Genomic DNA, 49929 nt, shown 5'->3' with positions numbered 1-49929 from the left:
AGACAAAATATAGATTTTGTCTTATATACTTATGAAATCAGTCTTAATTGAGATAACTGCTTTACATGTTCCTCACCCGTAGAGAGCAGATAAATGCGAGTTGTTTCTATACTGCTATGGCCCAGAATATCGGCAAGTTTTACCACATCTCGGCATATTTTATAGAACTCTCTTGCAAATAAATGACGCAAATTGTGTGGAAACACCTTGTCTGCTGCAATCCCCGCAGCTTTACACAGTGCTTTCATCTCCGCCCAAATCTGCTTTCGCGACATCGACTTTCCGTTTCTGGTCAGAAAAATCTGTCCCGAAACGGTTTTTTGCTTTCTGGCATACTTTAACAGCTTACGGCATAGTTTATGCGGCAGTAAAATGACGCGAATTTTCCCTTTGAGCGAGATTTCTGTCCGTCCTGTCTTAGCAGCCTCCACTGTCAAATACTGCACCTCAGACACACGGATTCCGGTTGCCGCGATCGATTCCAACAACAGGGCAAGTCGCTCTTTCCCTGTTCCTCCGGCAGTCTCTACCAATCGCTCGTACTCCGACCGGGTCAGCTCGCGTTCCTGACGACGGAACAACTTCCTTTGAATGCGCAAAGTTCGTACACGGCAATCAGCTCGATCGATAAAGCTCAAAAAGCGATTGAGGGCAACAACCATCGAATTAACAGTTTCCGGCGCATAGCCATCAGATAAAAGTTGCGCTTTCCAATCTGAAACCTCATTTTTATTCAGCGTTCTCTGTTGCAGCCAGCTTAGAAACTTGCGCACATCGCGTAAATATTTTTGCGTTGTCCCCTCGCTGCGTTCCTCTTCTCGAAGGTGGTCAACAAAAGCTAACAATTGATTTTCTCTATCTCGCATGACGATCTCTCCTGTTTCATAAATATGAACTTATTATATCCATTTTATTAAAAAAATCGAGCTCATGCAGTATTTCAAATACATTGTTATATATTAAAGTCCAATTCAATCTGCGCGCATACTATGATAGTGAGCCCAAAGGAAAGTTCTCCGGGTTCTATTTCTTATACCCTCTTACAAGTCCAAAATACCATTGCACCTTGTGATGTATGAGAAAGCGAGCAAATATTCATCCCGCTAAGATTGATCGACTATCAAAATGCACTGATAACGCGGTGAAAGACATTTGTAAATATTTATCAAAAGAAATGCAAAGTACGCAGCGTAAATACGACTAGTATCGTTATAACTTTAGCAATAGCATCAAAATGTTCAAGTGCCCTCTGCTCATAAACTCAAGTTGAACACGTCTAACAAGGTTGATATTGTCAGAGCGCACCGTATTAGTTATTGCACATCGATAGATAGTTTTAACAACTATCCGTAGTCAGTTGACTCTTTCGCCCCCTGTAACCGCAACGACAACCTTATATTTTACACGCAGCAACAGCCTACTCCTAATTCACACCGAAGAGATTCACGTAAAATTTGAAAAATTGTGATATAACGTTTTATCAGACAAACAAAAAAAGAGAGCTAATGCTCTCTTTTTTGCTCCCAGTCCTCTGCATATCACATTTAGACTCACTTTCGCACGGATAAATCAAATTTTCCCTGTACGGATAACTTCTTCATATTCAGGGGTGGATAGAACATCACCGGATTTTTCTGTAGACAAACTAGCTGCAACCGAACAATCTGCTTCAGTTCTGATTACCCTGACATTCCATCGACTTCCCAATCTTTAGCAGCTCACACAATGCAATCACGTCCATCGTTTAAAAGATACGAATGCACCAGCAATTTGTGTACGTCTTTCCGGGCATGAGATGAATCATATCACTTTTGCATTCAAAATCTTCAATGACATCCTGTCGTGCCGGCAAGGATGTCCACGGCTCAATGCAGACATAAGGCGCATCTGTCTTGGGCCAATGCCAGATTCCCAGATAGGGCATGTCCGGATAAGTCACCCGAACGCCATGTACAGAGGTGCGAGAGCGCAGCGTCACTTCTCTGGACATGTTTTTCAAAATAATCGCGTCTTCGTCAAACAAATCATGCCGCAGAGGAAGCAGTTTGCCTTCGACCAGCGGATATGCCTGATCGTGACCGCTCAGGTAAACTTCGGGCGTAAAGCCGACTCGATCGGGCTGGCAGCTACCGGTAAATTCCAGTACATAATCGGTGAACTGCTCACCTTCCTCCAGCGGTACACGAAATCCCGGGTGCCCACCGATGCCAAAGCACATCACTTTCTCACTGTGATTTTCGACCTGATACGAAATCTCAACACGGTCTTCGACCAGCTGATAAGTAATGGCAAGCGAAAAAGAAAAGGGATACTGCTTATGTGTTTCCGGGTTATCGGTCAATTCCAGCACAAGCCGGTCAGGGTCATGGGTGCGGCAAGCAAATTCCTGCTGTGCCGCAAAGCCGTGAATGCCCATCGGGTACTCCTGTCCCTCATACCGATAACGATTGTGAGTCAGTCGTCCAATGAACGGAAACAGCACCGGTGCACGGTCAGGCCAATACGCCGCATCGCCCTGCCACAGATATTCCCGTCCGTCCACAGTCTGCAAGTGCATCATCTGGACGCCCAGAGAATCTACCGCTAAAAGCAGCTTGCTATTTTGAATGGCATAAAGCATAGCAGTCCCCTTTACTTAGCTGCGGGATACTCATTGCACAGCAGACGATACGGCGGCTCGTCCTCCTCGATTGCAGGGAAGCGTCCAACCGGCGGATTGAAGCGATTGTCCGTATTATCGTCGTTGCACTGGCTCACCTCGGCCAGCAGCACACTGCCAGTACCCGGCTCTACGTTAAAGTCATGGTACATGTACTGCTGGATGTGGATGGACTCGCCAGGCGTCAAACGAATGACGCTGCCAGCCGGCACCGTATAAGTACGGCCATCCGTATGTACGGTGACATCGGATTCGTAGTCAATCTCCTCGTCAGGCAGACTGTTATAAACCTTAATCAGTACATTTCCGCCGCCGCAGTTGATGATATCCTCGGTTTTATACCAATGGAAATGGTTGGGCGAATACTGGCCTTCCTTCAGATACAGCAGCTTCTCTGCATATACCTTAGGGTACTTGTCTTTCATGTGCTGGTTGCCGTTTCGAATGGTAATCAGCGAAAAGCCAATCTTGTCAAAGTCACCCATGCCGTAGTCGGTGATGTCCCAGCCCAGCATGCAATCTCTGACTTCGTCATATTCATGGCCGATGTCCTGCCACTGCTCGGGCGTGAAATGGCAGAACGGCGGCAGCTTGCGGCAATACTTCTCGCACATTGCTTCCAGCTCTTTCAATGCCTTGTTGATCTCCGAACGTTTCATAGAAAATTCTCCTTTATCCAGGTAGTTTCAGTAGACCGATACATGCAATACGCACGTGAAACAAATTATATAAACAAATACCGTATATGCCCTGTTTATGGCCTTATTTTCCCTTAGAATACCCTTTTTATGTTACAATTGCAAGGCCATTAAATTTGGCTATATTACATAGTTTTTAGTCGTTCTTCTGTGCCGAACTCACGTGCCGCCTGAATCAGGGCTTCCATATTTTCCGGCTTGGTATTGGCACCGAGTGTACAGCCTGAACTGAGGATAATTCCGCGTCCCTTGGTCGCCTGAATAATGGACTGCACTTGACGACGCACATCCTCCGGTGTACCAATGCACATGGGTTCACCGCAATTGATATTATCCATCAGCACCACGTCATCCGATATCACCGACCGTGCGCAACCCATATCGGTCGTCCTATTTCAAAAAAGAAGAGTCCCCATATAAAGGCCTCCATGTATTAATCAAAGATGAAGACAAGCATCTGTAAGTCGATCTCATTATTCGAGAAAAACCGGAAAAGGTCATAATCCAGCCGTTCGAATCATCTAATCCGATCCAACTGGTATTCTCGTACTTCAATGACTCTATCTTCTGGCTGGTTAAGTCATTGTGCAGCCTGGATGAAAAGGCCACCTTCAAGACCTGGACGATGATGGAAACCATTGTTGGTACCACTGGTTTTGTGGTTGCACTCATCATTTCTCTCATTTTTAATCGGATTCAAATACCAATCCATCCTTTCACCACCCCGTCTGCGCATTCTACATGGGCGGAGTGATTTTTTATCCCTCTTTTTGTTCCAATCCAGCAGATCTTATGCACAAAAAAACTCCGATGCCGCACAATCGCACGACATCGGAGTTCGTTTGCATTAAGAAAGAGAGAGTTTACATTTTTATGTGGATAAAGAGAGAGTATGCTGTTCCTGAAAAAAGATTATATGGGTTTATACGGTATCGTTTTCCTTCTTTTGTACTTCTGCGAGATGCTCTTCTGCATTCTCAATCGTAACAATCGTTGCGGGAGATGCGATGAACTTCTCAGGAGTCTTGCCTTCCAGTGCTTCGACCGCTGCCTGCACGCCACGGTAGCCAACGTCATAACCGTCAACTGCAACCGTCATGGTTTCTTCACCGTTGAGGATTGCTTCCATTGCAGCGGTATTACCACCACATCCGCAGAAAATAGTGTTTTCGTAAGCGGGGTTTCCTTCGACAACGCGCTTCGCTGCGATTGCCATGTCATCGTTGTTGGCAAAGATAATCGAGACACCTTCAGGGTGATTCTGTACGATGGCTTCCATGCAAGTTACAGCCTGATCGGCGGTGGAGTTCGCATATTGCAGCTCGTCCATCAGGAAAGTGCCGCCACTTGCTTCAATACCAGCTTGATAACCCTTCATACGTGCTTCAGATGTGGAGTCGCCTTGTACGCCTGCAATACCAATTGCCGTGATCTCCGTCCATCCAGCTTCCTTAGCAGCTTCTACCGCAGCCTTACCGCCGAGTTCAGCCATCTCTTCGTTATCGAAACCAACAAAGCTCAAAACCTTATCGGAATCAACCTGCGTATCGATTGCTGCAACAGGAATCGATGTGTTTGCGATCTGATTTGCTACACTGTCGGCCTGTAACGGAGCCACGACCATTGCGTCGGTATCAGAGGCATTGAGCGTGGTTTCGATGATCTGAATCTGCTCTTCGTAAGCAGTTTCGGAGGTTGCACCCAAAACTTCAACGTTTACGCCGAGATCACGGCCAGCCGCTTTGCAGCCGGTCTGGACATACTGCCAATACTCAGAGGCAAGCGTTTTCAGCACAACCTTGATCGTCATGTCCGAACGATCTTTAGTCGTCGTTTCGGTGGCTGTCGTGTTTTGGGAATCGGCTGTGGAATCTGTGGTGGTTCCTCCGCCGCATCCAGCGAAAGAGCCGATCATAAACATACCACTGAGGACTGCTGCGAGGACTCTTTTTTTGCTCTGTTTCATTTCTCTTTCTCCTTTATACCACCTTTTGGGTGTTAATATTTCAGACAACCAAGCATATCCACGACTTGCAGCCGCGCATATTTGGTTTATACCTGCTGGTTGAAGATAATGAATGCATCAACCAAATACCTTAGCTGCACACTCACGGCAAAGATCGGTCCATTTTCTAAGGCGGCTGGGGTCGTTCTGGATGGTATGGGTGTCCTTGAGGATGATCTCAAAGGCCGTACCCTTACCGTCCTGCATCAGCTTCATGGTGTAATCCCGCATGAAATCCTCGTCCCAGCCACTTGTAACATAAGAGGGATTGGGCTTGCACGAGAAAATAGCCTTCATGCCAATCTGGTCACGCATGGAACGGACATCTGCCCACGGGGAAACCGAGATTCTGCGAATGTTGGGAATGGTCAAAACATCTTTGAGCTTGTTTTCCAGATTGTCGCAGCATCCGTACGCCGAAAGTCCGAAATTCGACAGCAGACGCTTTTCATAATCGATGGCGAATTCCTTAGTCATCTCGGGAGAGACCGAAACAAATTCCTGCGACTCGGCATACGCCCACAGATTTTTAAAGGTCAGCTTTTCACCCGGCGCCGGAGCACTCAGATCGTGGGTGTAGCCATAGCCGCCCGTTCCATTATACTGACAACCATGGTTCATATCCAGAAGACCCAGATCGAGCTGCTGCTGATACAGGTTGAGATATCCCTTTTCCAGCACAGCAAGGATTTTGTGCATCTGCTCGGGATAATCATAGAGGTCGTACAGGGCATTTTCATAGCCGCGGATTTTGGTGTAAGTCTCCATCCAGGAAAATGCAATGTAGGTGTTGCCCGTCCAGTGTACATCCAAAATGTCTCCAAGCAGCTCCTGGTGAATCTCCAATTTTTCCTTGGAGCCAGCTTCATCATAAATCACCCGAGGCGCAATCAGACGAGAAGCGATATCTTCATCTTCCATGTCATCATCGCTGATGAGCGGCTCAAAGTGCGCTGCGGTCTCGTCGAATGTGTAGTCGGGGCGCCAGAAGGGGTTGATGGTGGAAATCGTCGGGACGTGTACCGATTCGTTGGTAAAGGCGTTGTGTGCTGCCTGTCCGTCTAGCGTCCAGCCGGTGTCGGACATCAGTTTGCGGCAGTCCCAGCGCAGTTCAGCCGGTACATCGTCGTTGATGACCTCGGCACGATAGATACGTGCACGCAGTTCCCACTCGATTTCTCTGGCCGCTGCATCCTGACACTCCAGACTGTCCGGACGGATCACCTCGCGCCATGCACCCTCAGGCGAGCAATCGATCACCGGCTGATCGGTCTTGAGGTCGTTGTGCGCGTACCATAATTTTCTGCGCTCTTCCATAATTGGAAGGTTTGCCAACTCTGCCAGCCGCTTAGCAAGATCTCGAATGACGGCTTTTTCTTTTTCTGTAATCATGTGCCACTCCTTTTCTCTAGCAGTAAAATAATTTATATTGCTTTTATTTTTGCAATGCCGTTCCGCAAGTATAATTTATTTTGCGCAATGTGTATAAGCTTTAAAATCCCATGCGAAAAGCATTAAATTTAGAAGCTTTTCTAAAAATCATGTATTTTGTGAAATTATTATATCATTTTTAAACAAAATATGTTAGAATAGAAACATCATAAACTAGCACAATCCAAAACATTCTTTATTCTCATTGTGCAATACTTATAATTTTGCTTTCTCCCGCTTGTGTTGTATGACCATGAATAATTTATTTTGTTTTTTGAGGTGATCTTGTGATTGCATACCAAGAACGTGTGAAGGCGGATTCGTCAGACATAACGATCGCACAGTACACAGGACCTGTCTTACCAGATCGTATGGCATCATTGCATCGGCATAAATTTTGTGAGATTATTTTTATATCACAGGGATACGGCGAGCTTTTTTATTGCAGAGAACATATTGTGCTGCTGGCGGGAAGTCTGGTATTTATCGCACCAGAAGAAGCACACGCAGTATCTCTTCGAACAGGATGCGAAGCTTATACCTGCCACTTTGATCGGAATGCAACATCAGAAAAGCTCAACCGATTGCTCGAAGATCGTGCTCCGATCTCTCTAACCGAACATCATCCAGAGTATATGTTATCATGGACAGACGGAGATTCGCCGCCTGATAGCCAGAGGCAATCGAAATACAGTCACCGAGTCCAACTGCTCGGCACCGATAAAGATCACATTCTTTCAATTTTGCAGGCACTTGAAGCCGAACAGAACACGCAGGACGTGGGATATCTAGGCATGAAGCAGTGCTACTTGGAACAACTACTGATTACGTTAAACCGCATTCTTGAGGGACAGTCTAAAAGCACGATGGACTATCACTCATGGAAGGAAGATATGGTCAATTCAGTTTTGAGTCAGATTGAGGCAGATATCACTATTCCATTTGATTTTAACGCCTTTGCGCAGAGTCAAGGCATTACGCCGACCTACTTTCGCTCAATTTTCAAATCCATTGTCAATATGTCACCAATCGATTATCTAAATCATGTGCGGATTTCAAAAGCGCTTGAACTGCTTCAGGTCACCAATCTATCGATATCAGAAATCGCCAGTCGTGTAGGAATCTATGATGCAAATTATTTTTCGAGACTATTCAAAAAAGTGACTGGTTATCCACCTCGTTATTTTAAGTCGATTCCCAATCAGGAGGGTATGTTATGAGAAACTTTGAAATCGGTATCTTACCGGAATCCACCTGTTTTTCTTTTTCACCAAACACCGAAGCAAAGGAAATCTTTCTGTATCCAACCATGTGCGGACATTACTTCTGCACTGCGGAATACTATATCAAGCGAAAGCATTTCCCCAGGCTGCTGCTTGTCTATGTGTGCAGCGGTACGCTCTACCTGGAATTATCAGAAAAAAAGTATCAGGCCAGTGATGGTCAGATTCTGCTATTTGACTGTACACAGCCGCATCACTACTATGCAACCGATGCATTGGAGTTTTATTTTCTGCATTTCGACGGAGCACAGGCACATGAATTGTGCCGATATATCAATCGTACGAGCGGTCTGGTCATAGACGGACCGAACAATGAAAAGGTGCACGATGAGCTGCGCGATCTGATCCAGTTCTATGAGGACAATAACAGCGAAAGTGTAATGGCAAGCTCAGGACGCATTTATCGGGTTTTGACATTGTTGGACAATCCGGTGATGTCTCCGCAGCTGCAAAAGCATGGCGATGCGATCAACGAAGCCGTGCGATATATTCGGTCTAATGTGGGCAAAAAAATAACCCTACACGAGCTGGCCGAGCTATGTGGGTTAAGCGATTACTATTTTTCGCATATTTTTAAAGATATTACCGGATTATCACCGAGCAACTTTATCACATACTCACGCATTGATCAGGCAAAATCACTTTTGTCCAGTACATCTCTAACATTGCCGCAAATCGCCAAACAGGTTGGCTACGCCAACAGCAGCAACCTCATTGTACAGTTTACCGACCGTGTCGGCTGTACACCTCAGGAGTTTCGTGTCCAACATCAGGGAGATGAGTGGTCTTGAGCAAATCTATGCGAATCCAAAAAAGCTTACGCACAAACAAAATCCTATGCCGCGTTTTTCTATAAAAATCCTCTCGGCTGCAATCTATTTTCCAATATTACAGAGACTGTTGCTATCATTCTATTGTTTTTATCCAAACCGAAGCACAAAACCGGACACAGAGCTATATATTCTGTGTCCGGTGTTCTTTTTAAGAGATTTCCCTTGATATCGAAACCTTTATTTTATCGCTGCAGCAATGTCGCAGCTTTTTCTTTTTATTCTTTCTCAGTTCCTCGAATCTGGTCAATCCGATTTTGCAGCGTGTCCATTTGTTCTTTCACATTGCCAATCAAAGGTGCACCAATGATATTCCCTTCCCGATCTACAATGTAAGTGGTCGGATATCCGGCAATATCGGCAATAAATTCTTTATAAAAATCATTGTCCGGATTGGGCGAGATATTTTGATAGGTCACGCCTTTTTCCTTTAAAATGCTCCGAGCAAGGTCCAACTGTTCCTGACTCTCTCCAGAATCTGCTCCCACACCAATCAAATTGATATTATCTTCTTTAAAATCTTGGTACATCTCTTCCAATTCCGGCATTTCTGCAATACACGTTCCGCATCCATTGTTCCAGAAATTGACGATGGTGACATCATACTCTGCAAAAATATCATTGGTTATGGTATTGCCTTCCATATCGGTCTCTGTAAATTCAGGGAATGGCGTTTTTGAAACCAACTCCTGCTCTTGTGAACCACAGCCCGCAAATAAGGCGGTACTCATCACCAAAACCAGAAAGAGACAAATAATTTTTCGCATATTTTTTACCTTCTTTCAGTGTCCGACTTCATAGAAAATGTTTTTGCAATTGCCTGGTGCGGACAGGCTCGAATACAGTCTCCGCACCGAATGCACTCTGCGTGGTTTGGTGTACGAAACACATCCACGTCCATTTTGCACACCCTGCTGCAAGCTCCACAGGATGTGCACCGATCTGCATTGATGTGGAATCTATAAAGGGATACCTTGTTAAACAGTGCATAAAATGCTCCCAACGGACAAATCCACTTGCAAAACGGACGATAGAAAAATACCGCGAGCATAATAACTCCCAACAGAATGCAGCTTTTCCAGGTAAATAATTCTCCCAGGCTGGCACGAATACTCTCGTTTGCGAGGGACAGCGGGATACCGCCTTCGAGAATGCCGGCGGGACAGATATGTTTACAGAAAAACGGATCACCCAATCCTACCTCATTCACGATTGTCATGGGAAGGACGATCACAAACACCAACAAAATGCCATACTTGAGATAGGTGAGCACGTGCAGCTTTTTGGTGCTGAACTTTTTGGTGGGAATCTTGTGTAGCAGCTCCTGAAACCATCCAAACGGGCACAGAAAACCACACACGACTCGCCCGAGCAGTACGCCGATGAAAATCAAAATGCCCACAATGTAATAGGCAAAATGAAATTTCGACGAGCCGATCACGGCCTGCAAAGAGCCGATAGGACAGGATGCAGAGGCTGCGGGACAGGAATAACAGTTCAATCCCGGTACACAGACACCTTTGAGACTTCCTTTATAAATTTTTCCCCGGAAAAAATTCAGAAAAAACGGATTGGAAGCAAGGGTTGCCGCCAGTTGGATTTTCCACCTATGTTGATTCTTAGCCAATGCCGACACACTCCAAACACAGATTGATTCCCTTGCTGAAAACCGTATCCGCTTCACCTCGCAAGACACCAATTCCAATCATCACAATGGCAGCTGCCAGAAAGACCAGCGGTGCTTTTCGCAGACTGATCCCATCACCGCCATCGCATTTCCTTCGTCGCTGCTCTCACCGGTCATTTCCTTCTGCATGTCCGCAAAGCTCGCCGCGGAGTTTGCAAGCTCCTCAGCTTCCACAGCAGAGAACCATGCCGAATAGAACGACGTATTGACACACCAGCAAGCCGTGTTGGGCAGTCCCTCTATCATCCCAGTGTGATTTTCCGTGGCACTTTTCAGCGAATCATTGTAGCGAATCACAGGAAACGGCGCGTCCTCAAACAATTCATTTCCATCTTCGCTTTTGGTGCATACCAGAATTTCCGCACCGTTTTTCTTGATACCCTCATATCCATTGACCAAAGCCTGATAAAAAGCTGCTGCATCCGGGTCGTTCGGGTCTACAAACGCAAACAGGGTAACACCTCCCATGTTCTCGCGGGTGAACTCTTCCCCAGACAGCGTCGTGGTCGTGAACGCGCCAATGGCACCAGCTTCTGTCTTACTGCTGGCCGGGACGCTCCGCTGTTCCACGTACGTGTCTGCCCATTCCTGCGTAACCCAACCCTTATCCACTGCATCCTCCAGAGTCAGGCTTCCACTCTCAATCGCCTGCTCAACTTCATCCAAACCAGGTGTCTGATTGCCGCAGGCTGCCAGAGAAAATGCGCAGACCATCGCCAAAAGAATTGCTGCCAATCGTTTCATAAAAATAACTCCTTCTGCTGTTTGATTTGCAGAAGGAGTATAGCACATCTCATATAAAGCTGCTGTTAAGATCGAAAGGTAATTTCAAATATACTGCCGTTGGGATGATTGGGCAAAACCGAAATTTGCGCGTGATGGCGCTCTAGTGTCTTCTTACACACCGCAAGTCCCAAACCACTCCCACCGACGGCACGGCTTCTGGATTTGTCTACGCGAAAGAACGGTTCAAAAATCGCACTCCGGCAATCCTCTGGAATGCCTTCGCCTTGATCGGCAACCTGTACCCGCACGCAATCTTGTTCCTTTTGAGTCGTAATACGAACCTGTTTGCCCGCCGGACTGTATTTCACCGCATTTTCCAAAAGATTATAAAACACCCGCTCTAACAGTCGATCTTGTCCCAAAACATAACAATCTGTCTGCTCAATCTGAATTTCGATTGTTTTCTCGTCGGCGACACTGGACAGCTCTTCTGCTACATCACAGAGCAGCGGATACAGCGGAACGGGCGTCATTTCTTCCAGCGGTAAATCCTTGCTGAACCACAGCAAATCTTCAATCAAGACGGACAGGCGTTCCAGCTGTTAGCTGATGGAATCTACCATTTCCTGCGTCCCGTGATCGACCTGTTCTGACAATGAAAAAACATCCAACTTCGCCCGCATGACGGCCAACGGTGTTCGGAGCTCATGTGCAGCATTGGCGGAAAACTCTTTCTGCAAGAGAAAAGAACGCCGTAAATCTGCCATCATCTGGTTAAATGACACCGTCAGCTGCCGGATTTCATCGGCACTCTGCGGCAGTTCGATCGGCTCTCCCAGGTTTTCGATACTGCGCTTCTGTACCTCGCTGGACAAATCACGAATCGGTTTCAGCACATATCCTGCCGCAAAATAAGTGGCTACGCTTCCAACCAAAACGATCAAAACCGTAGCAATCGCTGTTTTCTGCTGGAACATCTCATAGTACGGTTCCTCAACCGACATCGCGGGTTCCAACGATAAGATCGGCATCGAGCCGTCTTCCAGCGCCGGTGTCGTTGCGACCGCTTCTACCATCTGTACTGCCGATACATTGGACAGCAGCATCAATGTGACGCAGGAAATCAGCAAGAACAAACTGGCAACCAGCGTAAAGCGGATGCGCAGCGGAATCTTTTTCAGCACAAACGATACCCCTCTCCGATTTTTGTCTGAATGGGATCATGTCCCAGTGCACTCTTCAGCTTTTTCCGCAGAGCGGACAGATGTACCCGAATGGAGTTGCTGAACGGGTCGGAATCTCCGTTCCAAACGTGATCGATCAGCTCTTGTTGGGTAATCAAACGTCCCTGATTCAAAAGAAAATACTCTAAAATAGCGAATTCTTTTGTGGTAAGACCAACCGGTACCCCATGGATTTCTATGGTTCGATTCAAAGTATCCAGTACAATCGCCTCATAGGTCAGGCAGTTGGACTGCTGAACGAATTTGCGGTTTAATAAGACACGGATACGCGCTTCCAGCTCGGCAAAATGGAACGGTTTTGTCAGATAATCACTGGCGCCCAGTTCAAAACCAGACAGTTTGCTGTCCAATTCCGAATTGGCTGATAAAATCAAGACCTTCGTCTGCGGATTTTCCCGGCGAAGTTCCTTCAAAATAGAAAAACCGTCCATTTCCGGTAAATTCAAATCCAATACGACAAGGTCGTACGCTTCATCAATCGCCATCTGGCAGCCTGTCCTGCCATTGTCAGCCTGATCTACCGCATATCCTTTTAAGCTCAAGCCTTTGGCAATATCCTGTAATAATTCTTTTTCATCCTCAATCACTAAAATCCGCATATCAATCTCCATCTCTTATTTCCCACAGCACGAGGTACTCACAGATTTTGTATTCATTATAGTGACAATCTTGCAATTTCTCAACCCTGCTTGACGAACGCATGTTCTTTCCCGCATATATTGTTTCAGCTTCACAAAACTTCTATAATAGAAGAGGTACTGAATACAAAACGTCGATACTTATTGATTTGTTCCAAACAGAAGGATACAATGGACTTTCAGTTGATTGAACAGGAAGCTTGGAAGCGAAAAGAATATTTTGATCATTACTTTAAACACGTTCCCTGCACGTATAGCATAACGGTAAAACTGGATATTACCGCTTTGAAAGATAAAAAGCTGTATCCTACCCTTTTGTACGGACTCACTACGATCGTCAATCGACACGAGGAGTTCCGCACCTCGATGAATGAAAACGGGCAGGTCGGCGTATTTTCCGAAATGATGCCGTGCTATACGATTTTCCACAAAGACTCACAAACCTTTTCCAACCTCTGGACGGCGTATACGACTGACTATACCGAGTTCTGCGCGCGATATCAGGAAGATATGGAGCGTTACGGCAATACAGAAGGGATGATGGCAAAGCCAAATGCCCCAGAGAACACCTTCCCGGTCTCCATGATTCCCTGGACTACCTTTGAAGGGTTTAATCTGAATCTGAAAAACGGATATGACTATCTTCTGCCGATTTTCACCTTTGGAAAATATCAGCAAGACAACGGGAAATATTATATTCCGCTGTCTGTACAGGTGCACCATGCGGTCTGTGATGGATTCCACACCAGCCGCTTCATCAATGAATTGCAGGAGCTGATCGATACGTTAGGCGCGTAAGTGTTGCAATAAAGGCGATATTTGCATCTATGATCAAAAACAGAAGCAGGTGAAGTCAAATGCGCACATTTTCCATCGCCAATAAAACCATATCCGTTTTTGCAAGTTCTGTGCCAAACGCTCCCGTGATTTACCTCAACACCTTTTCCGGCGAAGGACAGAAAATCTTTCAAGCGGCACAAGATGCCCATTATCCATCGTTTACATTAATCGCAATCAGCGACTTGGACTGGGATCACGATATGGCTCCGTGGGACTGCCCGCCAATCTTTAAAAACACACCGCCCTGTACAGGTGGTGCAGACGATTATCTCAAACTGTTAACCGAAATCATTGTCCCCACCGTAGAAAATAATCTTGCCGGAACGCCCTGCTGGCGCGGCATCGCCGGATATTCTCTGGCAGGATTGTTCGCCGTGTACGCGATCTATCAGACAGACCTGTTTTCCCGCGTGGGCAGTATGTCCGGCTCTCTATGGTTTCCGGGCATAAAAGAGTACATCTTTTCCCACAAGCCGAAATGCCAACCGGATTATATGTATTTTTCTTTGGGCGATAAAGAGAGCAAAACGCGCAATCCTATTCTGCAAAGCGTGCAATCAAACACCGAGGAAATTCAAACTTTTTATCAGGAAAAAGGTATCACTACCGTATTTCAGCAAAATTCTGGCAATCACTACAATCATGCGACCGAGCGCACCGCTGCGGGTATCGGTTGGCTGCTAAGCAGATAACATAAAAGCCGAAGGATTTTAAACTGCTCCAGATTGTGCGGACAGTACAAAAAGGCCGCTATGTAGAAAAATATGAAGTTTTAACTGGAGTGGCGCAGCATAAGCGGCGCCACTCCAGTTTTAAGCTGAATGCGCTCATCGTTGTAAAAATGAATATAACGGTCAAGTATTTCATTGGCCTCACAGAATGAGTCTGATTTACGGCGATAGATACACTCTGTCTTGAGGATAGAAAAGAAATTTTCCGCCATAGCGTTGTCGTAACAATTTCCTCGTCTTGACATTGAGGGTATAATTCCATAAGATTTTGTCAGGTCAAAGTATGCTTGCGGGGTGTACTGAACCCCCTGGTCGCTGTGGAGGTGCGACCCTCTTTTTCGCTTGCTTCATGGCCAGGCGAATGGTGTCCGGCACCAGATTCCATACTCCCGACTCAACGTATATTGGCTTTCTCCTGCACGAATTCGTGACATAACTTCTTCCCGTATCTCGACAGGATACTTTTTCATCCCTTTTTTCCCAGACATACTAAGCCCCCCTAATGTAGTTCTATTTTCCTACATTAGGGGGCCTTTTGTCTGTTGTCCGGTTTTACTGGACCTGTTCAGAAATCAGTCAGTGCTTTTCCTTTATGGATTTGAAAAACTGACAGAAAGTCACAGGTTTGCGCCATTGTTGGCGATCACATCGCGATACCAATAGAACGATTTCTTGCGAATGCGCTCGCCCGTACCGTGACCGTCATTGTCCTGATCCACGTAAATCATGCCATATCGCTTGGACATTTCACCCGTGGTGGCGCTGACCAGATCGATGCAGCCCCACGGTGTATATCCCATAATATCCACGCCGTCCTCGTCGGCAGCCTGCATCATCGCCTGAATATGGGTGCGCAAATAGTCGATTCGGTAATCATCTGCCACTGTGCGCTCGGGCGTGAGTACGTCAACTGCGCCCAGACCGTTTTCCACTACAAAGAGCGGCTTCTCGTACCGATCATACAGGGCATTGAGTGTAATGCGGAAGCCCATCGGGTCAATCGGCCAGCCCCACTGGCTGCAAGTCAGATACGGGTTCTTTGCCGACGCGAACACATTGCCGCCCGAGGCCTCACCCTGTCCGTCAGTGCGCACACACCGGCTGTTATAGTAAGAAAGTGCGATAAAGTCTGCCGTGTTTGCCTTCAGAATGTGTTCGTCTTCCTCGGTCACATCAACCGTAATGCCTTCGCGCTCCCACAGCTTTTTCGCATAGTTCGGGTACGCGCCGCGCGCCTGCACATCGATAAAGAAATAGGCTTCGCGATCCTTCTGCATGCTCTCCCACACGTCTTCCGGGCGGCAGCTGTACGGATACACGCTGCCGGCTGCGATCATGCAGCCTACTTGGCACTCGGGATTGATCTCGTGCGCGAGCTTGGTTGCCAGTGCGGATGCAACCAGCTCATGGTGCGCTGCCTGATACTTGACTGCGAGGGGATTTTCTCCCGCTTCAAACCGGATGCCTGCGCCCATAAACGGCAGGTGCATGAGCATATTGATTTCGTTAAAGGTAATCCAGTAACGAACCTTATTGCGGAATCTGCGGAAAATAACCTCACAGTAGCGCAAATAGGCATCAATCACTGCGCGGCTGCGCCAGGAACCGTATTTTTCCACCAGATGCATCGGCAGATCGAAATGGCAGATGGTAACGATCGGCTCAATGCCATAACGCAGCAATTCATCGATGAAGTCTTCGTAGAATTTCAAACCAGCTTCATTGGGCTGCTCTTCCTCACCGGTCGGAAAAATACGCGACCAGGAGAAGGAAAAGCGATAGCAGCGGAAGCCCATCTCGGCAAACAGTGCGATATCCTGCTTGTAATGACCGTACAAATCGATGCCATCCCGTCCGGGATAGCGTGTGCCTTCGGGCAGGGTGCGATAATCCATCACCCCCTGCATCACCGGCAAACGATTTTCTCCCTGAGGCAGTACGTCTACAATCGCCATGCCGCGGCCATCTGCCTGCCAGCCGCCCTCACACTGATTGGCAGCAGTCGCACCACCCCATAAAAAATCTTTTCGCATAGTTGTCCTCCGACCGTTGTTTAGGAAAGTGTCAGCAGCGGATCGCCCGCGTCGACAGCTCCGATGTTTGCAGGCATAACTGCGGCGTAATCATCGGAATTTGTGATGATAACCGGCGTCACCAGAGAGTATCCAGCCTCTTGGATGAGCTTGCGGTCAAACTTCAGAAGCTTCTGTCCCTTCTTGACCGTATCGCCCGACTGTACCAGCGGTTCGAATCCCTTGCCGTCCAGCTGAACGGTGTCCATACCGACATGAATCAGAATTTCCACGCCGGTATCGGTCAGCATGCCGATGGCATGACCGGTCGGGAACATATTGGCGATCGTGCCGTCTGCCGGGGCATAGATGGTGTCATCCTCGGGGATGACCGCAGCGCCCTGACCCAGTACACCGGTGGAGAACGCCTCGTCCTGCACCTCGCTGAGGGCAATGGCCTTGCCCTTGACCGGGCTTGCGATGACCATTTTTTCGGCCTCGATTACCGCAGTCTGCTCAGATGCTACCGGGGTCGGCTGTGCAGTCTCCACGGCCTTTTCCGGGTCGCGATAGAATACCATGGTCAGCACAAAGCCGACTGCCATCGAGATTGCAATACCAACCAGCGCAACGATGATGTTGCCCATCGAACCGTCCGGATTCATCATGTTGGGCAGCTCGAAGATACCCATACCGCCCAGGATGAACTTACGGAAGTTGAAGTGTCCATAAAATGCACCGCCGATACCGCCTGCAATACAGCTGATAATGAACGGCTTCTTGAGCGGCAGCAGAATACCGTAAATCGCCGGCTCTGTGACACCGAAAATACCGGAAATAAAGTTCGGGATTGCCATTTCCTTGAGCTTCTTGTCCTTGGTCTTAAAGAAGATCGCCAGAACAACCGCAGAAGTTGCAAAAGTGCAGGCAAAGAACGGCATCATAACGTTATCGTAGCCCAGGGTCATCACGTTATTGATGTAAACCGGGATAAAGCCCCAGTGCATACCGAAGATAACCAGAATCTGCCAGGTCAGACCGACGATTGCACCGGCAACCAGCGGGCTGAAGCTGCGGATGGTCAGAGTGAACTCGGGGATGAGCGTAGAGCCGAAGGTTGCAATCGGTCCGAGCAGCATGAGCGTAACCGGGAGCGTAATCAGCAGGGTGAGCATGGGGACAAAGAAGAACTTGACCAGCTCCGGTACAATGCGGTTAAAGAATTTTTCGCACTTGGATGCAAACCAGACCGAGAGAATAACCGGAATGACTGTGCCGGTATAATCGACCGCAATCACCGGCAGACCCAAGAAGTCAATGTACACCGGCGAAGCAAACATCGTGCCTTCAAACAGTGTATAGAGTGGTTCGCCTGCCGCAGCGAGTGCGCTTGACTGAATGGCCGGATAGCACAGTGCAGCGCCAATCGCCAGACCCAGCATCGGTTTCAAATTAAATTTTTTCGCGGCTGTATAGCCCAGGAACAGCGGCAGGAAGTTAAACAGTGCATCACCCGCCGCGTTGATGATTAAGTAGACACCGCTGGTCGTTTCGTACAGTCCCAGCGTCGCAAAGAGGGTGTTAAAGCCCTTGAGCATACCGCAAGCAGCCATAATGCCCAAGATCGGCTGGAAGATACCCGATACGACGTCAATCGCACGGTCGAGCAGCTTGCCCTTCTTGGGCTCTGCCGGTGCCGCGCTGTCTTCCTTCATGCCCAGCACCGCGCACACATCGTCGTACACCTCGGCTACATGATTGCCGATGACGACCTGATACTGTCCACTGCTCTTCATAACCGTGACAACACCATTCATCGCCTTGAGCACTTCGTCGTTGGCCTTTCCTTCATCCTTGAGCGTGAAACGAAGTCTCGTAATGCAGTGGACAAGTCCTGCTACATTTTCCTTTCCGCCGACATTTTTTACAATGTCTTTGGCCAATCCATCATACTTTCCCATGTCTTACCTCCTGTTTCTATTTCCGTCTTTCTGTGCGGTAACACTAAAATAATACATATTTTCACCGAATACAATGTGCAAAATGCATTTCGGTCCGTCGGTTCAAAATAGATAAAAAAAGAACCGATGCTGGTGAAACATCGGTTCAAAACGCGATTACGCATCAAAGCTTTCGTTGAGCAGGAGGTTCCTGTGCCGAACCATTTCGAGCGAAGACTGCACGTGCTGTTCCTGACAGCGCGAGAGCAGCAGAGAGAAAAAGATATCAAACACGTAATTGCTTGCGGCAAACGATGTGATGACATCCAGGCTCAGAATAGAGTCACGATTGGGAATTTCCACGACCTCATGGCACCATGGACGGGTTCTCTGATTGTGCGGTCCCAGAATGCCAACCACATGATTGTGCGTAGCCGTGCGCAGATACTTGGCCATAGTTTCCACCGTGCGATTGGCTCCCGTAAAGCTGATGACGAAGGCGACCGTCTTTTTGTGCTTTCGGGCGGCAAGATAGTGACCGTTGATGCTCTCATAGGCCGAGCTCTCCACCCCGAGCGTTGCAAACTTAAACGCCGCAGCCTGTGCCAGCGTATAGCTGATGCCCGTACCGTAGATATCAATGCACTCGGCTTCCTGCAAAAAGTGGTTGATGCGCAGCATGTCGGTCTTGTTCAGCGTCAGCCGCGTATTGGTGACCGCCTTGTCATACAGTCCCGGAATGGTGTGGATGATATCCGAATACGAACTTTGCGGCGTGATCGGTTCATTGGCCAGAATCTGCCCGATGCGCTCATTCTGATTGACTTCCGCAATCAATTTGAGCTTCAATTCCTGATACCCGGACAGCCCCAGCTTCTGACTCAGGCGAACCACAGTTGCCTTGCTGGTCAGCGATGCCTTGGCAAGCTCTCCGGCTGAAATATCCGGAATTTCATCCATGTGCGTCAGAATATAGTTTGCAACATCCTTTTCGTGATTTGTGAAGTTCTTCATCTCTTTCAGCTGCACCAACAACACAATCTTCGCCCTCTTTCCCGCATCCTGTCTTGTAGTGAGTATATCATACCCTCAAATAATTTACAATTCTATCCTGTTCTCCTTTGATATATCGCAAAAGAACGCGTAATTCGTCCAAAAAGTGTCGAAAATCGAGCATCGAGAGAATTTTAAACGGCAAATTAGACTGCACCTCAATCGCGCATCTTGTTATGCCCTTGTCCCCGAAACGAATTTCTTCATTTTATCCCAAGACTTTTCGCAAAAAATCCATTACAATAAAAAGACAGACTGATTTGAGATATGATACCCGTCGCTGACAGCAGGTTATTTAGATTATGGAACGCGCATTCATCGAAAAACTGCCCAAGGTGGAGCTGCACATTCATCTGGAGGACACCGTCCAGCTGGAACTGATTCAGGAACTTGCAGAGAAAACACAGACGCCGCTGCCCAAGCCGGCCGATGAACTCTTTTCCTTTACCGGTCTGGCCGATTTCCTCGATCGACTGGATTGGATTTGTTCGCTGGTCAGAAATCCCGAGGATGTCAAGCGTCTGGCATACGACTACGCACGCTACGCCGCTTCGCAGAACATCATGTACGCCGAAGTAATCACCAATCCCACACACTGGAAAGCGCTCTCTTATCAGCAGCTGATTCCCGGCATTCTGGAAGGCTTCGATCAGGCTTACGAGGACGGCTACACCGACTGCCGCTTGCTCGTCTCCCTGCTGCGCTCGCAGACCAAGCAGGAATCTCTGGCACTGGTGCGCTGGATGACCTCCCATCGTCACCCGCGTCTGATGGGTCTGTCGGTAGACGGCAACGAAGCAGTTTCCAAGCAGTCCAATCGCGTACTGTGCGACGCCTTTCTGGAAGCCAAGCACGCCGGTTTTGCCATCACCGTACATGCCGGTGAGTCCTCCCCGGCCGAGGGCGTCTGGGAAGCCCTTGATATTTTGGGTGCGATGCGCATCGATCACGGCGTGCGCTCCATCACCGATCCTGTCCTGCTGCGCCGTCTGGCCGACGAGCGCATCCCCCTTAACATCACCCCGACTTCCAACCTGATGGAACTGTACCCCAGTCTGGAAGAACACCCGCTCGGAAAGCTGTACGAACTCGGCATTCCGGTCACGGTCAGCACCGACGATCCCATGCTTATGAGCATCGATCTGTGCACCGAACTTGAAAAGTCCGCCAACGCGTTCGGTTGGGGTGCATCTGACCTCATCCGCTTGCAGGAAAATGCCATCCGCGCAAGCTTCTGCGATGCAGAGACCAAGCAGCTGCTGCGGGATAAGCTCAAGGTCTTCTGTGATTGCTACCATAAGGCATAAAATATTATAACTCCGCTATTAAAGCCTCCGAAAAATATTCGGGGGCTTTCTTACTACCTTTATCCCCAACAGACAAACAGAGAGCGCAGCCTTTGCATGCCACGCTCCCTGTTCATGTGAGAAAAAGAAGAAGTTCAGATATATTTATACCAGACTGTTGAGCTTATCCAGATATTCCTGTGCATTATCCGGTGTAATGATCTGACAGCCGGTATCAATGAACTCCGGCAGCTCCTCGCCATTGATAGCATCGATCATGCTCTCAACCGCCTGATATCCCATATTATACGGGTCCTGTGCAACCGTGCACGAAATCTTTCCGTCTACAACCGCCTGTACACCGGAGGAAATACCATCAAATCCACAGACAATGATGCCGTCATCTTGTCGGCCTGCAGCCTCGATCGCACGTGCTGCACCCAGTGCAACGTCATCTGCACAGCAGACCACAGCATCCATATCCGGATGGGTTTGCAGCGCACCTTCCATGACATTGACTGCCTTATCACCTACGCCATCGGTGTACAAAATCTCAACGATTTCACAGCCGCCTTCTTCCAGCGCTCTCTTATAGCCGCTGACACGGGCTTCCGAAGTGGATTCACCCTGAATATTCGCCAAAATGACAACCTTGCCGCCCTGGCCAATCTGTTCGGCAACATACTGTCCGCCCAGATATGCAGCATCTTCGTGTGCCGTGCCGATAAACGTCTCAGCGCCCTCGAAATTGGTATCAACCGCCAAAACCGGGATGGTTGCCTGACTGAGCACGGTCTCCGCCATACCGGAGTTCAGCGGTGCAATGGCAATCGCCTGCTTGGTGCCCGAAGTTAAAATGGTTTCTGCTAAATTGAGCTGACCTTCATAATCGGTATCAGCTGTTGCACCGTAAATTTGTGCATCCACATTGCCCAGATCTTCTGCTGCCGCTTCGGCACCGGCTACTACATAACTCCAATATTCCGAAGCCGTGGTCTTAACAATCACGCCGACCTGATATTCCTTGTCCGATGCCTCGTTGGTCTGCGCCTGCTGTGCGGTTTCACTCTCATCCGCAGTCTGACCGCCGCATGCAGTCATTGTTCCTGCCAGAATACCCGCCAAAATCATCGCACTGATGCGTTTCCATACGTGCTGATACTTCATATAAACGTGCTCCTTTCCAAACGGTCTCCCGTTTCATTGACTCTCTTTTCCATCTCTCAAATTCACAAATGATTCGCCTCAGCCATATACACGGGCAACTTCTTCCCGTGCCAGCTCTACCCAACGGTAAGCGTTATACGGCGTATTAGCAATGGTATGATTATCCTTCATAATCAGTTCTACATGGTTGCCGCAGGCCTTGCACTTGACCAAAACCTCATGCAGGCGGCTGCGAATGTACGCCTCATCGATCTGCGGCACGGCAATATCGGTCGGACTGACCTTGTGACAGAACACGTAATCGCCGCCCAGCATCTCGCTCATCAGCGGAATATTCGCCCACTGAGACACCGAAACACGACGCAGACGCGGGATTTGCTTGACGTACTCAAACCGACGATCCAGACCTTCGCAGCAGCCGTAATAATTCAGACCAAACCGCTTGGCAAGCCGCAGCTGATAAGGCAAAATGAATTCCTTGAACATTTCGGGCGAAACTTCGCCGGTCTCCTGACTCTCGTGGAAACCCCAAATGTCCATCGCGGAATTCGGTACGGCTGCACCCGAGTTCAGATCATTGGTCAAGCCCAGTCCACCCGAACCGACATAGCAGTTGCCGGTATTGGGTGTCAGCAGGTGGTTTTGCTCCAGAAAATCCAGCTTTGCCTCATAACCCCGGGTAAACAGCTCGAGAATTTCGTGCATTTTCTCAGGATAGTCGTAGAAATCCACGAGCATGTTCTCAAACCCGCGCAGATCAACATACGGATGGGTCAGTTCCATGCCCCACCACCACCAATGGCGGCGCTCCACTTCCAAGATTCCGTCAAAAACATCGTGTGCAATGGCGGTAAACGCGTTGGTTGCCTCCCAGTCGATTGTAATCTGCGGGGTCTTAATGATGGTAGACATATCCACGTCTTCTTCCATCATCTCGTCGGTGATCGGGCTTTCCCAAGTATAAGCCTCGCCGCTGTGCGCATCGCCGATTACTTTCTTGTCAATTCCCCACATGGTGTCATGCGCCATGTAGGGAATGTAGAACTTGGCCTCAATCGGCTTATCGCACTTAATTTTTTCTGCATAGATCAGCTCCTTATGCAGCCACATCTCCCATTCCTGTGCCATTTCACCTTCGCACTGGCAGGTAAACTCCTGCGGAAGCAGCTCGTTCCAGCCATTCTCGAGGTCCAGATAAATCAGCGGACGCGTTTCTTTCAGATCATTGTGATCGCGCCAGAGTTGGAACTTCTGCTGCTCTTCCGGCTGTTCTGCGTACGATCGCATTTTCTTTGCCAGCTCACGCAGAATGGCTTTATCGTGCTCGCTCATCACGCACTGTTCCAGCGTCCAGCCATGCATAAAGATATTTCCGTTTGTGCACTGATCGAATCTCATAAAAGTAAACTCCTTTCGGTTTGTCGAACGCCGTCCAACGCTCCGCTCCCCCGCTGCTCATCCAGACTTTGGGACATGTTTGCATATTTTTCGCAATTTGGCCAAATTGCAGATTCCGTTCGGATCTTGTGCACCCATCATAGCACTGAATTTTTTGCATTGCAACGGGCGCAAATTCTTGAGATGCGATCTTTTGTGCAATGTGCACACTGTGCAAATTCCTTTTATGATTGTGCCAATTCTCCAATTTTCTCCTATATTTTTAAACACAATATCTAATTTCGCGCAGATTCCGAAATTTACTTTTGCAATCTGACCATGACGCTCTGCGTGCACTTGTCTGCACCGTTCGATGTATTTTTTTCTGAACAAAAATCTTGCGCATTTTCCGCAAGTATTTCCCATTTTCCGGTATTGTATTGTGTTTGTGAAAGGCATATAATAAATAATTTATCCTCCTGTATCCCATCTGTTCTTCCACCTCGCTGCCGATTGCACATTGTCCTGCAATCTGTTATAGTAAGAAAAACGGTCTGCGCCGCAGCGCAAGGAGGCTGTATCTATGCTCTGTCAAAATGAGACCGGCGTCCTGCCTGGTTCCGAGCTCTTCTTCTCCACCATCGGCAGTACAACGCGTCGTCTGTTCTACTACATCAATTCCTGCGGGCATTATTACTGCGAACGCGGGTACAAAATCCGCCGCGGAAGCATTGAAAACCTGCTGCTCATGTATATCGAATCGGGCACCATGCACGTCGAATACGAGGGACGCAGCTATGACGCGCATGCAGGTGACATCATTCTCATGGACTGCACCCTACCCCAATACTACGACACGCCTGATTATGTGGAATTTTTCTGGATGCACATTCTGGGTGTCAACAGCTTTGAGTTATGCGACCATCTGACCCGTGCGCGCGGTGTCGTACATCGCACGGCAAACAACGAAAAAAACGCCGTCATGATTCGTCATCTATTATCCGAATACAAAAACGAGCAGCCGTTCTCAGACTCCGACCATTCCCGCATTCTGCACGCAATCCTGTGCAATCTCATGCCCGATGCTATCCCACAGGAAAACACACCGGTCGATACTCCGGCACGTCAGACCGCAAAATTTATTGAGTCCCATTTAAACGAGGATTTGAGCTTACAGCGCTTGTCTCAAATTGTAAACCTGAGTCCCTCCCACCTCATCCGACTGTTCCAGCAGGAGTTCCAGCACTCTCCTCACGAATACGTCATCCTTGCCCGCATGAATCACGCCAAATATCTGCTCAAAACCACCTCTAAGCCCATCAAGGCCATTGCACGTGAAGTCGGGTACCGAACCGAATCCAGTTTCACCAACGCTTTCACCGAAAAAGTCGGTATTTCACCCCGACGTTTCCGCGAAGTTCCGCTCGGCTGAGTCTACACTGAGATCGCCTAGCGCGCATTCCGCTCTCGGATTTTGGTGCAAAAAAATTCACCGCAGAATCAGCATTCTACGGTGATCAAATATAAAAAATAAACGCTACTTCTTCACCAAAAAAGCACCGCGATTGTCAAGCAGTCGCGGTGCTTTTTCATGTCTGAAATTGTCTCGGTCTCAGAGGTTTGCTGCCTGGCTGGCGCTTTATTCGCTCACCGTATCCTCGTCCGATGCCTCTTCGGTATCATCCAGCCAGTTTGGAAGCACAGCGGGCAATACAATGAAGTCAAAGCCGTTCTCCTCGCAGTATTTGCAGCTCTTTTCATTGGTGACCGGCTGTCCGCTCACGCCTACCTCACAGTTCGGATGTTTTTTGCGGATATCGGCCAATCCCATCAACAACAGCGAGCCGACAGCTACGGTGTCCAACTGACGGAACGGGCTCTGCTCGATGAGTTTGAGCTCCAAATAGCGGTTGATGACCCGTCGGGTGTCCTGCCAGTCCATACCGTACAGCATTTGTGTCAGCTCCATGGCATCAAACACGACAAAGTCCACATATCCGGCAATCTCTCCGGCAACGCAGGCTGCGCGCGGTGTGGACAGCTCGGCGCCGATCTTGACCTGAAGTGCCGGATAACCCTGTGCCACGCGGGCAATTCTGTCCTTCATCGTCCGGGTCTCCTGCGCGCTGGTGACAAAGGGAATCAGGATGTCAATGCGATCACCGCCCCGTTCGGTGACCGCGCCGAACAGTGCACGCAGCTGCATATCCAGCAGCGCGTCGTACTCGATGGCCATACGGCAGCCGCGCATGCCCAGTCTGGGATTAAACTCGAGCAGCATCTGCACTCTCTGCTCGAGCTCGGCCTCGCTGACCCCAAAATGACGCGCACGCCGTGCACCGCACTCGGTACCCACATGCGGAAGGAAGGTATTGAGCGGCTCGCCCAGCAGACGGACAATCACTCTGTGCTTACAGTGCTCCAGATAGGTTTTCCAGTGCTTTTTCTGCCGCTGTTCCCACTGGGCAATCCATTCAGCCTGCTCCTGATCTTCCTGGAACAGTAAAATCTGCTGAAAGCGTTCCCGCTGCTGCTCCTCCTCCAGCAAAACCGATTCGCTGCGCAGCAGGACATCCTGCTCGGTAAGCAATTCATCTTCCTCTACATGCTGCATCCACACCATGCGCTTCATTGGGGTCAATCTCCTTTCAATGTTTTATTCTCGTTCCTGCCAGCACGTTCCCGCGCTGCGCATCACACACATGTCGTTGTACCTTTTTTCAGGCTGTCCCACTGGCCTTCGGTCACCGACAGCAGTTCCAGCTCATCCTGAATAAACTGCCGGCAGTCTTCCAGCTCCTGTGCAAACGGCTCGGTCTTCCCACTCGGAATCCATGCGTCAAACCCGATTTCGGCAAAGTCCGCCGCCAGCGGATAGGACGCCGCGCAGCAGCGATACCAGATCTTGATCTCCGGGTAGGCACGCTTGATGCGTCTGACCAAAAACTGCTGTGCAGATTTGAGCAATGTCCGAAAAACTGCCGGTCTAAGCGGCGGCAGGCCGGACTTTCCAAACGGATCGGAAAACAGCAGCACCTCAGGCCGAATCTGCATCACCTGCAAGGTCTGCACAATGGCATCTGCCTTGCGGATGGCGTAGCGCTCGCACAGCTCGCGCATCAGTTCGGGTTCGGTGACGACACGGATGAAAAATTCATCCTCTCCCAGCACGGCCAGCGGCATCGCATAGGTGCAGCCCGCGTTCCAGATTACCCGCTTATCATCCTCCCGGCATTCTGCCACCTCTTTGGCAAACTGAGCCTGACTGGCAAGTTCGGGTTCGTGAAATAATTCGTCCAAATGCTGATACAGTGTGGTGGTTGATTTGATCTGCTTTTCGTATGCAGGCTCTGCCTGATTGAAGTTCAGCAGGCAGTACGGCCGTTGTGCTTGTTTTTCCATCTTTATGTCTTTGTTCATCTATTTCACCCAATTCTGCATAAAGCATATACATGTTCCAGTATCAGCCGAAAAGATGCCAACTCAAAACACGACCTGCTTTTTTGCCTTTTTTCTGTATGATCGACGGTCTTTGACGCGCTGTGCGCTGCATTTCGGAACATCCTGTGCGTATGCGCAACAGTCTGTCCCCGGTCTGCAAGCCCACACAAATAAAAAAATTCTGCCCATTCCGATCCGCGCGTTGGATCACATGGGCAGAACGACGCTGTCAGGAGTTGAATGTTGCATTTTGGCATCGCTGTTGTGCGCGAAATGCCGACGGTGACAGACCCAGCTGCTTCTGGAAGGCATGGTTGAGCGCCGCAGCCGTCTGGTATCCGCACGTCTGTGCGATATTCTTGACCGATTGATTGCTGAACAGCAGCAGCTTCTTGGCGCAGGCGATGCGCTGGACGGTCAGGTACTCGTGCGGCGGCATGCCGTATTGCCGTCCGAACATCCGAATAAAATGATAGACACTCATCCCGTGCAGCTCTGCCACATCGTTGACCGAAATGTCCTTCATATAATTTTCGCGGATGTACGCGGCAGCGCGCATGATGTGGTTGGCCGGTCTGTATTCCTTCTCCTGCAGTTCTTCGAGCAGGTCACCCAAAAAGCGGTGCACTGCGACCGAGACACTGTTCTCTAAATAATGATCGGCTTGCAGCAGGCCAAACAGTCCCAAAAATGCCTGACAAGCCAGGCCGTCCGGCTGCTCGATCACGCATTTTTCCATTCTCCGTCTGAGCTGTGCCGCATAGGCAAAGACCGCATTGCCCTGAATGTGCACCCAGCGCAGACTCACCGGCTGTCTGGAAAAATAGCTGTGCGGCCGTCGGCAGTCAAGCAACACGATCGATCCCGCCGGCGCTGTCATCAGTTTGCCGCCCAGGCATACGGTCAGTTCGCCCTCTGTCACGTAGATGACCAGCAGGCTCTCCATCCGTTCCCGCTCAATCCGATAATCGCTGACGCGATGGTATTCTCCCGCCATCTTGACATAAAACAGGTTTTCCCGCGCAAATAAAGACAGCTCATGCACATAGGTGCGGGTCTTTAATGGTTTTCTGTCCTGCATTGTCATCCTCCTGTTTGATCTCGCGTGCATCCTGATGCCATAAGCCTCGACGCAAATGTTATGAAATAATGTGCCGGTGCAAATCAGTCACTTGACACCGGCACATTACATAGGGATTGTTAGAAAGCAATGTGCTGCCGTGCGGCAACACATTGCTTTACGGAGAGAAAAGGGTTGTTTTGTGAATATGAAGGGGTAATAAACTTACTTGTTGTAGTACAGCGGACGGCCCTTCGCGTCGTGATCCTTGTCGAAGGTGGGGTAAGCGCCGCCGTTGAAGCCGTTGAAGCCGAGCGGGTTGCGGAAGCCCAGCGGATTTACGCCAACCGGATGCTTCTCGAGCAGGTCCTTAATGAATGCGCTGTAGCCCTCTACGACCTTCTCTACCAGAGCGTCGCCCTTCTCCTTGCTTGCCTTGGTCGGGTTGCCGATGACACCGTAATCCAGGTCGTCCTTCTCCATCAGAGCGAAGGTACCATCGAAATGATAGAACTGGAAGGGATGAGACATCTCGCCCGGTGCCTTCTTCCACTTGCCGTCTACCAGCGTGGTGCCGCCGCCGTCGATTGCCAGATCCATGTGTACCAGATCGCCGTACAGGGACAGTGCCATAGAGGTCTCAGCCTCGTCTGCATGCCACATGTAGTCGGACAGAACGTCCTTGTTGTCGCCCAGGAAGTCGTACCAGGTGGAAGCTACGGTGAAGTAACCCTCCATGCCCAGCTTATGAACAGCCGGAATGAAGGAGCTGTCCTGACCGTGTGCAACCAGCAGGATGAACTTGTTGTAGCCTACGTTGGAAGCGCCAGCGATGATGTCATGGATCAGAGCCATGTTGGTCTCATAGTTGAGTGCGATGGTAGCAGGCATGCCCATGTGCATGTAGGGATGGCCGCCGTACATCGGGCAGGGCAGAACGGTTGCGCCGGACTTCTCAGCAACCTTCTGTGCCAGGCAGATTGCGTTGAAGCTGTCCAGACCGTTGGGGCAGTGCGGGCCGTGCTGCTCGATTGCGCCCAGAGGCAAGATTGCTACGTCGTTGACTTCTCTTGCATAGTCAATGTTTACCGGTGCAGTGTTCTGATCGAAGAACACGGAATCTCTCTTATACAGCTTGAACTCGGTCTGCTTCTTCAGTTCGCTCATAATCGTTGTTCCTTTCTTTGTGCCGCTTGCGCGGCGTTCTTTGGTTTTGAGATGTTTTTTTAATGGAGATGTTTGTATGGATTCTTTGATTTATGGGATTACGGCTTCAGAAGAATCTTAATCCGCATTTCCTTCTTTGCACGTACCATCTTGACCACGTCTTCCATCTCCTCAAGGGGCTTGATGTGAGTGATCAGCGGACGGACGTTGAGCTTGCCCTCGGCCATGTAGCCCAGGACGGTGTCAAAGGTGTTGGGGCTTGCCAGGGTGCCGATGAGCTCTGCATCCTTTGCAATCGTCGCGTTGAGCATGGCTGCAACTTCATCACCGTTGTACCAGCTTACCATGACGATGCGGCCGCCCGGCTTGAGTGCCTTGATGGCCTGATTGAGTGCGGTCTTGTTGCCCGAAGTCTCAATGATGATCAGCGGACCCTCGCCCTCGGTCAGTTCCTTGGCACGCTCTGCAACGTCCTCACGATGGTAGTTGATGACGTCGCTGACGCCGCATTCCTTTGCGATTGCCAGCTTTTCATCCCAGCTGCCTGCCATGATGACACGGCGTGCACCCTCGATGTTGGCGAGCTGTGCAGCCAGCTGGCCGATCGGGCCGTCGCCAATGACCAGAACCTGTGCACCTGCCGGGATACGTGCGCGGCGGACAGCGTACTCTGCCGTGCCTGCCGGCTCAGCCAGTGCTGCCTCTTCCAGACTCAGGTTTTCCGGAACCTTGTAGACGTGACGCTGCGGTACCGCAATGTACTCAGCAAATGCGCCCTGACGGTTGCGGTAAGAACCAACTACCTCACGGTTGGGGCACAGATTGTAGCGTCCCTCGCGGCAGTAATCGCACTCGCCGCAGCCCAGACTGACGTCCGAGGTGATCTGGTCGCCGACCTTCAGGTCGCGAACCTTGCTGCCAACGGCAACAATCGTACCAGCCCACTCGTGACCGGGTACCAGCGGATAGGTGGTATTTCCGTTTTTAATATGTACCATCTCACCGGTCAGCAGTTCGATATCGGTCGCGCAGAAGCCTGCATAGGCAATCTTTGCGATGACCTCATCGTCCTTGCATACCGGCATCGGAATGTCCGATACCTCGATGGTCTCCGGCGCCATAAAACGAATCGCCTTCATTGTAAAATCCTCCTTATGTGTTGCACAACACGAAACTCAGGCCTCTCGCGCAAGCAGCAGCATTTCTCCCTGCCGCATACAAACCGGCTCGCAATCTCCGATTTTCTTCAAAAATTCGCTGAAGACCCACGGTGCACCGCCATGCTCGGTGAATGTCCAGAAATGACAGGGAATGGCGATGGATGCGCCGACCAGATTGGCCGCCTCTGCGCCCTCCCAGGCTGTCATGTTGCCGAATGCACCGTTGATGGACAGGGCTGCGACTTCCGGCCCGAAGGCTGCAACCTCTTTGCACAGGTCGGCATGGAAGGCGGTGTCGCCCGAGAAGTACAGGCGATGCCCGCCCATCTCAACGAGCAGTCCGATCGCATCGGGCGCCATGGTACCATGGTCGGCCTGACAAGCGGTAATGGTGATGCCGGGGAAGGTGACCGTGTCCCCGACACACAGCTTTCTGCGGTGATCGTGAGCGATGTCCAGCTTATCCATCTCCTGCTGGCAGCTTTCCGGCCCGAGAAAGATTGTCTTCCCATTGCGCGCGATCACCGGAATGGCATCGTAATCGAAATGATCAAAATGCGTATGGGTCGTAATGTAATAATCGGGATGAAACGCCTCAGGAGAAAGCATCATGGGCGAAATACGCTTGAAGCCGCGGATGCGTTCCCCGCAATTTGTCAGGTAGGGGTCAATCGCGAGCTGCTGCCCCAGACTGTCGACCAGCAGAAAGCCTGCCTGCCCCAGCCAGAACAATGCCAGCTCACCTTCTCTTACTTGACATGCACGAATTTCTTCCGCGAGGCTCATTGCCTTTCCTCCCTCCGTACCGTTCGGCACTTTTAATCAATACAGGCAGCCTTCGAGCCAGGAATAACGCTCGTCAAACTGCACCTTATACTGCTTGCACGGACCAGCCAGACCCCACAGCAGGTATGCAGTCGAACCGGGCAGCGCAACCGTGGTGTGATAGCCAACCGGCAGCGCAACTGCGGTATTGTCGGACTCGATTACGTTGACCTCGTCCCAGATCTTCTCGTTGTCTGCGGTCAGATCGTAGCCATGCTGCATCAGGCCGCCCTGGCCGCTCTCCGAACCGGACTTCACCTGGAAGGAGAAGATCTCGTCGAGTACGCACTCCTTGCCCTCGATCTGGTAGTCGTGGCGATGTGCGGGGAAACCAATCCAGCCGCCCGGTACGGAAACCGACTCGCCGACGATCAGCAGACGGGTGATGTCGCCGTTGTGCTTACCCGGCTGACCGAAGATGTAACGGTACTTTCTCTTGTAGATGTACTCGCCCGGCTCGCCTTCCTCGACGTTCTCCGGCGGGCAGAAGTACGGTGCATTGCCCTCTTCGCAGTAAGCGGTGAAGACGCGTGCCTCCATGCCGTTCTCCGAGTACAGGCGAACGCGTGCGCGCGGAGGTGCATAGAAAGCGGTCGGCAGATCGTCGTATACGTTGCCGCGAACGCCCTTCTCGCCGTCGATAACGGTCTTGCCGTCGTACTCTACGGTTACGGTGAAGTCACCGCTCTGCAGTACGACTGCATGCTCCTCGCCGACTACCTCGTATTCAAAGGTCTGGCCAGCCTTGAGCAGGATGCGGCCAAAGCCCATAAACTTCATCTCAGAGTTGCCCTTGGAAATGACCGACTCATAGCCGTTCAGATCCTGAAAGCGATATACCTTAGTAAAAGACATCTTTCTGTTCTCCTTCCATGTATTTTGGAAACGTATTATGTTCTTTTTTTGATTTAACTTACTTTTCGAGCACTTCGCGGTTGACCGGGAACTCGGGACGGCGGCCTTCCAGATAATCGACCAGTCCCTGTGCGCTATCCATCGCCATTGCGCGCAGCGCGTTGTCGCTCAGCGCCGCATTGTGCGGAGACAGGACAACGTTGTCCAGTGCAAACAGTGCGTTGTCTGCTGCGGGCGGCTCCTGCTCGAATACATCAAGCGCTGCACCAGCGATTTCCTTCGCCTTCAGTGCCTCGATCAGCGCCTCCTCATCGACGACCGGTCCACGGGAAACGTTAATGAGCCATGCGGTCCTCTTCATCTTGGCAAACTGTTCGCGGCCCATCATGTGACGAGTGGAGTCGAGCAGCGGCGTGTGCAGGCTGACAAAATCACTCTCAGCCAGCACAGTATCCAGATCTACCAGCTCTACGCCCAGCTCCTTTGCACGTTCCTCGGTGACAAAGGGGTCGGATGCCAGAATGCGAACCGAAAAACCGGACAGTTTCTTGGCCAGCAGCGAGGAGATACGGCCGAGGCCGACCAGACCGATGGTCTTGCCTGCAAGCTCGGTGGTGACGAACTCGTTGCGGCGAGCAAATCCGCCTTCACGGGTCATGCGGTCGAGCTGCGGAATGAACTTGGATGCTGCCATCAGCAGTGCCAGACCGTGCTCTGCAACCGCGTTGACGTTTGCAAACGGTGCATTGACGACCAGAATACCGCGCTCGGTCGCGCCCCTGACGTCAATGTTGTCCACGCCGATGCCGTGCTTGGCAACTGCGCGCAGCTTGGGCAGCTTGTCCATCATCTCTGCGGTAATGCGTGCCGAGCGCACCAGAATGGCGTCGCAATCCTGTGCCTGGCGGACGATCTCATCGGGATCAACCGAAGTACCCTGTACGACGGTCACATGCTCCCCCATCATGGCAACGGCATCCGCATGAATCTTTTCAGTCAGAAAAATCTTCACGGCGCGTTACTCCTTTCCGCGGATCTTATCGATCGCGCTCTTGCCCCACTTGAGCAGCATTGCCTGGTCGGTGCTCAGCAGGATGTACTGTACGCCGCGCTCGATCAGTGCCAGCGCTGCCTCAGGCGTGCCTGCCGTGGTGCCGATGGCCTTGTCCGACTTGCCAACCTTCTCAAAGATCGTATCAATCGTGCTCTTTACCAGCTCGCTGCCGGTCTGGCCGGGTACGCCGAGCGACTGGGACAGATCCATGGGGCCGATGAAGATGACGTCAATGCCGTCGATCTTGAGGATCTCGTCCAGATTATCTACGCACTCCTTGGTCTCGCAGTGCGAAACAACCATGGTGTGTGCATTTGCATGATCAATATATTCCTGTACGCCGCAGGTGCTGTATCCGCACGCGCGTACACTCGGAGACAGTCCGCGCACGCCGAGCGGTGTGTACTTGACGCTCTCAACCATGCGCTTTGCCTGCTCGGGCGTGTCTACGTTGGGCACCTGTACGCCCATGTAGCCCAGATCCAGATTCTGCAGAATCTCGACCTGCTGGTTCTCTCTGACACGAACGAGCGGCGTGATGTTAAACGCTTCCGCTGCACGCAGGATGCCGAGCAGCTGCTCACGGTCGATGGCTACATGCTCGGTATCGAGTACAAAGAAATCGAAACCGGCCAGCGCCAGCACCTCGACGACCGACGGATCGGTCATCTTTACAAATGTGCCGATTGCGCTCTCGCCGTTTTTAATTTTTTGTTTGAGTAAATTGTCCCGCAATGGTATCGCCTCCACGCCCCTCAGGGCTTACATCTCTCGTCCATCTTTTTTTCGGACGGTGTTTTCATTACTGTGTTACAGCATTTTTCGTGCCAAGTCTGTTTTGGGGGATTTTTCCGGTTTTTTCGGGGATTTTTTCCCGTCCCCCTGCTGCATTCGCTGCATCCTCGCATCATGGTGTTGCGCTTATGCAACGCGCTTGCATTTTCTCTTCTTACTCGGGCAGCTTCCAGTGAATATCATTCAAAAACGGAGCCGTTTTGCGGCGTAAATAGTCGGCGTCGTCCTTTTTCGACCAGTCATACAGGCCAAGACCGGCGCGTCGACCGGTATTTCCGGCTGCGATACCGTCCTGCACGATCTGTTGCACGCTGTCAACAGCGCACAAATCGGGGTAAACGGTCTGTGCAATCGCCTTCTCCAAATCAAATCCAACGTCGTCAAAATATTCCAGCAGACCGATGGATGCGTAGCGCATACCAACCGCATAGCGAACGGCAAGGTCGATATCTGCGGCATCCGCAACGCCCTGCTCAATCATATAGAGCGATTCGCGGAACATCGCCTGCGCCAGACGGTTGACCACAAAGCCCGGAACGCTCTTTTTGAGCCGTACCACCTTGCGATCGAGGGCGATGAGTAGTTCGTAGGTGCGTTCCAGTGCACTCTGCGCCGTGCAGCTGCCGCCGACCAGCTCGACCAGCGGCTGGATGTGTACCGGCTGGAACGGGTGGGCGACCAGCATACGCTCGGGGTGCTGCATGCCTGCACACAGGTCGTCGACCGGAATGGACGAGGTCGTCGAAGCGATCGGCGTGTCTGCATCGACTACCGCCTCAACCGCCGCATAGATCGCATGCTTTACATTCAGATCTTCGGCTGCCGCCTCAAAGACAAGATCGGCACCGGCCAGCGCATCATACGAATGGCTGATGGTCAGCAGCTCCATCGCTGCGTCCCGGTTGCGCTCGGTTGCCAGTCCATGTTCGATGAACGTCTCAAAGTTGCGCCGCACGGTTTCCCGGCATCGCTCGGCACCCGCTTCCGAGTGCGCAATCACGCTGCACGCAATGCCATTGCCGACGATCAGTGTTGCCTGACACGCACCGATGTTTCCCGTGCCGATTACACCAATTTTTTTGATTTCCACACCGATTCCTCCTTGTGTATCCCGGCAAATATTCTCACCGTACTTGACAGCATTTTTCGTGCCAACTCAGACCACTCTGCGCTGGAACATACCGGCAATGCCCATCATCTCGCGATACTTGGCGACCGTGCGCCGCGAGATGCGCACGCCCTGTGCGGTCAGCACCGCGCAGATGGTCTCGTCGCTCATCGGGTTTTTCTTATCTTCCTGCTGAATCATGTGGCGCATGCGCTCGAGCACTTCGGCCTTGCCAAGCGTCTTGCTGCCGCTCTCTCCGGCCACTGCGGTCAGCAGTCGGGAGAGTGCGAAACAGCCGCGCCGGCATTGCAGATATTTGCCGCGGATGGCGCGTCCCACCGTGGACTCGTGCATGTCCAGCTGGTGTGCGATGTCGCGGATGCTGAACGGCTGCAACGTTCCCTGACCGGTCAGGTAGCCTTCCTGCTTTTGTACGATGCAGCGTACCACGCGTTCCAACGTACTGCGCCGTTTTTCCACGCACGAAATCACAAATTTCGCATGGGCGATCTTTTTCACCGCGTACTCACGCAACTGCGGGTCATCCGACTGATGCGCCATGCGGCAATAATAGTCGCTCAGGCCAACGCTGCCCATCCATTTATCGTTAATCTCGATCGTCCAGCCATCCTCGTTCTGTTCGGCGATGACATCGGGCAAAATGTACCGACTTTGCTGGGTCTGAAAGGCTGCGGTCGGGTTGGGATCGAGCAGTTTCACGCGGCGCAGCAGGTCGCGCGCCTGCGCCGGCTGCACCCCGCATTTCTGTGCCACCACGCCGAATCTGCCGCGTGCCAGATCTTCCAGACAGTTGCGCACCGCGTCCAGCTTGGCGCGGTCTTGTTCTCCCTGTCGAGCGAGCTGCAACATCAAACAATGTCCCACGCTCTCGGCTGCAACACCAGCCGGTTCCAGTCCGCGCAGAACTTCCAGTGCTCGTTCGACCATCTGCACCGCGTATCCGGTGCTCTTTGCCAGCTCCTGTGCCGAGTCGGTCAGCATGCCCTGTTCGTCCAAGCATTCAAGCAGGATTTGCAGCAATCTCTGCTCATCCGGTGTGTGTGCATCCCAATCAATCTGTGCCCACAGGTGATTGCGCAGCGCGTCATCCTCGGGTGCGGCCAGCTGCCGCAGGGTCTCGTCCTCGGCTGCCAGCGTTGTGCGCGGACGGCGGCTGCTGTCCAGCCATGCTGCCTGCTGCTCGATTACGCTGCTCTCCCGCAGTTCAAAAAATGGATTGTCCATCTCTTCTTCCCGCAGCATCGCTTCCAGCTCTGTCGTGCTGAGTACCAGCATTTGCAGCGACTGTACCTGCTGTTGATTCAAACCGACGTGCAAATCCGCACACAATCCGATCTCCACGTCATTCACCTCCAAATGATAGCGTTATCATTTTTGCGTAAAGCAATCTTCCCTACGAAAGACTGCTCCTGTTTGTCCCAAACGGTCACTTTGTGGTTGACCGCTCCAGCAGCGACATTTCAAACTGACGGCGCACCGGCGTATGCGGATCGCACGTCACCTGCTCAATGGCCTCCATCAGCGCATCGAGCATGTCTACGATGGGATGGGCAACCGTTGTAATATTGTAAGCCGGCAGGGCTGCCGCTGTGTTGTTATCAAATCCAATGATGGCCAGATCATCCGGCACGCGCAGTCCGAATTCCTGACGCGCAACGTCCAGACACGCCATCGCCATCGTATCTTCTTCACAAAAAATGGCATCCAGCTGATGATCGGTCAGCAGCTTTCTCGCTGCCTGCTGGCCGGATTCATAACTGTAATCGCCCCACACCGTCTGTACCGGGGTGATATTCTGCCGCGCCAGCTCCTCGGCAAACGCCTGTGCGCGACCGGTTCCGCCGTGCGGATGCGCGACAATGCCGATCTGACGGCATCCCGTACGCAGCAGACAATCGGCTGCCAGCAAGGCGCCCTGGCGCTCGTCGCACCAAATCCCGCTGATGTTGGTCTGCTCGACCGATCGCTTGAACAGGATGACCGGCATGCCCATATCTTCCAGCGGACGCATGACATCGGTGCGCAAAGCCGAGGATGTGACCACGACCGCATCGACACGATGCTGGGCAACCTGCTCCAAAATCCGGGCGACATCATCATATAGATCGAGCGAGAAAACCAGCGCCTGCCGGCCGCTCTTCTGAATGCGCCGCACCAGATCGGTCAGGATCTCCGAGTAAAAGAATCCTGCGCTCTGTCCGATGACAACCGCAATAATATTGGTACGTCGATTGACCAGACTGCGCGCCACGCCATTGGGTCGATAATTGAGTTCCTGCGCAACCTGCCGCACACGTTCTACCGTTTCCGGTCGAATTTTTCCTTCCCATGCCGGGTTGAAAACGCGCGAAACCGTAATGGTAGAAACCCCCGCGCGCTGCGCTACATCCTTGCCTGTTGCATATCCGCCTGCAGGCTGTGCCTTCCTCGCCATCGCCCGACCTCCTTCTTTTTCTTCATTGTACTATCATCCATATGATAGCGCAATCATTTTTTCTTTTCCATGCTATTTTCTCCTTTCTACACGAATTTCGTTTCTGATTCTCGGTCAACTTGCTCATACCGCTCCCCTTCAAATCTGCGTCTCTCCTTTGGTCAGTCGGCTTTCACGTCCATTTCTCCTCTGGTGTTGCTGCTTTGCTGCAACATCGTTGCGTATACGCATCACTTCGACAGCAGCTCAGCAAAATTTCCATGTATTTGGCAAAAAATGGCACAAGACAAGGGGAAATTCCGGTGCTAGAATAAAGGCAGAAGTTATCTCGGGAACAGACAAACCGTTTTCCGGATGTCTTAGATCGATCGGTTCCAACAAAGATACATGATACGGAATTTGAGAAAATTTGAGAAAAGAGCGGAGAAAGGACGTATCCTTATGTCTACATTAAGAGAGCGCAATGCTGAACGTCTGCGCAATAGCATCGCAGGCGCACCCATCGACAGCCACGCTGTTTTTAATTTCTACACCTATCCATTCTTCCACAAGCACAGCAATGTTCCCCTCAACGAATACTTCCACAATCCGGCTGTGATGCTCGAAGCACAGCTGGAGGTACTCGACAAGATCGACAACTGCGGCAACCTCATGCCCGACGTCGGCGCAGTCGCTGAGTGCAGCGGTCTGGGCGGCAAGGTTCGCTTCGACTCGCACGGCTTTATCTCGGTACACGAGGCCGAAATCGAAGAGTACGAGGATGTCATCAAGATTAAACCCGCCGATCCCTACGGCGATAACTACATGCGCATCGCACTCGAACAGCTCGAGTACATGGTACAGCATTGCCCCAAGGGTATGAAGGTCAACGCTCATCCGATCATGGGTCCCTTCACCGTTGCTGCACAGCTGCGCGGCATCAGCGATTTCTGCGCCGACACCATCGCAGAGCCCGAAATGGTCGACGCCCTGCTCGACGTTGTCATCCAAACCCAGATCGCTTTCCTGCACGCACAGGAAAAGATCCTCGGTGCACCGCTGCATCACGTTCTGGTCTGTGATGACCTGTCCGCGTTCCTCAATCCCCAGATGTATGAGGAGCTGATTCTGCCGCTGTACGACCGTCTGTTCGCGGACTTCCCGAACACCCAGCGCTGGCTGCACAACGACTCGACCACCCGTCACATCGTTTCCCAGATCCCCAAGGGCGGATTCTCCGCTTGGCAGTACGGTCCCGTACTCCAGCCGCTGGAGGCTGCCGAGGGCTGCGGCAATCAGGTCACGGTTATGGGCGGTCTGAATCCGGTCGAGCTGGCAGGCTACACCGTCGAGCAGACCATCGATGTATGTAACCAGGTTATCGACTCGTTCCAGGGCAATCCTCGCTGCGTGCTGAGCGCTGCTGGTTCGATCAACCAGGTACCGCTGGAGAACATCCGCGCAATGATGCGCGTCGCCGACGAGCGCAAGATCTCCAAGTAATCCTCATTGCTACTCACTCTCTACTCCATACATTGCTTTCTACTTCCTTCACCACATACACCTATCTTTAACGCGCAAAAGGACATCTCTCAAAGATGTCCTTTTGTGCTATCCTGTTGCACCAATGCATCACCGCTGTTTCACTCTTGCACATATTGTAAATTCTATGTATAGAATCTGCATTTCTCATATACACATTGCACAATCTCCCCGACTCTGCATTGACACCTGCTACAAAAAATGTCTCCTTTCCTCAATTTATGACATGTTGGCATCAATTCGGCTAATTGCAGGGCTGTAGGAATTTTGGATGAAGTTCGCCGTTTGCGTCCGGCGGAACTTCCAAACCCACAAAATTGAGGAGGAATTGAATATGACATCGATTGGAAAAGGGTTGTCGCCGGTCTGTTGGCCGTGTCGCTCACAACTCTGCTGGCCGGCTGCGGCTCAGAGGAGACGACAAACAGGTCATCCGTATCTCGACCGCAATTTCTGGTGAAACCAGTCCGACCATTCAGGCGCTCAAACTTCTTCAGCAGAACATTGAAGAAAAGTCCAATGGTGAGATGGAAGTACAGCTCTTCCCGGCTGGTCAGCTCGGCAACGAAACCGACGGCATCGATCAGTGCCGCATCGGCGACGTGCACATGACGACTTCCAACCCCATGAACATCAACACCGCAATCCCCACGCTGGCGACCTTTGACCAGTACTTCATGTTTGATGACATGGATCATGCGCTGCGTTTCTGCAACGGTGAAGGCGGACAGTACATTCTGGACGCATACAACAAGCAGGGCCTGCAGGGCGTGGCCTTCTTCCCGCTCGGCTTCCGCAATCTGACCAACAACCGCGGTCCGATTGAAGAGCTCAGCGACCTGAAGGGCCTCAAGATCCGTGGCTATAACCCCATCCAGATCGCAGCCTGGGAAGCTGTTGGCTGTAACCTGAGCTCGGTCACCTGGAACGAGCTATTCACCGCGATGCAGCAGAAGCTCATCGACGGTCAGGAAGGCGCACTGACCAGCTTCTCCGAGTCCAAGTTCTACGAGGTTCAGAAATACGTCACCCTGACTCAGCACGCCTTCTCGACCGATATCCTGGTCGCAAATCAGGAATGGCTGGAAGGACTCGATCCCGAGGATCGTGAGTTCATCCTGGGCGAAGTAGAAATCGCCGAGCAGTTCCAGCAGGAAGAGATGATCCGTCAGACCAACGAACTGATGAAGCAGCTCGAGGAAGAGCATGGCACGCAGTTTAACGAGCTGCCGCCCGAGACCTTCCAGGAGATGCGCGAAATCATGGGCGGTATCACCGAGGAAAGCATCGTTGGTATCTGCGGTCAGGAAGCCTTTGACACGGTCATGGCTTACGTAGACGAAGCCCGCTAAGGTTTTGATCGAATTGAGATAGGGGAGAAATCAATATGAAAAAAACGTTAAAATGGCTCGATATCAACTTTGAGCCTTTGCTGATTATGGTGATCTTCATCGCCATGACCTGCCTGATCTGCCTGCAGGTCATCCTTCGTTTCTTCATGGGCTCCGGCTTTGCTTGGGGCGAAGAATTTGCCACCTTCATGTTCGTCTGGCTGTGCTTCCTGGGCATCTCCTATGCCTTCCGCAACAACCGCCAGATCAGCGTAGATTTCCTGCGCAACATGCTGCCTGAAAAGCCCCGCAAGGCTCTGGTTCTGCTGATCGACGTTTCCATGCTCGTGCTGATGGGTCTGTTCCTGTACGGCGCAGTACAGAATGTGATGACCGCAGCCAAGTACAACGACATGGCAGCTTCCGTACAGGTCTCCCTCAATGTCTGCTACACCGCAGCGGTTGTCGAGCAGCTTTCCATGATCCGTCTGCTTCAGACCATCGTCTGGAAAATCCGTCACTTTGGCGCTTCCTACGAGCTGTTTGAAAACCGCGGCGGTCTGTACTCCGGCGCAACCAAGATCTGCTTCATGCCCAAGTACTTCCGCGACGACGAGGAACAGCACATGAATGCTGAGCTGGTCGAAGAGGAAAAGAAGTACAGCCACGAAGGAGGTAAGGAAGCATGATTGCTACACTGTTTGTCACATTTATTTTACTGCTGGCCTGCTCGTTCCCGATTGCAGTCTCCCAGTCGTTCGCCTCGATGTTCCTGATCTTCGGCGACGCACCGCTCTCCCTCGAGAGCTTCACCAAGGCCATCATGTCCGGCTTCAGCTCCTTCACCCTGGTTGCTATCCCGCTGTTCACCTTCGCCGGTGACATCATGGGTAAGGGCGGTATCTCCAAGCGTCTGATCAACGTTGCAAAACTCTCGCTTGGCAACCGCACCGGCGGTCTGGGCATCGTTTCCATCGTTGCCTGCATGATCTTCGCTGCAATCTCCGGTACCGGTTCTGCAACCGTTGCTGCAATCGGTCTGATTATGATTCCTGAGATGCTGAAAGCCGGCTACGACCGCGCATACTCCGCTTCTCTGGTCGCTACCGCTGGTACCATCGGTACCATCATCCCGCCCAGTATCTGCATGGTCGTCTATGCAATCGCTGCCGGCTGCTCGGTTACCGCAATGTTCACCGCCGGCTTCCCGGTTGGTATTCTGGTCGGCGCGGTCCTGTGCATCTACTGCGCACTGTCCTGCCGTAAGCGCGGCTACAAGCCGGTTTATGTCAAGTATACCGCAAAGGACTGGGTCAAGACCATCGTAGAGGCAATCCCCTCTTTCCTGGTTCCAGTCATCATCCTCGGCGGTATCTACGGCGGTATCTTCACCCCCACCGAGGCCGCTGCTGCCGGCTGTGTGCTGGGCGTCATCATCAGCGTATTCGTCTACAAGGAAGTGAAGCTGTCCGATATCCCCTACATGGCGTTCCGCTCGGTCATCATCAGCGCACCGGTCATGTTCATCATCGGCGTATCCACCGGTTTTGGCCGCGTTCTGGCAATCACCCAGATGCCCAGCATGATCGCAGAAGGCATCCTCGGCATCACCTCGAACTCCGTCCTGCTGCTCATCCTGATTAACCTGTTGCTCCTGCTGGTCGGTACGTTCATGGAGACCAACGCTGCTATCATTATCCTGACCCCCATCCTGCTGCCCATCGTAACCGCACTCGGCATCAACCCGATTCACTTCGGTATGATTATGATTCTGAACCTTGCGATCGGCTTCATCACCCCGCCGCTCGGCGCAAACCTCTTCATGGCAAGCGAAATTTCGCGTGTTAAGTTCGAGACTCTCGCCAAAACTATTTGGCCGTGGATCGGCGCTATGATCGTCGTTCTGATCATCATTACCTACATCCCGCAAATCTCGCTCTTCCTGCCCCAGATGATGGGACTGCTCGGATAAGTTCGGATAAGTTCGAAAATGAATGCCTGCCGTAAATTTTTGCGGCAGGCATTTTGTCAAAACTTCGGCTATATGTTATACTTTATATAATGGTATTCCGCATCACACCAAGGAGGGAAAAATGATCATTCCGTATGACAGTTTAATGGAAATCCTCGAACATTCCTTTGATGGAATTTGGATCACCGACGGCAAAGGCCGTATCCTGTACGCCAACACGGCAAACGCAGCTCTGCTCGGCGTGAGCAAGCGCGATCTGGAAGGCAAAACCACACAGGAACTGCTTGATGAACACATTTTTTCGGATTCTGTCATTCTGCGCACCCTGAAAACCGGACAGCGCGCCACCCACACCAGCCATAACTATCGCACGGGTCTGGACGTGCTTGCAACCGCAACCCCCATCTTGGATCGTGACGGCAATATCCAATACATTGTCAACAACGTGCGCGACGTAACCGCACTCAGCCGCATGCGCGACAGCCTGCGCGACTACGACGAGGTCATCCGCATTCAGAAAAAGCAAATCGACGAGATGCGTTCCCGCTATGGACTGGACAAGCTCATCGCACACAGCCAGTCGTTCCGCAAGGTCATCGAGCTCGCCCACCGCGTCGCCCCCTACGACGGCGCAACCGTGCTCATTCTGGGCGAATCGGGCACCGGCAAAGAGCTGATCGCCGAAACCATTGTGGAAAACAGTCCGCGCAAGGGCAAGCCCTTCATCCGCATCAACTGCGGTGCCATCCCGGAAAATCTGCTCGAAAGCGAGCTGTTCGGCTACGAAAAAGGCGCCTTCACCGGTGCGGACAGCAAGGGTAAAAAAGGTCTGTTTGAGGCTGCAAATACCGGCACCATCTTCCTCGATGAGATCGGCGAGATGCCGCTGCACTTGCAGGTCAAGCTGCTGCGCGTCTTGCAGCAGAAGGAGATCACCCGCGTGGGCGGCTCGCACCCCATTCCGCTCGATGTGCACGTCCTCGCTGCGACCAACCGCGACCTGCGGCAGATGGTACACGAGGGCACCTTCCGCGAAGACCTGTACTATCGCTTAAACGTCGTTTCCATCCAGATCCCGCCGCTGCGCGAGCGTCAGGAGGACATTATCCCGCTCATTCACCACTTTCTGCGCATCTTCAACCAGAAATACGGCATGCAAAAGAGCGTACAGGCGGAAATCTTCCCGCTGTTCGAGCGCTATCCCTGGCCCGGAAACGTGCGTGAGCTGGAAAATCAGGTGGAAAACCTGATGATCGTGTCACAGGGTGATATCATCACCCGTGAGGACCTGCCCGACAAGTTCTTCACTACAGCCGAGGAGCAGTCCTTTGACTTCGAGCACATCATCCCGCTGCGCGATGCCGTGGAACAGGTGGAAAAATCGCTCATCGAGAAGGCGCTCGCCAAGTACGGCTCGACCCGAAAGGCTGCCGCTGCGCTGGGCATCAATGCCTCGACCATCGTCCGCAAAATGCAGAGCTTCCGCCAGACACCTCCCGATTGACAAGCGCTGCGCCTGCGCACGCGCATCCAGTTGATGACCCCACTTTCAGAAAGGAGTATTCCATATGACCGAGCGCTCATTCCGTAAAGTTCTGGTTGCCAACCGGGGCGAAATTGCAATCCGCATCTTTCGCGCCTGTTACGATCTTGGACTGCACACTGTCGCAATCTATTCCAACGAAGATACCTATGGTTTCTTCCGTACCCGCGCCGATGAAGCCTATCTCATTGGTGAAAACAAAAGTCCGCTCGAGGCCTATCTGGACATCCCGTCCATCATCGATCTGGCCAAGCACCACGACGTCGATGCCATCCATCCCGGCTACGGCTTTTTGAGCGAAAACGCTGACTTCGCCCGCGCCTGCGAGGAAGCCGGCATCACCTTCATCGGCCCTCCGTCGCACATTCTCTCCCAGATGGGTGACAAGCTGACGGCCAAGGCCATCGCACAGGCCTGCGGTGTCCCCACCATTCCCGGTTCCACCGAGCCGCTGCGCGACGCAGACGAAGCGCTCGAAAAGGCAATCTCGTTCGGTTTCCCGGTCATCCTCAAGGCAGCCGGTGGCGGCGGCGGCCGCGGCATGCGGCGCTGTGACACCCCGGAAGAGGTCGCTCCCGCGTTCGAGCGCGTCAAGAGCGAGGCCAAGAAGGCGTTCGGCAATGAGGATATTTTCATCGAGAAGTACCTTGTCGAGCCCAAGCACATCGAAGTACAGGTGCTGGGTGACCAGTACGGCAACATCGTCCACCTCGGCGAGCGCGACTGCTCGCTCCAGCGCCGCTACCAGAAGGTCGTCGAATTCGCGCCGGCTTGGTCGGTACCCGAGGCAACCCGTCAGGCACTGTACGAGGATGCCATCAAGGTTGCCCGTCACATCGGCTATATCTCGGCCGGTACGGTGGAATTTTTGGTGGACAAGCAGGGCAACCACTATTTCATCGAGATGAACCCCAGAATTCAGGTCGAGCACACGGTCACCGAGATGGTCACCGGCATTGACCTCGTGCGCGCACAGATTCTCATTGCGCAGGGCGCACCGTTGTCCGTGCCCGAAATCGGCATGGGCGATCAGTCCAACCTGCGCATGGACGGCTACGCCATCCAGTGCCGCGTCACCACCGAGGACCCGGCCAACAACTTCGCGCCCGACATCGGCCGCGTCACCTCCTACCGCTCGGGCGGCGGCTTCGGCGTGCGTCTGGACGGCGGCAACGCCTACACCGGCGCGACCATCTCGCCCTATTACGACTCGCTGCTGGTCAAGGTCACCTGCTGGGACCGTACCTTTGACATGGTTTGCCGCAAGGCGCTGCGCGCCATCAGCGAAGAGCACATCCGCGGTGTCAAGACCAACATCCCGTTTGTCACCAACATCTTAAACCACCCGACCTTCCGCGCCGGTAAGTGTCACACCAAGTTCATCGACGAAGCGCCCGAACTGTTCGAGTTCCAGACCGGCCGCGACCGCGCCACCAAGGTACTGCGCTACATCGCACAGATTCAGGTGGACAATCCGTCTGCCGAGCGCCGTCAGCTGGACATTCCGCGCTTCCCACCCTATCAGAGCACGCCGCCGAAGTGCACCGGCCTCAAGCAGCTGCTTGACACCAAGGGTCCCGAGGCTGTGCGCGACTGGGTACTCGATCAGAAAAAGCTGCTGATTACCGATACCACCATGCGTGACGCGCACCAGTCGCTGCTGTCCACCCGTGTGCGTACCCGTGACATGGTCAAGGGTGCACCCGGTACGGCAGAGATCCTCAACGACTGCTTCTCGCTGGAAATGTGGGGCGGTGCGACCTTCGACGTGGCTTACCGCTTCCTGCACGAATCCCCCTGGGAACGTCTGGACCTGCTGCGCAAGAAGATTCCCAACATTCCCTTCCAGATGCTGCTCCGCGGCTCCAACGCGGTCGGCTACACCAACTACCCGGACAACCTCATCCGCGCCTTCGTCCGCGAGGCCGCACAGTCGGGCATCGACGTATTCCGCGTCTTCGACTCGCTCAACTGGATCCCGGGCATGGAAATCGCCATGGACGAGGTACTCAAACAGGGCAAGCTGCTCGAGGCGACCATGTGCTACACCGGCGATATCTTAGACCCCAAGCGCGATAAATACACCTTGCAGTATTACATCAATATGGCCAAGGAACTGGAAAAGCGCGGTGCGCACCTGCTGTGCATCAAGGACATGTCCGGTCTGCTCAAGCCCTACGCAGCCAAGAAACTGGTCACCGCACTCAAAAACGAGGTCGGTCTGCCCATCCACCTGCACACGCACGACACCTCGGGCAACCAGGTTGCAACCTACCTGATGGCTGCCGAGGCCGGTGTAGACATCGTGGACTGCGCGATCGACTCCATGTCCTCGACCACCAGCCAGCCGTCTATGAACGCCATCGTCACCGCCCTGCAGGGTCAGCCGCGTGACACCGGACTGGACCCGCATCAGCTGCAGTACCTGTCCGATTACTGGTCGGATGTGCGCAAGCGCTATACCCAGTTCGAAGCCGACATCCGCAATCCCTCGACCGATATCTACCGCTACGAGATGCCTGGCGGTCAGTACACCAATCTGCGCTCTCAGGTTGAGAGCCTTGGCCTGATTCACCAGTTTGAGGATGTCAAAAACATGTATGTTTCGGTCAACCACATGCTGGGCGATATTGTTAAGGTTACGCCTTCCTCCAAGATGGTCGGTGACCTGGCAATCTTCATGGTGCAGAACGGTCTGACTCCGGAAAACATTCTCGAACGCGGCAGCGCACTGACCTACCCCGACTCGGTTGTCGCTTACTTCAAGGGCATGATGGGTCAGCCCTCGTGGGGCTTCCCCGAAGATCTGCAAAAGATCGTGCTCAAGGGTGAAGAGCCCATCACCTGCCGTCCGGGTGAGCTGCTGCCGCCGATCGACTTCGACGCGGCACGCCGTGAAGTCGAAAAGTTCTCGCCCAATCCCACCAACCGCTCGGTTATTTCCTGGTGCCTCTACCCCAAGGTTGTTGAGGATTACTGCCGCTATCGCCAGTCCTACGGCTACATCATGCGCATGGGCAGCCACGTCTTCTTCAACGGTATGGCACTCGGTGAGACCACCAAGATCAATATTGAAGACGGCAAGACCCTTGTCATCAAGTACATCGGTCTGGGCGATATGAACGAGGACGGCACGCGCAACGTGCAGTTCGAGCTCAACGGTATGCGCCGCGAGGTCGCTGTGCCCGATAAGGACGCCGTATCCAAGGTGCGTCCGGTCACGCTGGCCGACCCCGACGACAAGAGCCAGGTCGGCTCGTCCATCCCCGGCATGATCTCCAAACTGAACGTCAAGCCGGGCGACCCGGTCGAGGAAAACCAGGTTGTCGCGGTCATCGAGGCCATGAAGATGGAAATCAACATCGTCGCCCGCATCCGCGGTACGGTCGATCAGGTTCTCATCAAGGAAGGCTCGACCGTCAAGGCCGGCGAGCTGATTATGACCCTCAAACTGCAATAAAAACTGACGCAAAAGAGGTGCTGCACACAGCACCTCTTCTTTTTTGCGCGATATTATTTTTACAGACATACAAAATCCCCCAACGCGAGAATCGTCACGTTGGGGGATGCGTTTTTTATGCAAAATGTATCGTTTTGCCTATGCGGTTGTACTTCGATCAAATTTCGCCATAAAAGGCGGTAGGTTAACGCGGTGTGCAGGTTGAATTGAAAAGAGGAACTGCGTTTCGGTTCATATATATCGGTTCTGTTGGCTTACGCAGTTTGGTGAGGGTTGCTTTTCATTGGAAGAGTAGGAGATGTTTTCACGGAGCATAGCAAATCCGCGTCAACGGGATACCGCCTTATAGCCGAAATTTGGGGAGTGCATCCGATCAGCCGGCAGACTCGTCTGCCAGCTTACGATACTTCTTGTAGCGTGCTTCGATGTCGGCAACTGCCTTCTCGTACAGAGCGTCTGCACGATCCGGGAAGTTGTTCTTGAGCGATGCGTAACGGTTCTCGCCCATCAGGTAATCCATAACCTTGCTGGTGTCCGGTTCGGGAGAATCCAGCTGGAACGGATTGAGGCCCTGAGCCGTGCGGCGCGGATCGTAGCGGTAAGTCTGCCAGTAACCGCACTCGACTGCCTTCTTCATCTCGCTCTGGGTGCAGCTCATGCCAGCCTTGATGTGCTGCTCGAGGCACGGGCAGTATGCGATGATGATGGACGGACCCGGGTAGGACTCAGCCTCACGGATAGCCTTGAGGGTCTGCGCCTGGTCGTAGCCGATTGCAACCTGAGCGACGTAAACATAACCGTAGTTCATGAAGATTGCGCCCAGATCCTTCTTGGCGATGTGCTTACCGCCAGAAGCGAACTTCGCAACAGCAGCGGTCGGGGTTGCCTTGGACGACTGACCACCGGTGTTCGAGTAAACCTCGGTGTCGAGTACGAGCAGGTTGACGTCCTGGTTCTGTGCGAGGACGTGGTCGATACCGCCGAAGCCGATATCGTATGCCCAGCCATCGCCGCCGATTGCCCAGACGGACTTCTTAGCGAGGTATTCCTTGTTTTCGAGTACAAACTGGGTCTCGGGAGTCTGCTCAGCAGCTTCCATCGCTGCGATCAGGTCGTCAGATACCTTACGGGACTGATCCTTGTCCTCCCAGTTTGCGAGGTATGCGTCGATTGCGGGGGCTGCTACGCCAGCTTCCTTGAGCGCTTCCAGACGGACGATGATCTCCTTGCGGATTGCGTCCTGTGCATGGTAGAAGCCGAATGCAAACTCTGCGTTGTCCTCAAACAGCGAGTGCTCCCAAGCCGGGCCAAAGCCGCGGTTGTCCTTGCAGTACGGCAGGATCGGAGCGCCGCCGCTGTATGCGGACGAGCAGCCTGCTGCGTTGCCGATGTACATGCGGTCGCCGACCAGCTGGCTGACGAGCTTAATGTAAGTGGTCTCGGCACAGCCTGCGCAAGCCGCAGAGAACTGGAAGTAGGGCTTTGCAAACTGTACGGACTTCATGTTCTTGTCGCTGATGACGTCCTTCTTGAGGTAAGCCTCGTTCATGGCTACCTTGTCGAAGTTCTCCTGCTCGGGCTTCATCTCGTCGAACGGAGTCATGGTCAGCGCACCCTTGGCCGGGCACGCGGTCAGGCAGACGCCACAGCCCAGGCAGTCGTAGGGCGAGATCTGCATGCGGTAAGAGTATGCCGGAGCGTCCTTGCCCAGACCCTTTGCGGGTACGGTCTCAAAGGATGCCGGAACGTTTGCCTTCTCCTCCTCGGTCAGCAGTACCGGGCGGATTGCTGCATGCGGGCAGGTTGCCGCGCAGCGGTTACACTGGATACATGCGCTGCCGTCCCACTTCGGAACCATGGTAGCAACACCGCGCTTGGAGTAAGCAGAGGTGCCGTTCTCCCAAGTACCGTCGAGTACGCCGTGCTTCTGGAAGACAGAAACCGGCAGCTTGTCGCCCTGCTGGCGATCCATCGGCAGTACGATCTCCTTGACGAAGGGCGTTGCCTCGATCTCCTGCGCCGGAGCGTCGACTGCATTTGCCCAGCTTTCCGGGATCTCTACCTTGACGGCTGCGCTCACACCTACGTCAACAGCCTGGTTGTTCAGATCGACGATCTTCTGACCAGCCTTCTTAAAGTAGGAGTTGTAGTTGTTCTTCTTCATGTCCTCAACTGCAACATCCAGCGGGATGACCTTGGTCAGTGCGAAGAATGCTGCCTGGAGGATGCTGTTGGTGCGCTTGCCCAGACCGATCTCAGCGGCCAGCTTGCCGGCGTCGATGATGTAGAACTGAGCATGCTTATTGTACAGGTCACGCTTCACCTTTGCGGGCAGGCGCTCGTCCAGCTCGTCTACGCTCCATGCGCAGTTGAGCAGGTAGATACCGCCGTCCTTGAGGTCCTCGGTGGTGTCGTACTTGGAAACATAGGTCGGTGCGTGTACAGCGACAAAATCAGCTGCCGATACCAGATAGGTGGACTGGATGGGCTCGTCGCCAAAACGCAGGTGCGACTGGGTCAGACCGCCCGACTTCATGGAGTCGTAAGAGAAGTATGCCTGTGCGTACTTGTTTGC

The 49929-nt window shown here is 52.1% G+C and carries 45 protein-coding genes; 13 read left to right on the top strand and 32 right to left on the bottom strand.

The window, feature by feature from the left end; genetic code table 11:
- Positions 1–29: 29 nt before the first annotated feature.
- From B5F17_RS12920 to B5F17_RS12905, 4 genes are all read right to left on the bottom strand, one after another.
- Positions 30–866, bottom strand: coding sequence for a tyrosine-type recombinase/integrase (locus tag B5F17_RS12920; protein WP_087374441.1), 837 nt, complete (start codon positions 864–866; stop codon positions 30–32).
- 878 nt (positions 867–1744) lie between these two features.
- The gene (locus B5F17_RS12915) at positions 1745–2620 is read right to left on the bottom strand and encodes an aldose 1-epimerase family protein (RefSeq protein ID WP_087374439.1); all 876 of its coding nucleotides are present in this window, start codon (positions 2618–2620) and stop codon (positions 1745–1747) included.
- A gap of 11 nt (positions 2621–2631) precedes the next feature.
- A complete protein-coding gene (locus B5F17_RS12910; RefSeq protein ID WP_016148429.1) occupies positions 2632–3318 on the bottom strand; it encodes a D-lyxose/D-mannose family sugar isomerase in 687 nt (228 codons plus the stop codon).
- Between the two features lie 164 nt (positions 3319–3482).
- The gene (locus tag B5F17_RS12905; protein WP_087374437.1) at positions 3483–3737 is read right to left on the bottom strand and encodes a uroporphyrinogen decarboxylase family protein; all 255 of its coding nucleotides are present in this window, start codon (positions 3735–3737) and stop codon (positions 3483–3485) included.
- Positions 3738–3940: 203 nt separating this feature from the next.
- On the opposite strand from B5F17_RS12905, the gene B5F17_RS15350 reads away from it, so the two are divergent.
- Positions 3941–4111, top strand: coding sequence for a GntT/GntP/DsdX family permease (locus B5F17_RS15350; protein ID WP_407922595.1), 171 nt, complete (start codon positions 3941–3943; stop codon positions 4109–4111).
- A gap of 168 nt (positions 4112–4279) precedes the next feature.
- Here B5F17_RS15350 and B5F17_RS12895 read toward each other — a convergent pair whose 3' ends face one another.
- Together B5F17_RS12895 and B5F17_RS12890 are read right to left on the bottom strand one after the other, a co-directional pair.
- On the bottom strand, positions 4280–5323 hold the full coding sequence (locus tag B5F17_RS12895; RefSeq protein WP_087374435.1) for a sugar ABC transporter substrate-binding protein: 1044 nt from the start codon (positions 5321–5323) through the stop codon (positions 4280–4282).
- 117 nt (positions 5324–5440) lie between these two features.
- Positions 5441–6754, bottom strand: coding sequence for a hypothetical protein (locus B5F17_RS12890; RefSeq protein WP_087374433.1), 1314 nt, complete (start codon positions 6752–6754; stop codon positions 5441–5443).
- A 410-nt stretch (positions 6755–7164) separates the two neighbouring features.
- Between B5F17_RS12890 and B5F17_RS12885 the strand changes: the two genes are divergently transcribed.
- Both B5F17_RS12885 and B5F17_RS12880 read left to right on the top strand, forming a co-directional pair.
- Positions 7165–8013 (top strand): AraC family transcriptional regulator, encoded by an 849-nt coding sequence (locus B5F17_RS12885; protein WP_143287745.1) that lies wholly within the window; start codon positions 7165–7167, stop codon positions 8011–8013.
- Positions 8010–8867 carry an AraC family transcriptional regulator gene (locus B5F17_RS12880; protein ID WP_087374429.1) on the top strand — a complete coding sequence of 286 codons (858 nt, stop codon included), beginning with the start codon at positions 8010–8012 and terminating at the stop codon, positions 8865–8867. Before B5F17_RS12885 ends, B5F17_RS12880 begins: the two co-directional genes overlap by 4 nt.
- 257 nt (positions 8868–9124) lie before the next feature.
- Here B5F17_RS12880 and B5F17_RS12875 read toward each other — a convergent pair whose 3' ends face one another.
- From B5F17_RS12875 to B5F17_RS12850, 7 genes are all read right to left on the bottom strand, one after another.
- Positions 9125–9673 carry a TlpA family protein disulfide reductase gene (locus tag B5F17_RS12875; protein WP_087374427.1) on the bottom strand — a complete coding sequence of 183 codons (549 nt, stop codon included), beginning with the start codon at positions 9671–9673 and terminating at the stop codon, positions 9125–9127.
- Positions 9674–9678: 5 nt separating this feature from the next.
- A complete protein-coding gene (locus B5F17_RS12870; RefSeq protein WP_087374425.1) occupies positions 9679–10533 on the bottom strand; it encodes a 4Fe-4S binding protein in 855 nt (284 codons plus the stop codon).
- Positions 10526–10615 (bottom strand): CD1871A family CXXC motif-containing protein, encoded by a 90-nt coding sequence (locus tag B5F17_RS15255; RefSeq protein WP_456236535.1) that lies wholly within the window; start codon positions 10613–10615, stop codon positions 10526–10528. The genes B5F17_RS12870 and B5F17_RS15255 overlap by 8 nt, the downstream gene beginning before the upstream one ends.
- Entirely contained in the window at positions 10615–11337 is a 723-nt protein-coding gene (locus B5F17_RS12865; RefSeq protein WP_087374423.1) for an LptM family lipoprotein, read from the bottom strand. The genes B5F17_RS15255 and B5F17_RS12865 overlap by 1 nt, the downstream gene beginning before the upstream one ends.
- Before the next feature lie 65 nt (positions 11338–11402).
- Positions 11403–11900: a sensor histidine kinase gene (locus tag B5F17_RS12860; protein WP_087374421.1), complete on the bottom strand. Its 498-nt coding sequence runs from the start codon at positions 11898–11900 to the stop codon at positions 11403–11405.
- A 21-nt stretch (positions 11901–11921) separates the two neighbouring features.
- Complete coding sequence (locus B5F17_RS12855; RefSeq protein ID WP_087374419.1) at positions 11922–12503, bottom strand: HAMP domain-containing protein; 582 nt, start codon at positions 12501–12503, stop codon at positions 11922–11924.
- Entirely contained in the window at positions 12497–13174 is a 678-nt protein-coding gene (locus tag B5F17_RS12850) for a response regulator transcription factor (RefSeq protein WP_330396597.1), read from the bottom strand. Before B5F17_RS12850 ends, B5F17_RS12855 begins: the two co-directional genes overlap by 7 nt.
- A gap of 198 nt (positions 13175–13372) precedes the next feature.
- Here B5F17_RS12850 and catA point away from each other — a divergent pair, with 198 nt between their 5' ends.
- Together catA and B5F17_RS12840 are read left to right on the top strand one after the other, a co-directional pair.
- Complete coding sequence (gene catA / locus B5F17_RS12845; RefSeq protein ID WP_087374418.1) at positions 13373–13999, top strand: type A chloramphenicol O-acetyltransferase; 627 nt, start codon at positions 13373–13375, stop codon at positions 13997–13999.
- Positions 14000–14058: 59 nt separating this feature from the next.
- Complete coding sequence (locus B5F17_RS12840) at positions 14059–14733, top strand: alpha/beta hydrolase (protein ID WP_087374416.1); 675 nt, start codon at positions 14059–14061, stop codon at positions 14731–14733.
- A gap of 80 nt (positions 14734–14813) precedes the next feature.
- Here the strand turns inward: B5F17_RS12840 and B5F17_RS15345 are convergent, their stop codons facing one another.
- From B5F17_RS15345 to B5F17_RS12820, 4 genes are all read right to left on the bottom strand, one after another.
- Entirely contained in the window at positions 14814–15026 is a 213-nt protein-coding gene (locus B5F17_RS15345; RefSeq protein WP_407922596.1) for an IS3 family transposase, read from the bottom strand.
- Between the two features lie 363 nt (positions 15027–15389).
- The gene (locus B5F17_RS12830; protein WP_087374414.1) at positions 15390–16805 is read right to left on the bottom strand and encodes a 6-phospho-beta-glucosidase; all 1416 of its coding nucleotides are present in this window, start codon (positions 16803–16805) and stop codon (positions 15390–15392) included.
- A gap of 20 nt (positions 16806–16825) precedes the next feature.
- Positions 16826–18745, bottom strand: a complete 1920-nt coding sequence (locus tag B5F17_RS12825) for a beta-glucoside-specific PTS transporter subunit IIABC (protein WP_087374412.1) — start codon at positions 18743–18745, stop codon at positions 16826–16828.
- A gap of 156 nt (positions 18746–18901) precedes the next feature.
- The gene (locus B5F17_RS12820) at positions 18902–19738 is read right to left on the bottom strand and encodes a MurR/RpiR family transcriptional regulator (RefSeq protein WP_242968767.1); all 837 of its coding nucleotides are present in this window, start codon (positions 19736–19738) and stop codon (positions 18902–18904) included.
- A gap of 341 nt (positions 19739–20079) precedes the next feature.
- Between B5F17_RS12820 and add the strand changes: the two genes are divergently transcribed.
- Complete coding sequence (add, locus tag B5F17_RS12815; RefSeq protein ID WP_087374410.1) at positions 20080–21084, top strand: adenosine deaminase; 1005 nt, start codon at positions 20080–20082, stop codon at positions 21082–21084.
- Between the two features lie 144 nt (positions 21085–21228).
- On the opposite strand, the gene B5F17_RS12810 is transcribed toward add, so the two are convergent.
- A complete protein-coding gene (locus tag B5F17_RS12810) occupies positions 21229–22230 on the bottom strand; it encodes a sugar ABC transporter substrate-binding protein (protein WP_087374409.1) in 1002 nt (333 codons plus the stop codon).
- A 78-nt stretch (positions 22231–22308) separates the two neighbouring features.
- Positions 22309–23628 (bottom strand): hypothetical protein, encoded by a 1320-nt coding sequence (locus tag B5F17_RS12805; protein ID WP_087374407.1) that lies wholly within the window; start codon positions 23626–23628, stop codon positions 22309–22311.
- A gap of 562 nt (positions 23629–24190) precedes the next feature.
- Here B5F17_RS12805 and B5F17_RS12800 point away from each other — a divergent pair.
- Positions 24191–25039: an AraC family transcriptional regulator gene (locus tag B5F17_RS12800; RefSeq protein ID WP_087374405.1), complete on the top strand. Its 849-nt coding sequence runs from the start codon at positions 24191–24193 to the stop codon at positions 25037–25039.
- Between the two features lie 207 nt (positions 25040–25246).
- Here the strand turns inward: B5F17_RS12800 and B5F17_RS12795 are convergent, their stop codons facing one another.
- From B5F17_RS12795 to B5F17_RS12740, 12 genes are all read right to left on the bottom strand, one after another.
- On the bottom strand, positions 25247–26239 hold the full coding sequence (locus tag B5F17_RS12795; protein ID WP_087374403.1) for a putative PEP-binding protein: 993 nt from the start codon (positions 26237–26239) through the stop codon (positions 25247–25249).
- Positions 26240–26301: 62 nt separating this feature from the next.
- The gene (locus B5F17_RS12790) at positions 26302–27009 is read right to left on the bottom strand and encodes a uroporphyrinogen decarboxylase/cobalamine-independent methonine synthase family protein (RefSeq protein ID WP_143287743.1); all 708 of its coding nucleotides are present in this window, start codon (positions 27007–27009) and stop codon (positions 26302–26304) included.
- 268 nt (positions 27010–27277) lie between these two features.
- The gene (locus tag B5F17_RS12785) at positions 27278–28129 is read right to left on the bottom strand and encodes an AraC family transcriptional regulator (protein WP_162608185.1); all 852 of its coding nucleotides are present in this window, start codon (positions 28127–28129) and stop codon (positions 27278–27280) included.
- 204 nt (positions 28130–28333) lie between these two features.
- Positions 28334–29275 (bottom strand): creatininase family protein, encoded by a 942-nt coding sequence (locus B5F17_RS12780; RefSeq protein WP_087374397.1) that lies wholly within the window; start codon positions 29273–29275, stop codon positions 28334–28336.
- 98 nt (positions 29276–29373) lie between these two features.
- Complete coding sequence (locus B5F17_RS12775) at positions 29374–30414, bottom strand: zinc-dependent alcohol dehydrogenase (protein ID WP_087374395.1); 1041 nt, start codon at positions 30412–30414, stop codon at positions 29374–29376.
- Positions 30415–30450: 36 nt separating this feature from the next.
- Positions 30451–31221 carry an MBL fold metallo-hydrolase gene (locus tag B5F17_RS12770; RefSeq protein ID WP_087374393.1) on the bottom strand — a complete coding sequence of 257 codons (771 nt, stop codon included), beginning with the start codon at positions 31219–31221 and terminating at the stop codon, positions 30451–30453.
- A gap of 36 nt (positions 31222–31257) precedes the next feature.
- Entirely contained in the window at positions 31258–32115 is an 858-nt protein-coding gene (locus B5F17_RS12765) for a 5-deoxy-glucuronate isomerase (protein WP_016148467.1), read from the bottom strand.
- Positions 32116–32173: 58 nt separating this feature from the next.
- Positions 32174–33127, bottom strand: coding sequence for a hydroxyacid dehydrogenase (locus B5F17_RS12760; protein ID WP_087374391.1), 954 nt, complete (start codon positions 33125–33127; stop codon positions 32174–32176).
- Between the two features lie 6 nt (positions 33128–33133).
- A complete protein-coding gene (locus B5F17_RS12755; RefSeq protein ID WP_087374389.1) occupies positions 33134–33904 on the bottom strand; it encodes an HpcH/HpaI aldolase family protein in 771 nt (256 codons plus the stop codon).
- A 214-nt stretch (positions 33905–34118) separates the two neighbouring features.
- Positions 34119–35054, bottom strand: coding sequence for a 3-hydroxyacyl-CoA dehydrogenase family protein (locus B5F17_RS12750; RefSeq protein WP_087374387.1), 936 nt, complete (start codon positions 35052–35054; stop codon positions 34119–34121).
- 66 nt (positions 35055–35120) lie between these two features.
- Positions 35121–36434 carry an RNA polymerase factor sigma-54 gene (rpoN, locus tag B5F17_RS12745; protein WP_087374385.1) on the bottom strand — a complete coding sequence of 438 codons (1314 nt, stop codon included), beginning with the start codon at positions 36432–36434 and terminating at the stop codon, positions 35121–35123.
- A gap of 85 nt (positions 36435–36519) precedes the next feature.
- A complete protein-coding gene (locus B5F17_RS12740) occupies positions 36520–37527 on the bottom strand; it encodes a LacI family DNA-binding transcriptional regulator (RefSeq protein ID WP_087374384.1) in 1008 nt (335 codons plus the stop codon).
- Positions 37528–37968: 441 nt separating this feature from the next.
- On the opposite strand from B5F17_RS12740, the gene B5F17_RS12735 reads away from it, so the two are divergent.
- From B5F17_RS12735 to B5F17_RS12710, 6 genes are all read left to right on the top strand, one after another.
- Complete coding sequence (locus tag B5F17_RS12735) at positions 37969–39009, top strand: uroporphyrinogen decarboxylase family protein (protein ID WP_016148473.1); 1041 nt, start codon at positions 37969–37971, stop codon at positions 39007–39009.
- A gap of 383 nt (positions 39010–39392) precedes the next feature.
- Positions 39393–40400: a TRAP transporter substrate-binding protein gene (locus B5F17_RS12730; protein WP_087374382.1), complete on the top strand. Its 1008-nt coding sequence runs from the start codon at positions 39393–39395 to the stop codon at positions 40398–40400.
- Between the two features lie 35 nt (positions 40401–40435).
- A complete protein-coding gene (locus B5F17_RS12725) occupies positions 40436–41068 on the top strand; it encodes a TRAP transporter small permease (protein WP_087374380.1) in 633 nt (210 codons plus the stop codon).
- Entirely contained in the window at positions 41065–42351 is a 1287-nt protein-coding gene (locus tag B5F17_RS12720; protein WP_087374378.1) for a TRAP transporter large permease, read from the top strand. The genes B5F17_RS12725 and B5F17_RS12720 overlap by 4 nt, the downstream gene beginning before the upstream one ends.
- Positions 42352–42472: 121 nt before the next feature.
- Complete coding sequence (locus B5F17_RS12715) at positions 42473–43855, top strand: sigma-54 interaction domain-containing protein (protein ID WP_162608184.1); 1383 nt, start codon at positions 42473–42475, stop codon at positions 43853–43855.
- Between the two features lie 64 nt (positions 43856–43919).
- On the top strand, positions 43920–47354 hold the full coding sequence (locus B5F17_RS12710) for a pyruvate carboxylase (protein ID WP_016148478.1): 3435 nt from the start codon (positions 43920–43922) through the stop codon (positions 47352–47354).
- A gap of 373 nt (positions 47355–47727) precedes the next feature.
- Here B5F17_RS12710 and nifJ read toward each other — a convergent pair.
- On the bottom strand, positions 47728–49929 hold a 2202-nt coding region (gene nifJ, locus B5F17_RS12705; protein WP_087374374.1), incomplete at its 5' end, for a pyruvate:ferredoxin (flavodoxin) oxidoreductase.

The organism is Butyricicoccus pullicaecorum (genome assembly GCF_002160355.1).
GTDB lineage: Bacteria > Bacillota > Clostridia > Oscillospirales > Butyricicoccaceae > Butyricicoccus > Butyricicoccus pullicaecorum.
The sequence above is the reverse complement of the archived record's forward strand: the minus strand, read 5'-3'. Positions and strand labels throughout refer to the sequence as shown.

Excerpts from the sequence above, each read along its gene's own strand:
- B5F17_RS12920 (WP_087374441.1), bottom strand. The coding sequence starts at position 866 with ATGCGAGATAGAGAAAATCAATTGTTAGCTTTTGTTGACCACCTTCGA.
- B5F17_RS12915 (WP_087374439.1), bottom strand. The coding sequence starts at position 2,620 with ATGCTTTATGCCATTCAAAATAGCAAGCTGCTTTTAGCGGTAGATTCT.
- B5F17_RS12910 (WP_016148429.1), bottom strand. The coding sequence starts at position 3,318 with ATGAAACGTTCGGAGATCAACAAGGCATTGAAAGAGCTGGAAGCAATG.
- B5F17_RS12905 (WP_087374437.1), bottom strand. The coding sequence starts at position 3,737 with ATGGGTTGCGCACGGTCGGTGATATCGGATGACGTGGTGCTGATGGAT.
- B5F17_RS12895 (WP_087374435.1), bottom strand. The coding sequence starts at position 5,323 with ATGAAACAGAGCAAAAAAAGAGTCCTCGCAGCAGTCCTCAGTGGTATG.
- B5F17_RS12890 (WP_087374433.1), bottom strand. The coding sequence starts at position 6,754 with ATGATTACAGAAAAAGAAAAAGCCGTCATTCGAGATCTTGCTAAGCGG.
- B5F17_RS12885 (WP_143287745.1), top strand. The coding sequence starts at position 7,165 with ATGGCATCATTGCATCGGCATAAATTTTGTGAGATTATTTTTATATCA.
- B5F17_RS12880 (WP_087374429.1), top strand. The coding sequence starts at position 8,010 with ATGAGAAACTTTGAAATCGGTATCTTACCGGAATCCACCTGTTTTTCT.
- B5F17_RS12875 (WP_087374427.1), bottom strand. The coding sequence starts at position 9,673 with ATGCGAAAAATTATTTGTCTCTTTCTGGTTTTGGTGATGAGTACCGCC.
- B5F17_RS15255 (WP_456236535.1), bottom strand. The coding sequence starts at position 10,615 with ATGATTGGAATTGGTGTCTTGCGAGGTGAAGCGGATACGGTTTTCAGC.
- B5F17_RS12865 (WP_087374423.1), bottom strand. The coding sequence starts at position 11,337 with ATGAAACGATTGGCAGCAATTCTTTTGGCGATGGTCTGCGCATTTTCT.
- B5F17_RS12850 (WP_330396597.1), bottom strand. The coding sequence starts at position 13,174 with ATGGAGATTGATATGCGGATTTTAGTGATTGAGGATGAAAAAGAATTA.
- catA (WP_087374418.1), top strand. The coding sequence starts at position 13,373 with ATGGACTTTCAGTTGATTGAACAGGAAGCTTGGAAGCGAAAAGAATAT.
- B5F17_RS12840 (WP_087374416.1), top strand. The coding sequence starts at position 14,059 with ATGCGCACATTTTCCATCGCCAATAAAACCATATCCGTTTTTGCAAGT.
- B5F17_RS12830 (WP_087374414.1), bottom strand. The coding sequence starts at position 16,805 with ATGCGAAAAGATTTTTTATGGGGTGGTGCGACTGCTGCCAATCAGTGT.
- B5F17_RS12825 (WP_087374412.1), bottom strand. The coding sequence starts at position 18,745 with ATGGGAAAGTATGATGGATTGGCCAAAGACATTGTAAAAAATGTCGGC.
- B5F17_RS12820 (WP_242968767.1), bottom strand. The coding sequence starts at position 19,738 with ATGAAGAACTTCACAAATCACGAAAAGGATGTTGCAAACTATATTCTG.
- add (WP_087374410.1), top strand. The coding sequence starts at position 20,080 with ATGGAACGCGCATTCATCGAAAAACTGCCCAAGGTGGAGCTGCACATT.
- B5F17_RS12810 (WP_087374409.1), bottom strand. The coding sequence starts at position 22,230 with ATGAAGTATCAGCACGTATGGAAACGCATCAGTGCGATGATTTTGGCG.
- B5F17_RS12805 (WP_087374407.1), bottom strand. The coding sequence starts at position 23,628 with ATGAGATTCGATCAGTGCACAAACGGAAATATCTTTATGCATGGCTGG.
- B5F17_RS12800 (WP_087374405.1), top strand. The coding sequence starts at position 24,191 with ATGCTCTGTCAAAATGAGACCGGCGTCCTGCCTGGTTCCGAGCTCTTC.
- B5F17_RS12795 (WP_087374403.1), bottom strand. The coding sequence starts at position 26,239 with ATGAAGCGCATGGTGTGGATGCAGCATGTAGAGGAAGATGAATTGCTT.
- B5F17_RS12790 (WP_143287743.1), bottom strand. The coding sequence starts at position 27,009 with ATGGAAAAACAAGCACAACGGCCGTACTGCCTGCTGAACTTCAATCAG.
- B5F17_RS12785 (WP_162608185.1), bottom strand. The coding sequence starts at position 28,129 with ATGCAGGACAGAAAACCATTAAAGACCCGCACCTATGTGCATGAGCTG.
- B5F17_RS12780 (WP_087374397.1), bottom strand. The coding sequence starts at position 29,275 with ATGAGCGAACTGAAGAAGCAGACCGAGTTCAAGCTGTATAAGAGAGAT.
- B5F17_RS12775 (WP_087374395.1), bottom strand. The coding sequence starts at position 30,414 with ATGAAGGCGATTCGTTTTATGGCGCCGGAGACCATCGAGGTATCGGAC.
- B5F17_RS12770 (WP_087374393.1), bottom strand. The coding sequence starts at position 31,221 with ATGAGCCTCGCGGAAGAAATTCGTGCATGTCAAGTAAGAGAAGGTGAG.
- B5F17_RS12765 (WP_016148467.1), bottom strand. The coding sequence starts at position 32,115 with ATGTCTTTTACTAAGGTATATCGCTTTCAGGATCTGAACGGCTATGAG.
- B5F17_RS12740 (WP_087374384.1), bottom strand. The coding sequence starts at position 37,527 with ATGGCGAGGAAGGCACAGCCTGCAGGCGGATATGCAACAGGCAAGGAT.
- B5F17_RS12735 (WP_016148473.1), top strand. The coding sequence starts at position 37,969 with ATGTCTACATTAAGAGAGCGCAATGCTGAACGTCTGCGCAATAGCATC.
- B5F17_RS12725 (WP_087374380.1), top strand. The coding sequence starts at position 40,436 with ATGAAAAAAACGTTAAAATGGCTCGATATCAACTTTGAGCCTTTGCTG.
- B5F17_RS12720 (WP_087374378.1), top strand. The coding sequence starts at position 41,065 with ATGATTGCTACACTGTTTGTCACATTTATTTTACTGCTGGCCTGCTCG.
- B5F17_RS12715 (WP_162608184.1), top strand. The coding sequence starts at position 42,473 with ATGATCATTCCGTATGACAGTTTAATGGAAATCCTCGAACATTCCTTT.
- B5F17_RS12710 (WP_016148478.1), top strand. The coding sequence starts at position 43,920 with ATGACCGAGCGCTCATTCCGTAAAGTTCTGGTTGCCAACCGGGGCGAA.